The sequence below is a fragment of the Xenorhabdus bovienii genome, from assembly GCF_024721015.1.
Classification (GTDB): Bacteria; Pseudomonadota; Gammaproteobacteria; order Enterobacterales; family Enterobacteriaceae; genus Xenorhabdus; species Xenorhabdus bovienii.
The window spans coordinates 1-57,671 of sequence record NZ_JANAIF010000018.1 but is presented as its reverse complement, the minus strand read 5'-3'; the positions used below and the strand labels follow the sequence as shown (position 1 = coordinate 57,671).

Sequence of the window (57,671 nt, the reverse complement as noted above, 5' to 3'; positions counted from 1 at the left end):
AGTGCCCGCTTCGGCCTGCCGGAAATTACATTGGGATTGATGCCGGGCGCTGGCGGTACACAGCGGTTAATCCGCAGTGTGGGCAAAGCACTGGCCAATCAAATGATCCTAACTGGCGAGGCGATCGACGCCCAAAAAGCACAGCAGGCAGGGCTGGTGAGCGAAGTCTGTATCGATGCTCTGACGCTGGAACGCGCGGAACAGATTGCCCTACGCATCAGTGAATTTTCGCCGCTGGCGTTACGGGCGGCTAAGGCTGCACTCAAGACTGCATACGAAACCAGCCTGTCACAAGGGCTGCTCGCCGAGCGCCAGCAATTTGTCGCTCTGGCGGGGACAGCCGATCGCCAAGAAGGCATTACCGCTTTTCTTGAAAAACGTAAACCAACATTCAAAGGGTTCTGATCGATGGAAAATATGTCAATGATACTCACTGATATTGAAGCAGGTGTCCTCAGCATTACGCTCAACCGTCCAGAACGCATTAACAGCTTTAACGAGGAAATGCACCAACAGTTAAGTGAAGCGCTGAAGATTGCTGAACAGGATGAATCCGTGCGCTGTGTCCTGCTCTCAGGCGCTGGACGGGGCTTCTGTGCCGGACAAGATTTAAATGATCGCAACGCCATCACCTCGGAGGGTGACGTTCCTGATCTCGGCCAATCCGTTGAACGTTTCTACAATCCGCTGATCCGTCGCCTGACTTCCCTGCCCAAACCCGTGATCTGCGCCGTCAACGGAGTAGCAGCAGGCGCAGGCGTCTCCGTTGCACTGGCCTGTGACATTGTGATCGCTTCCCGTACCGCCAGCTTTATTCAAGCCTTCTGCCGCATTGGTCTGACGCCGGATGCCGGCGGTAGTTGGTTCCTCCCCCATAAAATCGGACATGCCCGGGCAATGGGAATGGCATTATTGGGAGACAAAATCAGCGCGGAACAAGCACTGGAATGGGGCATGATCTGGCAGGTCGTCGAACCCGAAGCGTTAGAAGATAAAACACGGGAGCTCGCTCAACATCTGGCGACCCAGCCAACGGTGGCGCTGAGTTGCATCAAGAAAGCCACTTATGCCGCCGCAGCCAATAGCTTGGATCAACAGCTTAATCTCGAACGTGATTTACAGCGCCTGTGCGGACGCAGTGAAGACTTCCGTGAAGGTGTCAGTGCATTCATTGACAAACGCCAACCACAGTTCAAAGGGAGATAATCATGAACACGCCAGCACATCATCGTCCGATCCTTCACGGCCCGATTGCCGTCATTGGCGCGGGAACGATGGGGATCGGCATTGCGCAAGTCGCCGCTCAAGCAGGGCATTCCGTCCTGCTGTTTGATGTGAAGGGTGAAGCGGCACAGCGTGCACTGGAGACGCTGCACACCCGTCTGCATCAGCGTGTGGAGGCAGGCAAAGCAGAAGCTGGCGCAACCCAAGCCCTATTGCAGCGCATCACACAGGTTGACTCCTTACAGGCACTAGCACCGAGCGCACTGGTGATTGAAGCGATTATCGAACAACTGGAGGTCAAACAGAACCTGTTCCGCCAACTGGAACCGCTCTGTTCAGCCGAAACCATTTTTGCCAGCAACACCTCATCGCTATCGATTACCGCCATTGCCCGTGTGCTGGCTTCACCCCAACGCATGGCGGGGCTACATTTTTTCAACCCCGCGCCACTGATGAAGCTGGTGGAAATCGTTCAGGGGTTGGAAACATCTTCTCAAACGATAGCCGCACTCAAAAGTCTCGTCACCGATTGGCAAAAACAGCCTGTAGTCTGCCGCTCTACGCCGGGTTTTATCGTCAATCGCATCGCCCGCCCGTTTTATGCGGAGACTTTGCGCGCATTGGAAGAAAACATTGCTTCTCCCGCCACACTGGATGCAGTGATGAAAGAATCTGGCGGCTTTACGATGGGGGCGTTACAGCTTACCGATTTGATTGGTCATGACGTTAATTATGCCGTGACCGAATCCCTGTTCCACGCATTTCACGGTGATCCGCGCTTCCAGCCATCACTGCGCCAGAAAGAGTTGGTGGAAGCCGATCATCTGGGACGTAAGCGCGGTCGGGGGTTTTATGTTTATGATGGCAAAGAAAAACATCAGCCATTACCCCGGTTGGAAACCCTCCAAGAGCAAATACGGCCTACGCGGATTCAGGCAACGGGCGATTGGGGAACTCTGCCACATTTTGCCGCGCTGTTAAAACCGTTGTTACCACAATATGGAATCGCCCTCGAAGAAAGCAAAAATACCGGTTCCCAGCCGCCAGCATTACAGCTTGATGACGTTATATTAACGCTGACACAAGGTAAAACCAGCGCACAGCTTGCTGATGAAATCAGGGCGCCAGTGGTACAGTTTGATCTTGCCGCCAATCATCAGACTGCTTCCATCATCACTCTTAGCTCGGCCTGCCAGAACACCCGGCCGCAGACGGAAAAAGTGATCAGTTTCCTGCAATCTCTCGGCAAGCAGGTGGTTCTCCTGCCGGATTACCCTGCCTTACTGACGATGCGCACCGTGGCCATGTTGTGCAACGAAGCGCTGGATGCCATCAATAAAGGCATCGCCAGCGCCGAAGATATCGATCTGGCGATGTGTTACGGCGTCAATTACCCCATCGGCCCGTTGGCATGGGGGGAACAACTGGGCTGGCGGCACATTCTCAGCACGCTGGAAAACTTACAGCAATTTTATGGCGAACCCCGCTACCGACCTGCACCTCTGTTACGCCAACTGGCGGCAGGCTATGTAACGCTGCATCTCCAGCGGGATCAAGATAAGGAGCACAACCATGTCCGCTAACGCTTCCAGCCAACTGGCTCAGCGCTGCATTGAAGCCATGTATGCCAAAGATGCCTGCGCCCAGAATATGGGAATGCACATCGACCATGTTGATACAGGGGTCGCCCAAGTGAGCATGACCATTAAACCAGACATGCTCAACGGCCATCAAAGCTGTCATGGTGGCATCCTGTTCAGTCTGGCCGATACCGCCTTCGCCTATGCCTGCAACAGCGAAGGGCTGGCAGCGGTGGCATCCGGTTGCAGCATTGATTTTATCCGCCCGGCCTTTAGCGGTGACCACCTGACAGCCACCGCTTTTATGCAGCATCAGGGCAAAACCACTGGCTTGTATGACGTCAAAATTATCAATCAGGACGGCAAAATAGTGGCCTTCTTCCGGGGTCATGCTCATCGTCTCGGTCATTCTATTCTGAAAGAGAGCCAGGGAGAGCAACAATCATGACCCATGCGTTTATCTGCGACGGCATTCGTACACCTATCGGGCGTTATGGCGGGGCCCTTTCCGGCCTGCGGGCTGACGATCTGGCCGCTCTGCCGCTACAGGCATTACTGGCACGTTATCCCTCGCTGGATTGGCAACACATTGATGACATCATTCTGGGCTGCGCAAATCAGGCGGGGGAAGATAACCGCAACGTGGCACGCATGGCGGTTTTACTGGCAGGGTTACCCTATTCGGTGTCAGCGACCACCCTTAACCGGCTATGTGGCTCCGGTCTGGATGCTTTGGCCTTTGCCGCCCGTGCCATTAAAGCCGGCGAAGCGCAACTGATGCTGGCGGGCGGTGTCGAATCCATGACCCGAGCCCCTTTCGTCATGGGTAAAACCGACAGCCCATTCAGCCGCCAAGCACAGATCTTTGATACCACCCTTGGCTGGCGCTTTATCAATCCCCTGATGCAACAGCAATTCGGCACAGACTCCATGCCAGAAACTGCGGAAAATGTTGCCGCCCAGTTTCAAATCAGCCGTGACGATCAAGATGCCTTCGCCCTACGCAGCCAGCAACGCACCGCCAGCGCCCAACAACGGGGTATTCTGGCGGAAGAAATCACCCCCGTAATCCTGCCCGCCGCCAACAAAAAAGGGGTAGCGACCATCGTCTCACAGGATGAACATCCACGACCGGAGACAACATTCGAACAACTGCAACGGCTGAAAACCCCCTTCCGCACTGACGGGACAGTCACCGCCGGCAACGCCTCTGGCGTCAATGATGGTGCGGCGGCACTCATCATCGCCTCAGAGAAGGCCGCCTTGCAGCAGGGGCTGACACCCCGGGCGCGCATTATCGCAACCGCTACCTGCGGCGTTGAACCTCGCATGATGGGGATCGGGCCACTGCCAGCCACCCGCAAGGTACTGGAGCTCACTGGCCTGAGCCTGAACCAGATGGATATTATTGAACTCAATGAAGCCTTTGCCGCGCAGTCACTGGCTGTCATGCGTCAGTTGGGGCTATCGGATGATGCAGAACAGGTTAATCCGAATGGTGGCGCGATTGCATTGGGTCATCCATTGGGTATGAGCGGGGCGCGTCTGGCGCTGACTGCCACTCTGGAACTGGAACGGCGTGCCGGCCGCTATGCCTTGTGCACGATGTGCATCGGCGTAGGGCAAGGGATCGCCATGATTATTGAACGCGTATCGTAACGGCAACAACTTATATCGGGTATTGGCAAATAACCCACACCTGCACATAAAAACAACAACCTGTTACAAACAAATCAACAAAGGGACAGGAAACTATGAGCAACAACGTACAACACCTCGATTCCATTGAGTTTGCTTCACGTGACGAAATTCAGGCGCACCAGTTTGAACAGATAAAATGGACGCTCCATCACGCCTACAACAACGTGCCCATGTACCGCCGCAAATTTGACACCGCCGGCATCCATCCCAGTGATTTCAAGCAACTTGAGGACATCACCAAATTTCCCTACACCACCAAACAGGATCTACGGGATCACTACCCGTTCGATACTTTCGCCGTTCCGATGGAACAAATCGTGCGCATCCATGCCTCATCGGGCACCACAGGGCATCCTACCGTGGTGGGTTATACCCAGCGGGATATTGACCATTGGGCTAATCTGGTCGCCCGTTGCCTGCGCTTTGCCGGAGCAAGTGCCAAAGACAAAGTTCACGTCGCCTATGGCTACGGCCTGTTTACCGGAGGGTTGGGAGCACACTACGGGGCTGAACGTCTGGGCGCAACCGTGATCCCCATGTCCGGCGGTCAGACCGAAAAACAGGCGCAACTGATTCTGGACTTCAAACCCGACGTCATCATGATGACCCCTTCCTACTGCCTGACTTTACTGGATGCGCTGGAACAGCGGATGGGCGGAGATGCCAGCAAATGCTCCCTGCGTGTTGGCATTTTCGGCGCAGAGCCTTGGACAGAAGCGCTGCGCCGCGAAATTGAAACGCGTATGGGCATCAAAGCCTTGGATATTTACGGCCTGTCCGAAGTCATGGGGCCGGGGATCGCGATGGAATCGGTGGAGCACGCTAACGGTTCCACCATTTGGGAAGATCATTTCTATCCGGAAGTGATTGATCCTGACAACCTGAGCGTACTGCCGGATGGCGAATCCGGCGAACTGGTTTTCACGACCCTGACCAAAGAAGCCATGCCCGTGATCCGTTACCGCACCCGCGATCTGACCCGTTTATTGCCGGGTACTACTGCCCGTCATATGCGTCGTATGGACAGGATTGCCGGACGCTCTGACGACATGCTGATTATCCGTGGCATCAATGTCTTCCCATCACAGGTAGAAGAACAGATCATCCGCTTCAAAGAGCTGTCGCCTCATTACCAGTTAGAAGTGAACCGCACAGGCAATTATGACTGCCTGTCAGTCAAGGTCGAGCTAAAAGAGCCGGAGCGGCTTGACGCTCAACAACGCTGCGACATCTGCCACCAGTTGCGCCATCACATTAAATCCATGATAGGGCTGAGTACAGAGGTCAGTATCGTCAACTGCGGAGACATCCCCCGCTCAGAAGGCAAGGCGGTCAGAGTGATCGACCACCGCCAGCATGAGTAATCATTCGCCACCGTTGAGGTTATCCCATCGTGCAACGGTGGCGGTTTTCCGAACGTATACCCAGTAGATTTCAAGTTGCAGGGTATATTTCTCCGGTTATGCTAATGGCATGACACATTTGCGAGCAGATAATGGAAAAAATGGCACACAAACTCGACGACTTTATCCGACACGCCCTTGATGCCCAGCCCATTAGTGGAACATCGCTGATCATCTCTCTGTTTGGGGATGCCCTCAGTCACCGTGGTGGTGAAGTATGGTTGGGCAGCCTGAGCCTCCTGCTGGAGCCGATGGGGTTCAGTGACCGTTTTGTGCGAACATCCGTCTTTCGCCTGCAAAAAGAGGGCTGGCTGGCAGTGGAGAAAATCGGCCGTCGCAGCTATTACCGCATCACCGAGCGTGGCATGAATCAATTCCGCCATGCCGAGAGCAAAATCTACCTGAGCGAACAGCCTGAGTGGGATGGCAAATGGGATCTATTGCTGCTGGAAGGCACAACCAAAGAAGAACGCAACCGCCTGAAAAAAGAACTAAGCTGGCTTGGCTTCGGCCAACTCAACAGTACCCTGATGGCGGCACCCAGCAGCGCGCAAAGTGATATTCCCGCCCTGCTTGGCGAACTCAACGCCAGTGATTCCGTGATCTATTTTCGGGCAGACTATCCCTATCCCCGTTCAGAACAAAGCCTGAAAGAGCGGGTATCGGCCAGTTGGTCACTGGATCAAGTGGTAAAACACTATCACGAGTTTATCGTCTCATTCCGTCCCTTAATGAAGCTGCTGCAAGATTGCAGTGAAGCCGACCTGACACCAGAACGCAGCTTCCAGTTACGCCTGCTGCTTATTCACTTTTACCGCCGTGTGGTGCTGCGCGATCCGCTGCTGCCGGATGCTTTGCTGCCAGCACAATGGGAAGGACAGGTTGCCCGTAACTTGTGTACCAATATCTACCAACGAATAGACCTTACTGCGACACGTTACGTCAGCGAACGCTGTGAAACCACCATTGGCACACTTCCGCAACCGGGAGCGGCGTATTACCGCCGTTTTGGTGTTCTGCACAGTGAATCCGGTATCGTCTGACCCTTTGAGGAAATACTTATGCCTGTCTATCAAATTGATGGTTTAACCCCGGTTATCCATCCAAGCAGTTTTGTCCACCCGACCGTGCTCTGCGCGACCTGACAGAACAAGAGCTGGACTGGAAACGCATCAGTACCCGTGAATATCAGGATCTCGTCACACGCTGCAAAAATACCTTACAGAAGTAGAACCGCTGGCAGAAATGGAACCGGGACGCAAACGGCTGACATTCAGCCAAGACTTTATGCCGAAAAACCAATTGTAATTTTCAAATTCAAATCAGATAGCAATAAGGGTTATATGGAAAATTATTTTGACAGCCCATTTAAGGGCAAAACCTTAGCGGAACAGGTCACTAATCCGAATATTCAGGTCGGCCGTTTCAGTTACTATTCCGGTTATTATCATGGACATTCTTTTGATGACTGCGCCCGTTACCTGTATCCCGATTCAGTTGATGTCGATAAATTGATCATCGGCAGCTTCTGCTCCATCGGCACCGGAGTCGCCTTTATGATGGCGGGTAATCAAGGACATCGTTTGGATTGGGTTTCATCCTTTCCGTTTTTCTATATGTCGGAAGAGCCGGCCTTTGCCGATGCTCATGATGGCTACCAGCCGATGAGAGACACCGTTATCGGCAATGATGTCTGGATGGGTGCCGAAGCGATTATTATGCCCGGTGTAAACATTGGCGATGGGGCAGTTATCGGCACCCGCGCTCTTGTCACCAAGGATGTGGAACCTTACACCATTATTGGCGGCAATCCGGCGAAGGTGATCAGAAAACGCTTTTCGGATGAACAGATTGCGATGTTACTGGAAATGCAGTGGTGGAACTGGCCGCTGGAACAATTAAAAGCGGCGATGAAACTGCTCACTTCAGCGGATATTGAAGGGTTATATCGGTGGTGGAAGAATCAGTAGTCGATGAATTAGATCGTGATTTATAAAGCCACGACCCCCTTTAAAATAGGGGGTTGTCGTAATATTAGTTAATAAATTTCAAATCTGGTTTTATTCAGTCTCTTTATAATGAATAACAGATTTACTCATATCAATAAAGGGATTACTGAATATTATAACTTTATAATGATGATCGTCCTCACCATCCGGCAGTTCCCAATTAATCAGATAATTACCATTTTTAATAAGTTTACCAGAACACGATTATCTGTGTTTATTTAGGCTAGCCTAATGTCAACCTGAAAAACATCTTTTATAAAATCAGGATGAAATTAATTAAACATAAAAATATTATCTTGTAAATATTCACCATTATAAAAACTCATAGAAACAATTAATAATTATTTTTATTTTCTTCTTTTTTTAAAATAAAGCACCAAAAGGTATTGCATTGAAATGAATAGTGTGCTTGAATTAATTTCAATGCATGAATTATATTCTTAAAAAATCAAAAAAAGGAAATATATATGGTTTATTTTCCTAGCGACACAAAAACAACTATACCATTATCGATCATTTTTGGTGGAATTTCCCCAGAACATCCAGCATCAGTTAGTTCTTTTGATAATCTTATAAAAAATTTCAGAGAGCTTAATTTTGATAGAAATATCAATGCAATATACTTTTTCGATAAAGATGGTTCTGTTTTATATAACGCCTATACACCCTATATTTCTCCCGATGATTTTACTCATTCTGGAGATAAAATAGATTTATATACAGCAATCAAAAGGATGTCTGAACAAAACGAATTTCACATCAATCTTCTTCATGGTAATTTAGGTGAGGATGGGCATATCCAAGGAGTTGCTAAGTATTTTAAAATTAAAGGAACATTTGGTAGTGTACTTCCTTCCTCGCTCTCTATGAGTAAATACCATATGTCACACTATATTAATAGTTTATTACCCTCTTTAAAATCACCGAAAACATTACTCTTAACTGAAGATAATCTAGAAAAAACATTTTCATTGATTAGCGATAACTTCCCTGAAGAAAAAATAGTTATAAAACCTAATTCATTAGGCGCTTCTTTATTTACAAATAAATATGTTAATCTGGAAAATGAAAAAAAATCAATATTGGATAATTTGAAAAATATTTTTGAATACGATAGATTTGCCTTGGTACAAGCTTTCATCAAAGGAAAAGAGTATTCTGTTGGTTGCATTAGAATAGAAGGGAAAGCAATAGCACTCAATGTTGTCGAAATAATCACAAAGAATAGTTTTTTCGGTCATGATGAAAAGCATCGAATTAATAAAGCAGAAGAAATTCTTTTAATACAAGATTCAGAGATAACGAGAACACTAAAAGATTTATCTATTAAAATTTTTGAATCTACTGGATATGAATTTATGTGTCGATTTGACTTTATTGTTACCGAGTCTGAAGAAATATACTTTCTTGAATCAAATCCAATCCCGGGCATGATGAAAAATAGCATATTTCCTAAGATGTTAAAAGGACACAAATTATCAATACCTAGCTTGTTTATTCACCTATCATGTTCATCACAAAACATTTCTGAAAAAAAATCTATTTTTAACTACATTATCGAGTAAAGGTAAAAAAATGGAAAGAATAGGATTAATTGGCGGTGTCAGTTGGGCATCAACTATGGAATATTATAAACGTTTAAATATGGCTGTACAGAATACTGGTAAAGATTTTGAATCTGCCGATTTGGCTATTATCAGCCTTAATTTTTCAAAAATACTTGCCGCCCAGAAGCGAGATGATAATGAGACTGAATTTAACATTCTCAGTAAAGCAGTTCATCAACTTGCGCAAGCCGAAGTAAAAAAAATCCTTATTTGTTCTAATACAACCAGTAATACTTGCGATCGGCTTTCAAAACTGGTTAATATTCCAATAATCAATATTATTGATGCCACCGCAAATAAATTACTCAGCATGAAGGTTTCCAATGTTGGGTTAATTGGTACTCAATATGTTATGGAACGTGATTTTTATAAGAAACGACTTGAAGCTAAAGGAATAAACGTATTAATACCTAGATCCAGGACTCGGCAAGTCATACATGATTCTATTTATCAGGATCTATGTCGCTATGCACTCACTGACACATCCCGTGGAATAATGTATCGTGCTATTGATGAATTAGCTGAATCAGGCGCAGAAGCCGTCATACTCGGCTGTACAGAAATTCCTTTAGTTGTCAGTGATAGGGTGTATCAAAATTCAATAAAAATAATTGATTCTATCGATGCTCACATTGAAGCCGCATTGTCTCTAACACCGGAAAATAATAATACTTCGTCTATGTTAAGGCATCTCAATTGAACATAGCACAATATGGTGTTTTTTTGTTGATCATCGTACTAACGACTTTGCGAACCCTTGCCCTTAAAAAAGTTGCAGAACGTGTATCTCCAGAGAATACTGCTTTTATTATTGGCGCTGGCACGTTTTTAACGTGCCTTTCTCTACTTCCTGTCGCCATAACCACGGGCATCTCAACTCCATCTGATTTCCTTAACCTAACAGGGATATCTGCTGGATTGATGAAAGGGGTGCTTCTAGGCATAATGCTGATAGCACAACAAAATCTTATCAACAAAAGCCTTTCATCTGCCACTTATGTATTCCCTATATCTCTTGGGTTTATTGCACTCGTTGATATACTGATATTTGGTTCTAATCTTACCTTTGCCTCGATCCTCAGTATTAACCTTCTTTTTGTCGCCGGAATTCTTTTCACTATGATTGGTCATATTAAAAGCATGCACAGACGAAGTAAGCTTATGTTTTTCATTATGATATTCTGTGTAATCGGGTTTGCAATTATGGACCGAACAGGGATTCCCACGAGTGGTTGGTTTACCTATTTATTATTTACTGGCATAGGGAATATATTTGTTATTTTTTTCTATCAGAAAAATAAATTTTCTTTTGTTCCACTGAAATTTTGGCTTTCCATATCAATTATCTGGGTTTTACCCGAATTATTTTTTAACTATGCTATTGCCACTTATTTACCTGTCAGCTACGGATATCTAGCAATAACTCTCAGGATTCCTTTACTTATGCTAATTTCAGTGCTTGTCTATCGTGAAGGCAAACTCTCTGAACAAATGTTATTTTCCTTTGTTGCTGTTATCGCGATTTTACTTATTTTCATGGAGAGACTATGAAAGTCCCCTATTTTTCTCAGTGGGAATCATTCCATTTAGCCAATGACATTATTCACCATCAACTTCCACTTAGTCATGATCCGCTATGGGAACAATCCGGTGCAGATTCCCCAGAGGAATATGCGAAATGGGCAAATCATATCTGTGGTATGGCTTGTCTTAAAATGTTGCTTGCAGCTCGCTCAGGGAAAATTTACCCATTGCTGAAATTAACTAAAATGGCAACCGAGTACGGAGCATACCAGATAGAAAATGAGCATATAAAAGGAATGATTTATGCCCCTGTAGTTTCAATGTTATCGGAACAATTTGGGATTTTCTCTCAAATAGTGACCGGTATGGCGGCCGAAAAGATACATGAGGTTTTTACCCAAGATAGTTTATATATAGCTTCCGTTCATCCTAGTATCAGATGGCCAACACGATTACCTGAAAAAAAGGGCGGACATCTTGTGCTGGTGACTAACGCTACACCCGAAGAAATCACTTTTCATAATCCTTCTGGTGCTAACACTCAAAGTCAAATTGATGTAAAAATGTCAGTAGATATTTTTGGCCGATTTTATGCCGAGCGTGGCATACTCATTTAGCTATTTAAGAATCGGTAGTTTCACAAAAAACTGGTGATTTTTAAAAAACCACAAGAATTCCATTCCGAGAGTTTAAGCGGTATTAGTCAATTTTCAACTAATATGACTGTATCCATGGCGCATTTGGGGAAACAGCTATTTTGCATACATAGCATGCTACTTCTTGGCTGTAATTCTGTAATTTCACTTTTCAGAATCAGGCCGAACTAACTCAAAAAATTAGTCATAATATTTTCAAGGAACACGAATATGTTTACTTCCAGAGTAACGATGTTGCATTTATTATATGAAACCGCACATTCAATAGGCGTATATTGTTACCACCAATTTAAACACGAACTGCCCGCAGACTGAAGGCAGTTGTGATATTACCTGACCCCAGAAGGTGTTATCGTGATTTTTTGCCCATTCAATTCACAATCATTCATCATTTGAATAACGCCTTCTTTAGCCCATAAAGCCTGCGCACCTTCTGCTTCCTTATAAGGAACAACAGATTCATTCATATCAATAAAGGGTTTGCTGAATATAATGGCTTTATAACGATGATCGTCCTCACCATCCGGCAGATCCCAATCAATCAGATAATTAGCCGTTTTCCAAAAAACAATAATACGTTCACGCTCATCGCGATCTTTTGTTTTATTCCATTTGTAACCAATCAAACAGTATTCATTATTCACATTTTGTAAATTAAACCGCTTAATAAGATAACTAAATGAGCGTAAATAACCCTCTTTATAGTTATTTATCTTTAACGGCTTAAAATAATTATCTGGTTTTGAGTCATAGATTCCCCAACTTCCCGTCTTTTCCCAAGCTTTGAAATCCAGTTCATCTTGCTTTGAAAAAGCAGTTAACGAGAACAGAATCATGCATAAACCAATTAAATATTTCATATAAAATCTCTTATTTAAGATAACTATCAGCCAGCTTATAAAAATCCTGCCCTTGTAATGAAAATAATTTTGTAAAATTTGAACCAGGAGGCTCAGCACTTCCAGTTCTCCATGCAATAATCTCTGTATTGGAGATTTTATTACTTTTTGCTATATCAATAGCATTTTTAATTAATCGACGATAAGCTAAAAAATTTGAATTACTACCTTCATTAGCAGAAGCTATCATACCATTAATTCTATCTTGTATAGAGGGTTTAATATTGGGGTATTGGCTAAACCCCTCTATTGTCCGTGGCCCTGAAATGAGCCCGATTAATTTATTCCCCTGTCTGGGCACATCAAGCTCATGTGCTTTAGGAGACCGGATTCTGTTCAATAGAACATCATGCATATATTGCATGGTATCTTTAGCTTCTTTTTCATTGTACTTTATTTTTTTTTCAGGTGACGTCGTTTCCGCTAAAAGCACCATTAAAATCGCTTTCTGCTCGGCAGTTAAGTCCGTTGGAATCGATATTTTGGATAAGACATGAATTGTTAATGGTGGAAAACAGTCCTCAGCGACGCCTTCTGCAAAATAGGGACAGTAATCTATATCAGTATCCACCGCTCTAACCACGCTTACTCCCATATTCAGAGCTGTTATTTGCAAGGTTTGTTCTCTAAACAGATAATTATCACGTTGAAAAATGGACACAAGCGTATTATTCGATTGAAATTTAAGATGTCTTTTGGTATTACTATTCAAACCATCGATCTTTAATGTAAGCATATTCCCTATTCCCTTTTGTAAGATAGAATACGGTTTCATTAAGTAAAGACTTGTTATTCCGACTGATAATAAATCTAGACATAATTAATTATCCTTTTGATTTTGTTGAAATCCGTTCTTGAAAAAAATACCATGCCATAATAAAAAATATTTTATTGATAAATCAAATCCCTGTCCAGTAAGATACATCTTATTTTTGATTATTACGTGGGTATCATTTAATAACTATAGAGATAATAATACTATTAATGAATAAAATTATTATTAACTTATGGTAAAGTTAATATACAAAACAAATAGTCATCCTCATTATTTATTACAGTAAAATATCCGCAGAATTTTGCTCCACCAGCGCATTTCATCGGCTGATATAGTGTAATCAGCAAGACTGACGATAGAGAATGCACGATCTAAATAATTATTTTTCCCATATCGTCAGGAAAAAATGTGTCAGTCATTTTCCCTGCTGCGGTTTTAATGCCATAAGCAATATCCGTACAACTTTCCTCTGTCGCAGGTTCACAGACATGAAAATGTCAGCCTGTTTTTCCACTGAGATCACTCAAAAAGGCTAATCAATTTCTTACCTGCCTGATAGGGTAATGGGTTTATTCAACGAAGAAATCGCTCGAAGTTACACCGAATAATAATAAATTAAAGGTATCTCCGTGGCCTTGTTCCCTTATCCGCGTCTAGCCCACCTTTTTGAGGTGATCCACAAAGAAAGATTGCCGCAGGCTGAACTGGCAAAACGCTTTGGTGTTTCCAGTCGCACCATTCGCACGGATATTACGGAACTGAACAACGCTCTACGTCATTACGGCGCTCAGATCCTCTATAAACGGGGAAGCGGATATTCTCTCAGCATTGAGGATCATACCTTATTCGCCTCGCTGCCAAAACAAAAGCAAATGATCCAGACGATCCCCCGCACGGCCAGCGATCGGGTGGATGCGTTACTGTTGAAATTGCTGCTGGCTACTCAGCCAGTCAAACTGGATGATATTGCGGAAGCCTGGTCTATCAGCCGAGGAACGTTGCAACATGATATGGGCGTGGTACGTGAAATTGTCAGTAAATATCCCCTGCAACTGACCAGTATTCCCCGTCTCGGAACCCGGCTGACCGGCAATGAACGCATTATCCGATCCTGTCTGACAGACACACTATTACGCCGATTTTCGCTCGAAGTCGAACCGTCACTCAGCCAGTTCAGGACAGATATTCTGGCGGATATCGACCTGACTTATATCGAAACAATCCTGCAAAACAGCCTGACTCGATTCGGTATCCGCCTGAACAACGAAGGCCGCCAATATCTGATATTTAACTGTGCCGTTTCCATTCTCAGAATTACCCGCCGCCATGAGCTGACACAAGGTGTCGTCCATGAATGGGATAACATAATACAAAATGTGACAGATGAAATTTCACAAGGTTTGATCTGCATGCTAGGCAGCGAAATATCTGCATCAGAAGCCGGTTATCTCGCGGGGCAGATTGCCGCACAGAGAATTCCCCAACACGATAATCCCACCCCGCATACACCCAACAGCCATCAATGGGTAGACGAGATCCTCAACGACATCAATGCATCCTATAACTATGATTTACGCCATGACAGCAAGCTGAGAAGCGATCTCGCAACACATTTAACGGTATTAATCAGCCGGTTGCAGCAGCAAATCAGCACCAAAAACCCGCTACTGGCGGATATCAAGCAACATTATCCTTTCGCCTATGAAGTCACGGTAAGCGCTCTGACCCGTATCGAAGATCAACTTCCCTTCGTCATCAGTGAAGATGAACTGGGGTATCTGGCGGTGCATATCGGCGTTGGGTTGGAGCGCCATTACGGAGGTTCGACGCATGTTCTGGTTGTCACCGATTCAGGCAATGCCACGCGGCGGATGATTGAGGCCAAAATCGCCCGTGAATTTCCGCAGCTCAAGATCCAGCGCGTACTGCCACTCCATGAATACAACGCCTTGGACTATGTGGAAGAAAATTTCGTCATTACCACTTTGCGTCTGTCAGAGAAAAATAAACCCATCGTCAAAATCGCTCCCTTCCCTACTGCTTATCAATTAGAGCAGATAGGACGGCTGGCAATGATGGAACAAACCCGTCCCTATATTTTGGAGCGTTTCTTCGATGAGCGTTATTTTATGGTGATCAAGGAAGATATCACGCAGGAAATCCTGTTTAAAACCCTGTGCAGGAGATTGCGTGCTGGCGGCTATGTCAGAGAGGATTTTTGTCCCTCGTTGATTGAACGGGAAGCCATTGTTTCTACGTTATTGGGGGAGAATATTGCTCTGCCACATTCATTGGGATTGCTGGCTCTCAAAACGGTCGTCGTCACGGTTCTGGCACCCAAAGGTATCGAATGGAGCAAAGAAACGAAGACGCGGGCGAATGTCATTTTCCTGCTCGCCATCAGCAAACAGGATTATGAAGAAGCGATGGCAATTTATGATCTGTTTGTCACGTTTGTCCGGGAAAAAGCCACTAAACGGCTATTACGCAGCCGGAATTTCCATGATTTTCAGATCATCGCCAAAGACAGTCTTGGCCGCTCAGTCTAATCTCACGTCTTTCCCGTCAGCAAAAATCAACGAGAAATATCTGTCTATAATGTGACCACATTCTCAGGTTGAGAAAATCATGATGCCTTCGTTTTTTATGCAAAAATCCCACATGACAGCGCAACAACACCTCGTTTTCGGTTGATTTCCACTTCGAAGCGGAAATTAGCCTGCTCCAAAGCCACAAATAAAATCGATAAGGTCATTTCACCGTATTACGCCCGATGGCGGGAAACTCGACGATGCGTCGTGATCGATTTGACTGGAAAAATTTTATGCTTAAACCCCCCATGCGTTTCAATATGGCGAAAGGCAACCTTGATCCCGAAGCGGTCAGCCAAAGATTACTGGCACTTATTAAGCAGTGGCTGGAAGCGGCGGGTGCTTATACCACGCAAGTACAACAGCAGATGCTGACCACCCATATCAGGGCAATGGTGATGAGAGCCAAAACAGGAGAACCTTTGCCAGAAGTGGATAACTCGCTGTTTGACGAAGTTTCGCCGGAATCTATCGCATTGGCGGCACAAGTCGTCGAAACGCTGCCCGGACTGGCCGTTGAAGAGGCTTATCTGCTATCCGTGCATTTTGAAGTCGCGCGTTCCAACCCTTAATCCTCACTCAGCACACAGGAGACAAAACCCATGACATCAACCAAAATTGTTAAAAAACAAATCATTGTGGTTATCGGTGACCGTTTGGGCAAAGGGAAAAACGTCGCGGCGGGTGTCGAAGCAGCAGGCGGCAAAGCGATTGTTATTCCGGGCGTCGCGGCGGATATGAAACTGGGTGATGTGATGCATCACGAACAGGCAGATATCGGCATCTCTTTTTGCGGCAGTGGCGGAGCGGGCGCAATCACCGCACAAAACAAATATGGCTACCCAGTACGTCACGGTATGCGCTCCATCGAAGAAGGAGAAACCGCGATCCGTGAAGGTTGTACGGTGCTCGGGTTTGGTTTTATGGATAAAGCGGAGTTGGGCGAGCGCCTGGTTCGCGCTTTAATCAAAAAACAGGCGGCCAACCATGAAAGAGTTGATTGAAACATCGGTTCGGGTCAGCGGCTCCGGCGATACCAAACAGAAAGCCATCGCCGATGCCCTGAATGCCGTACAGCGCACGGTACTGCAAGGAACGTCTCACATCATCCTGCGCATCGAACCGAAAGACGTTGCCATCGTCAGCGCCATCAGCAAGGTCACGACGGAGAAGTTCCTGTTCTTTTTCCTGCCCCGTCAGCGTGAACACTATTCCGTCGTGCTGGATGTTTTCGTCAATGTCTCTTTTCTGGATGTGCGAGCTATCCATTTCAAACAATCCACTTCAAACCATCACAATCATGCCGACAGAAAATGATCTGGAGAAAAACCTATGGGTGCTACCGCGTCTTTTATTGAAATACTCGGCATGTCGCTGGTGATCGGCGGCCTGTGCGGTTTCGGCCTCGGTGCCGGAGCGGCACGCATGTTCCATGCGCCAACCGTACAGGGCATGGGCGCTTTTCGCACGTTAGGCGAACTGAACGCCTGCGAAGGCGATCCTGCCTCTCACTTCTCCTTCGGCCTCGGTTTCTTCTTTAATGCGTGGGCCTCGTCCGTTGCTGCGGGGGCGTTCACACAAGATGTCGATCACCGCATCATTCCCAATTGGGGCGCGGCCGCCTTGATGATCAAAAATCGCAACGTCGCAGAAACCCTGCACAACCCGAAAAAAATGGCCATCGCCTGCGGGATTATCGGGGCATTGCTGGTCGCGTTCCTGAACACCACGGCCTCTGCCGTTCCCGCTGCCTTGCAGACCACTGCCACCAACGTGCTGGTGCCTGCCGCCAATTTACTGGTCAATACCGTGATGCCCGTCTTGTTCTGGCTGGCCGCAATGGATGCCGGCCGCCGATCCGGTTTCTGGGCCACGTTGTTCGGCGGCTGCGCGCAACTGATTATGGGCAACGCCATTCCGGGGCTGGTATTAGGCATTCTGATCGGTAAGGGCGTGGATGACAGTGGTTGGAATAAAATCACCCGTACCATGCTGATCGCCGTTATTTTGCTGTTTGCCCTCAGCGGCTTCTTCCGTGAATTCGATCTTAAACTGCTGACCTCTTTCATGCTGGATGCACCGGGCTGGCTGCAACATATCCATCAACTGATGAGGGGTAAATAATCATGAATACTGAACTGAACAAACCTGATTTCTGGTACGCAGAATGGTCATTCCCGCTGTTTGTCGGTCTGCTGTCAGCCGGGATTTTCGCCGGTACACATATGTATGTGGTGTATGGATTCGGGGCATTCAATGAAGTGGCCTTCGTCGCCATGCTGCGCGCCGGCATTGATACCGGCGCTTATGGCGCGGTGGCGGCATTTGGTGCCAGTTTCCTGTTCGCCCGTATCGTCGAAGGATCACTGGTCGGGATCCTGGATATCGGTGGCGCCCTGCAAACCGGGATTGGTCTGGGTGTTCCCGCCCTGCTGCTGGCCGGCGGGTTTGATTTTCTGATAACCCACTTCTGGGCGGCGCTAATCACCGGCATGTTACTCGGCGTTGGCGTCGGTCTGCTGATCATCCTCGCCCGCAAATTCACCGTTGCGCAGGGAAACTCCACCTTTGGCGCAGATGTCATGATGGGTGCAGGCAATGCTTCCGGCCGTTTCCTCGGCCCCTTAATTATTCTGGCTGCAATGACGGCTTCTATTCCGATTGGCGTTGGTTCACTGATTGGCGCACTGCTGTTTTATGTGTGGAAAAAACCGGTAGCAGGCGGGGCAATTCTGGGCGCCATGATACTCGGCTATTTTTTCCCTGTGACAGCGTAATCATGCCCATAGCAAAAGGACAGGTATCATGTATGACTTAATCATTAAACAGGGGAAACTGATCAACGGGGCTATCATTGATATCGTGATCAATGATGGCCGGATTGCCGCCATTGGCCCCTTGGCGGCGACAGGATTATCAGCCATCAGGTATATTGATCTTCATGGTCATTACTTTGTCAGTGCCGGCTGGATTGATGCCCACACCCACTGTTATCCACAATCGCCTCTCTATTTTGATGAACCCGATTTGATTGGAGCAGCCAGTGGTGTCACGACGGTGGTCGATGCGGGCAGCGCAGGAGCGGATGATATCGACCATTTTCATTCCGTGGCGCGCAGGGTGAAGACTCATGTCTACGCTTTCCTGAATATCGCCCGCACAGGCATGCGTAGCCAGAACGAACTGGCAGACTTAACCCAAATCGACGCTTCCCGCCTGCAAGATGCTGTCAGACGTCACGCTGGATTTGTCATCGGTCTGAAAGCCCGCATGAGCAAAAGCGTGGTGGGTGAAAATGGCCTCCAACCGCTCATCCAGGCTAAAGCTCTCCATTCTAAACTCAGACAAAAAACCAGTGGCCTGCCGCTGATGGTGCATATTGGCAATCCACCGCCCAATCTGGAGGAAATTGCCGATCTACTGACCCAAGGCGATATCATTACCCACTGCTTTAACGGCAAGCCTAACCGTATCCTCGATGATAAAGGTAATCTGAAACCTGCCATTCAGCAGGCACTGTCACGCGGCGTTGTTCTGGATGTAGGACATGGTACAGAGAGTTTCAGCTTCACTGTGGCTGAACAAGCCATAAGGTTCGGTGCCTATCCCCATATAATCAGTTCCGATATTTACCAAAAAAACCGCGTCGGTGGGCCGGTTTATAGCCTCGCCAACGTGATGACCAAATTCCTCACCCTGGGCGTTCCGCCCGAACAAATTCTTAACTGCGTAACCGCCAACCCTGCGGATTTACTTCATCTGCCACGCAAAGGTCGGCTGGAGCGGGGTCTTGATGGCGATATCACGATTTTTGAATTGAAAAATCAACGCATTGAACTGTTCGATGCGGAAGGACAGGTCAGGATTGGTACGCAACAATTTATCCCAATAGCGGCCATTATTGCGGGTACGCATATTGTGGTTGTGGAAAGGAGCACAGTCGATGAAATCTCTCTATGAAAAATACCAATTGCGGCCAGTGATCAACGCGGCGGGACGCATGACCGCACTGGGCGTTTCAACACCCCGCTCTGATGTGATTGAGCAGGTTGCTACTGGGCTGAATCATTATTTTGAGATGGCCGATTTAGTCGATAAAACCGGTGATTACATCGCCAGATTGCTGGGCGTAGACAGCGCAATCATTGTCTCCTGTGCTTCAGCGGGGATCGCCCAATCGATAGCTGCCGTGATTGTCAAAGATGATGATGATTTGCTGCTTAATCTGCATCGTTCAGAGAAGCCAGTCCCCCGTGAAATCATTCTTCCCAGAGGGCATAACGTCAACTTCGGCGCTCCTGTTGACACCATGATTACGCTGGGGGGCGGTAAAGTCATTGAAGCGGGTTTTGCCAACGAATGCAGCGCAACACAGCTCGCCGCCAAAATCACGCCCCAAACCGCCGCCATTCTCTATATCAAATCACATCATACCGTACAGAAAAGCATGCTGACCGTAGCCGAAGCTGCCCGCATTGCACAGGAGCACCAGCTCCCCCTGATAGTGGATGCCGCCGCCGAGGAAGATTTAACGCTCTATTACCAGCTGGGAGCCGATCTGGTGATTTACAGCGGTGCCAAAGCGATTGAAGGCCCCACCAGTGGGTTGGTGATCGGCAAACAGCCCTATGTGAATTGGGTCAAGCGGCAAAGTTACGGCATCGGGCGCGCCATGAAAATCGGCAAAGAAGGCATTCTTGGCCTGACACTGGCCATTGAGCGCTATATCACCGACAAAAAAGAGTCTGGCGCGGACATGGTGGCAAGAATGACATCTTTTATTGACAGACTGAACCGCATCAAAGGCGTGTCGGCCAAAGTGGTATGGGACAGCGCAGGGCGCGATATCGCCCGTGCTGAGATCACTTTTGACGAACAGATGATTGGCAAAAATACCTTCGACATTCTGGCACAACTCCGGCAGGGAAAAACGGCGATCTACTTGCGGGAATACCAAGCCAATGAGGGAAAAGTAGAGGCGGATATCCGCAGCGTGACGGCAGTACAGCTTGATTCGATTGCATCAGAAATAAGAAGGTCAATATTGGGAGGAAAATAATACTGGGCAATGCATGCACGGTATTACATCACCGGAAATAATAGAAGGCTGCTGATTGCCCCCTGTCACAGCAGCCTCTTCAATATAAGTAAATTATGCTTGTAACAATGAATTTAAAAGATATAAAGATATATATAATTTAAAAACACCGATATTGACACACTAATTATTAATTAAAAAATACCTTTAATAAATATTATATATTTGTATTTATTTTGAATAAATATCAAAATAAACAACTATTTTTAGCAGCAAAAAATGTTCCATGATTCCTGCCTGTCTCTGAATCAAGTGATCACCGTTCCTTACCGTCCCGAAACAGATGCCGCTGGCGAAACTACCCGCATTAACCCGTTTCGCTGGTCAGAAAAAGTCGGCGACCAACGAACTTATCTTGTGATACTATTTCTGGTAAATTAACCCCTTCGATTAACTTACATACAGAAAATTTATGCTTCCCCTAAAACAGCTATATCAAAAATATCCATCAGATTCTAGTTGGTAATTGGGTGACTCACCTGAATTAGCTGATGAGCTGGCAAGCCTCGTGGTATCTGGAAAAAAAAGAGGGTGAAGGCGATCTGAGTCTTTCGTACTGGAGGAAAGAGCATCAAAATTTTTTCGAGAGAGAAGGCACCTATTCCGAAAACATGGAACTGGTCTTTGAAGAGTTTGAACTCATAGAAACCGAGTGAGCGTCACGGTCATTGGTATTTAACTTATGATTACTTTAACTACCTTCATGAACCTGTGTTAAATAGCCTCGATGTAGCTAAAAATATGAAATTGAGAGGAATCTGTTATGCCTATATGGGTAGATGCTGATGCATGTCCTAAGGTTATAAAAGAAGTATTATATCGTGCAGCAGAACGTGAAAAAGTACAGGTTACATTCGTGGCAAATCAACGATTAAGTGTACCTGCATCCGCTTTTTTACGTACATTACAAGTCCCTGCTGGGTTTGATGTCGCTGACAATGAAATTGTTCGTCGCTCAGAAATCGGTGATTTAGTGATTACAGCAGATATTCCTCTTGCTGCTGAAGTGATCGAAAAAGGTGCAATAGCACTCAATCCGCGCGGTGAACGTTATAGTGAAGCGACAATACGTGAACGCCTGGCTATGCGTGATTTTATGGATACGATGCGGGCGAGTGGGATCCACACGGGAGGGCCTGCTACGTTAAACCAACGTGATCGCCAGCAGTTCGCAAATGAACTAGATAAGTGGTTATTACAACAAAAAAGAGTATCTTGAAAGGAAATGTGACTATTCTATGAGCAAAAAATACGATTGTTATCAAAAGGATTACAGTTTCGGTCTCCGACAACATGGTAACGATTCTATATGGGAAAGGGGCGAAAATATGGAACATCTGAGATAACAAGGTGGAAGGTTAGGAGAGGTCTATCTTTGAATGGTAAAAAGAGGATTCCATAAAAGTAAGGCCTGCTTTGTTTTCAGCCAAAATAACCATATTAAATTAAAATACGAGATCTTACCCTGAGGATATTATGGACGTCCGTGTCCAAATGTCAGAGGGTGCTATTTATCATCAAAAACAGTTAATAGTAGAACTGCAAAAAATCACAGATTAAAATTAGCATATAGTTTAAGGCGGAGTATCCACTCCTTTAACGAGAATACCTGTAATATAAATTATTTCTGCCGGATAGGGATAATCAAGGAGTTTTAATGTTACAGTAAATTGATTGATTAAAGCTGACAGTAACGTTGCGAATATACCTCCTCCACCCATTTTATAATTAGGATAATTAAGAAAAAAATTGGTGAAAATGTTTGGATTTTTTAAATATTTAAATGACACATTAACATTGTTACCTGCAATGTTAGTTTCCAACGAAACAATTATTACGTCTTTAACTAATAAATCACTAGCCGGCCTCACTAAGATTAATTTTTTTTCTGATTTATCATTTTCGTTCATGGTATTATTCCTCAAAATAATTATTTATAAATCAAAAAACAAACAGAATTCAGAAATCACCTAGTCATAAATTAAATATTTTTAAGTAAATTTAATTTTGTTTTTTATAAAAATTGGTTTCTTATCATGTAAATATTTCTTTATTCCATTTACTACTGACCTTATTTATCACCGATATCGGTATCGATAATAACACCGGCAATGCGATCAGACCCAATGAATTTCAATATTATTGGCATGTCATAGGAAAAAGCTGCCAATATTACTGAGTATGTTGCGGCTCCATTTATCTCTTCTTCAGGAAATGCTAGTTTATAATAATCAATCACATCATTGTTAATATTTTTAACGCAAATTATAGGGTTAATATCCGCACCTCCACCTCCATTAATATCACCGACATCTATTGAAATAACTTTTGAGTATATGCCCTTGTCTTTATTCACTAATTCTGTTTTTTCATTATTGTTACTCATATCATTATTCCTTAAAATAATATTTCAATAAAAACAAAATATAGAATCAATTTACACTCATCATTCGTCGTATGACGTCTTCATTAATCTTAAAATATAATATGAATAATCTAATTTTGAGTAGATATATAATCGTTTTTAACTGGGCGCTGCAGTAATAGAACTGGCGATTTCCCCTTATTTTTATAAAACTCCTCATAGACTCTTACGAGTTTGCGACCATGCACTCTCCATAGCAACGCATTATTATTAGTTCTGTATATTCCCGTAGGTATCTCATTAACTTCAGCCAGAGGGTTTGACCAATAATTAATCACAGTACAACTTGGGCAGTCCTCAGCTCGAGTCATAATGGTTCGCCAATAAGGTTTGTGCTTATTTTGTATGTAACCATGCCCATAAAAAAATTCATCTTCTTTACTAAGACCACCACTATTCACGCTATCGCTTGCACCTATCAAATGCCCTAAGTGATAGTTGAAATCGAGGTTTTCCTTGTTGATCATACAAGGGAGTCTGACCACCATATACGCAGTATCTCTATTAATTCCCTTTTTGCCATCAAATGAGCTTCCACACTCATTTTTATTGAAATGATATTTTGCAGTTATGATCAATACAACCACATCTGCTTTCAGAGCAATACGAGATTGTTCGAGTAAATAAAATTCTTTAAACCTATAAATAATTTTTTTGTCGTTTTTATTCCGGGTACCAGGAAGCTGCTTTAACATACCAGTCATATTAAAATCCAGATAATGTTCATGGGTCATAAGATTCTTTTCAGAGATATAAGATGCAATAACCTTTGTTCTTCCCAGTTCAAAATGTATATAGGAATTTCTGAATGATCGGTTGCCAACTGATATCATTAAATCTGCAACCTCATTCATTTGCTCTATTGCTTTCTTATCTTTCAGCTCACTACCATACACATATCCAAGCTTTTCAGCGGCTTCTATAGAGAATGCAAATAGAATTTTAATTTTTGGTCTTCTCCTGAACAATTGTGGCTGAGAGTCTTTTGGGGCAGCTTGCATTTCTATAGAATAGACAGGTTGAGTAAATGAAAATAATAAAAAAGCAGATAAAAACAGGATGGCCTCTAATGTTTTTTTATGTGGAAATGATATATTTATTTCATTTGTGCTGTTCATAGTCTTATCCTTTAATTTTTATTTTATTATTAATGACATAAGCAATTAAGCTAAATTTAATTAACTAATTACAGATTTCCTATTTCCCAACAATTTAAATGGTAATAATTGACATACGATGAAATAAATCTGACATTAATAATTATAGTCTCTATTCTGATTTCGATTGTAATTAATTGTAAATAAAACGTTATATTTTGTTATTCTTGATTCTAATATAAATTAACTTATTAATGTAAGTCATTTCTATTTTGGTAAATATTAATATAAAAAAATTGATATTATCTTCCAATTTTGCCGTCATATTTATCAATATCAGAAATTCATCATAGCTAGGAAGAAATTCCATAAAGGCGATATCCTGAAAGTTAGTTTATGTTACCATTTGATATTTAAGAAAATGGTTAAGCTCAGAGCGGGTGATACCGCTGACTGCTGTGACACCGTTATTGTCAGTAGTAGTATGAATATTAGTTGAAATTATAGATATGACTACTGAAAACACACTTATCCATATCTCTTACTTATAAAGTATTAACGAAAATATCGTTATCCTGAATCAGCTAATCAAAAAACACCAGAATTACCTCTATTTGATTAGATAATTGTCTTTTTTCTTTTATCTTCCCCCTTCATTGGTTGAAAACACACAACAAACCAACAAAACTCATATCCAAAATCTATTAGTTACTAAAGAAATTAGATTCCATTAAATAATCAATAAAACAAATATAAAAAGCCTTTTAGTTTCAAACCAATAGAATAAAATGTGATCCAAAACTCAAACAAAACATCTTTTCATATTCAAAAACCTGAAATCTGACTAGGATAAATCAGCCATTACTTCAGTCTTTGAATTATCTCATCACGAGAGTAATCATTCTGTTAATAGCAAAACTCAGTTACTTATTACTCCTGCCATACTAAGGAGAAAGGCATGAAGAAAAATCAAGTAAATCAGAAGGATCTTGAAAAACTTATTACTTTGATTGGTGGAAAAGAGAATATTGCTTCTGTCAGCCATTGTATTACCCGCCTCAGATTCGTTCTCCATTCACCAGAAAATGCCGATGCCAAGGCCATCGAAGAGCTATCCATGGTAAAAGGGTGTTTTACCAATGCCGGGCAATTTCAGGTGGTTATTGGAACCAATGTAGACATTTATTATAAAGCTCTGCTTGAAAATACGGGGAAACAATCCGTTAATAAAGAAGAAGTTAAACAGGCAGCCCGACAAAATATGAAATGGTATGAAAATGCAATTTCACATTTTGCTGAGATCTTTTTCCCTCTGCTGCCAGCCTTAATCAGCGGTGGGTTAATATTAGGCTTCCGTAACATCATTGGGGATATCCCTTTCAGTGAAGGCAAAACACTCGCCCAGCTATATCCTATCTGGCAAACCATCCATGGTTTTCTCTGGTTGATCGGTGAAGCCATATTCTTCTACCTCCCTGTAGGTATCTGCTGGTCTGCCGTTAAAAAAATGGGCGGAACCCCAGTATTAGGTATTGTTTTGGGCATTACGCTGGTTTCACCACAGTTGATGAATGCTTACCTGCTTGGGCAGCAAACACCGGAAGTCTGGGATTTCGGCTGGTTTGCCATTTCCAAAGTCGGCTATCAGGCGCAAGTCATTCCTTCTCTATTGGCGGGTTTAACGTTGGGATGGATTGAAACTCGGCTGAAAAAATGGGTGCCGGATTATCTTTATCTGGTAATTGTCCCCGTTGTTTCTCTACTGCTGGCGGTCTTCCTTGCCCATACGCTAATCGGCCCGATGGGGCGCGCAATCGGTGATGGGGTCGCTTGGGTCGTCAAGGGCCTGATGACCGGAAGTTTCGCGCCTATCGGTGCTGCCCTGTTCGGCTTTTTCTACGCACCTCTGGTTATTACGGGCGTACACCAAACCACATTGGCAATCGATCTGCAAATGATCCAGAGCACGGGCGGAACCCCCATCTGGCCTATCATTGCGTTATCCAATATCGCCCAAGGCTCTGCCGTTGCCGGCATTATCTGGGCAAGCAAAAAGCAGAAAGAACGCGAGGTTTCGATTCCGGCAGCCATTTCAGCCTATCTCGGCGTTACCGAACCCGCCATGTATGGTATCAACCTGAAATACCATTACCCGATGTTCTGCGCGATGATTGGAGCGGGTCTGGCCGGGCTGGTATGTGGCCTTAATCATGTGACGGCTAATGGCATTGGTGTTGGTGGGATCCCAGGTATTCTCTCTATCAAGCCGCAGTTCTGGATGGTCTACCTTATTGCCATGATCATCGCCATTGTCGTGCCTATGCTGCTTACCGTACTGGTCTATCGCAGAAATGAGCTAACGCATTAATTCCTTAGAGATATTTTTATGACTGAACAGCAACCTTGGTGGTTAGATAGCGTTATCTACCAGATTTATCCGAAAAGTTTTCAGGACAGTACCGGAAGCGGTACAGGTGATATCAATGGGATCACCCAACGGCTGGATTATCTACAGCACCTCGGTGTTGAGGCTATCTGGATCACGCCGTTTTATCCGTCTCCACAAGTTGATAATGGCTATGATGTTGCCGATTACTGCGCCATTAATCCCGATTATGGCTCAATGGAAGACTTTGACAATTTAGTGGAAAATGCCCATCGCCGTGGCATCCGCATTATTTTGGATATGGTCTTTAACCACACTTCAACCGAACATCCGTGGTTTCAGGCTGCACAGGATATCAATAGCCCTTATCGCCAGTTTTATATCTGGCGCGAAGGCTCCAGCGATTCCCTGCCCAATAACTGGAAATCCAAGTTTGGCGGGAATGCGTGGCAGTGGCATGCTGAAAGCCAGCAATATTACCTCCATCTGTTTGCGGTAAAACAGGCTGATTTGAACTGGGAACATGAACCCGTCCGCGCCGAGCTGAAAAAAATCTGTGAGTTCTGGGCAGACCGTGGTGTTGATGGCTTGCGGCTGGATGTGGTTAATCTCGTCTCAAAACAGCAGGATTATCCGAGTGACGATCACGGAGATGGCCGCCGTTTCTATACCGATGGCCCGCGTATTCATGAATTTCTACAAGAAATGAGCCGTGATGTGTTCCAGCCCAAGGGCTTGATGACCGTAGGTGAGATGTCTTCCACAGCGCTTGAGCACTGCCTCCGTTACAGCGCTTTGGATAGCAGTGCGCTGTCCATGACGTTTAATTTTCATCATTTGAAAGTCGATTATCCTAATGGTGAAAAATGGACACTCGCCAAGCCTGACTATATTGCCTTGAAAAAGATTTTCTCAACCTGGCAACAGGGTATGCATCAAAAGGCATGGAACGCGCTTTTCTGGTGCAATCATGATCAGCCTCGCATAGTTTCCCGATTTGGGGATGAACACCAACACCACAGGACGTCAGCCAAAATGCTGGCAATGGTGCTGCACGGTATGCAGGGTACGCCGTATATCTATCAAGGCGAAGAGCTGGGTATGACGAATCCCCACTTTGAGCGTATCGAAGAGTATCGGGATATTGAAAGCCTGAATATGTATCAGGAACGCATTGAGCAAAACATGGCACCAGAGGAGATACTGGCAATTCTGGCGCAGAAATCCCGCGATAACGGCCGGACGCCAATGCAGTGGGATGGTTCAGCCAGTGCCGGCTTTACCTCTGGCACGCCGTGGATAGCACCTTGCGATAATTATCCAGAGCTCAATGCCGAAGCTGCATTGCAGGATAAAGATTCCGTCTTCTATTGCTACCACGAATTGATTAAGTTGCGGAAACAACAACCCATACTGACCTACGGTGATTATCTGGATCTGTTACCCGACCATCCTTCGCTTTGGTGTTATCTGCGTCGCTGGCAGAATCAGGTCATGTTAGTTATCGCGAATTTAAGTGATGAAAACCAGCGATGGTCTCCAGAATCTTCTCTCACAGATAAAGAATGGCAGGTATTAATAAGTAATTATCCATCGCCTTCCTCAATGGAAAAAGAGATATCCATTAAACCTTATGAGTCAATATACTTGATTGCTGCTCAATAATTTTATTTATTCATTATTAATCGACTAAAAATAAAACCTCGTCCGAATAGGACGAGGTAAATTCACATCATTATTCATTGCAATATTGACCAAAATTCTCTGTTAATATTTAATTAATTACACGCATGAGAATTCTCTGGAAAAAACCCAGGGAATGGCACGGCCACAAAACCTGTGCCATACTTTTTCAATCTCAAACTGGGAGGTAATATGCTATGTCTTACTTAAAATGTTTGAATTATTTTGGTACCGGTTGCCTTCTCTTTTCCGCATTCGTACAAGCACAATCGCCATCGTCCCAATTGTCTACAAGCCAACAAAAATACCTGCAACAGCAAATAGATAAACAAATGACAGATAAATCAGCGGCCAAAGAGGTAGAAGACTGGTCAGATACTAAAAAAGTAGCCGAGTTTATTTGTAGGCCTTTAGCGCTCTCTGTTATTCAACGGAAGCACAAAGAGGCTGACAAAGTGTTTCTCGGTGATGAATCACCAAACAGTATAAGATTGATTGATTCCCGGCTCATAGGTACGGGGATGTATCGCAACGGCATTGGCTGGAAAAATATTAGATTCTCCTGCGAACTGGACTCTAAAACAGGCAAAGCGCTGTCATTCAAACTGTTAAAAGCATTGCCACCGCAATTACAGACTGGGCCAGGGCCTGTGATCCTTCCTAAAAAAGGGCAGTAGATGAGATATACATTACTTATGCTGCTTATTCTGTCTCCCCTTAGTCTGGCCGCCAGTTTTGATTGTGCAAAAGCCAAAGCGCCAGATGAGAAAGCAATCTGTACTGATCATCGGCTTAATGATCTGGATATAGAAATGAGCGTCAAATATCATTTCCTACGAGGGTTATTTGCTATGGGCATATCGGGTGAAATGCATGGCAGCCAAAAGGCTTGGCTGAAGCAACGCCAGAAGTGCAAAGGCGATAAAACATGCCTGCTACAAAGTTATCACCAGCGTATTAACCAACTTGATACAGTTTATAACTCAATCCAGAAACCGATATAGTCATCCCCTTCGTCTTTCAGGTTGCAACCAGCAAAGCAGAAACTTGAAAGACGGAGGGGATAAACTCATCCTTCCCCTTATCCAATCAAGCCAACGGCAATAATAATATAATATAAATTTAAGAAATTAATATATAAAGCGATCTTATTACACTCAAAAATCATCCTATTCATGGCAATTATCAAAACACTAACGATATAAAAAATAAAGAAAACAGCATAAATAAATAATAATGTAAAAATATTCTATTTAAATAAGCTATATTTAACTAATTTAAAAAATATTGGATTTTATAAATGATTTCCCCCTGCATACTATACTTATTGGTGCAGTTGAAAAATATATTGGGCCAAATATTAATGCCCAGAAATGAACGTAGTTAACCTACCCGATGTTCATTTTTGCTGTAGGTTGTTCAATATAGTGACAGCAACTGCATGATGACAAAGCGTAATTTTTTCACAGAGAATCTCCTATGTTCAGATTACAAGAAAATTCCACTGAAATACAAAAAACACCCTGTCAATAAATTGAATTATTTTGCTGAAGTAAAAAGACAGTAATAGACAAAAAGTGGCGGAAGATCACAGGAGTTGAACCTGTCGGGAGCCGCTGGCGGCTCCATCTGGATTTGAAGCCCAGCCGCCCCACCGGGGGCGATGATCTTCCATAAGGAAAACGATGAAGAGCAGGGATTATAGCGCGTCCCACGAAACATCTAAACTCATTCGTCATCTCACAGATCTCTGATATAAAAAGACCCCGATTATCCGCATAAAAGTGCGGCATCAGCATTGAACTCGCTGTATCTTATCCCCATCTTATCGACAACAACCCATTGGGATATAGCGGTTTATATACCCAAACATACAACTAAGGCGCTCACTATGACTAACCCGTTACTGACTCCTTCTGTATTGCCCAAATTCGCTGCCATTGAGCCAAAACATGTCGTGCCAGCCGTGAAAGAGACGTTAGCCAACTACCGTCAAGTGATTGAGAAAGTTCTGGCCGGAAATGTCACATTTACTTGGGATAATCTGTGCCAGCCAATTTCTGAAGCGAAAGATCATCTTTCCCGCGTGTGGTCTCCTGTTGATCATCTCAATGCGGTCAAAAATAGCCCAGAACTTCGCGAAGCCTATGAACAAAGCCTGCCCCTGATTTCTGAGTTCGAAACTTGGATGGGGCAGCACGAAGGATTATATCAGGCTTATAAGGCTCTGAAAGAGAGCGAAGCCTTTAAAGCACTATCTCAGCCACAGCGTAAAGCTATCGAAAATACGCTGCGTGATTTTGAGTTGTCTGGCATTGGTCTGCCGAAGGAAAAACAGAAACGCTACGGTGAGATTTCCGCCCGTTTATCTGAGCTTGGCTCTCAGTTCGGCAATAATTTGCTGGATGCCACGATGGGATGGACCAAGCTGATCACTGATGAGTGCGATCTGGAGGGTATGCCTGACAGTGCCAAAGCCGCCGCCAAAGCCGCTGCCGAAGCTAAAGGGTTAGAGGGCTGGTTGCTGACACTGAATGGGCCAAGCTATCTGCCGGTCATGACCTATGCCGATGACAGTGAACTGCGCCAGGAAATGTATTACGCCTATACGACCCGCGCTTCTGAGCAAGGGCCAAATGCCGGTCAGTGGGATAACAGTGCCGTCATGACGGAAATTCTCGCACTGCGCCATGAGCTCGCACTATTGCTGGGTTTCAAAAACTATGCTGAAAACTCTCTAGCCACCAAAATGGCTAAAACACCTAAGCAAGTACTCGATTTCCTGAACGATCTGGCCAACCGCGCCCACGGTCAAGGCGAAAGAGAACTGGAAGAACTCACTGATTTTGCCGAATCACACTATTGGGTCGATGAGCTGGAAGCGTGGGATCTGGCCTATTATAGTGAAAAGCAGAAACAACATGATTTCTCTATCAGCGATGAGCAACTTCGCCCTTATTTCCCTGAACAACGTGCCATTGAAGGTCTGTTTGAAGTTATACGCCGCATTTATGCGATTACCGCTAAAGAGCGCCGCGATGTAGAAACATGGCATCCTGATGTTCGTTTCTTTGAACTGTATGATGAAAAACAGACATTGCTCGGTAGTTTCTATCTGGATCTCTATGCCCGTGAGCATAAGCGGGGTGGCGCATGGATGAACAGTTATGTCGGCAGAATGCGTCATACTTCCGGCGAATTACAGACGCCTGTCGCTTATCTGACCTGTAACTTCAATAAGCCGGTTGGCGATCAGCCCGCACTGTTTACTCACAATGAAGTGACAACGCTGTTCCATGAATTTGGTCATGGCCTGCACCATATGCTGACCCAGGTTGAAACGTTAGATGTTGCGGGTATCAACGGTGTACCGTGGGATGCCGTTGAAATGCCAAGCCAGTTTATGGAGAACTGGTGCTGGGAGCCAGAAGCACTGGCGTTTATCTCCGGCCACTATGAAACGAAAGAACCTCTGCCGAAAGAGATGTTGGATAATATGCTGGCCGCCAAGAATTATCAGGCAGCGATGGCCATCCTGCGCCAGTTGGAATTCGGTCTGTTTGATTTCCGCCTGCACGCTGAATATGACCCGGCAAAAGGTGCGCAAATCCTGCCAACCTTGCAGTCAGTGAAAAAACAGGTCGCAGTTGTGCCATCACCGGAATGGGGACGCTTCCCCAACACCTTCAGCCATATTTTTAACGGTGGCTATGCGGCTGGCTATTACAGTTATATGTGGGCCGATGTTCTGGCTGCGGACGCTTATTCCCGCTTTGCCGAAGAGGGAATTTTCAATCGCACAACCGGGCAGTCTTTCCTCGATAATATCCTGACCCGTGGCGGTTCAGAAGACCCAATGGCGCTGTTTGTACGCTTCCGTGGTCGCGAGCCGAAACTGGATGCAATGCTGAAAAGCTCTGGTATCAGTGGATAATAACCTGTGAAGATTTGTTTAATCTGTGAACAAGGCGCTGATAACAGCGCCTTATCTCAATTGGCTGAACGCTGGAATCTGGTTCATGATGAAGATTCCGTCATGGCGCTGGTCTTGACACCTGAACGGCTGGAACTGCACAAACTCGATGAGCCAAAGCTGGGCGGTATTTATGTCGATTTTGTTGCCGGCACGATGGCACATCGCCGCCGTTTTGGGGGTGGCCGTGGTGAGGCCGTCGCCAAGGCTGTCGGCATCAAGAAAGGTTATCTGCCCACAGTTGTCGATGCTACCGCTGGGTTGGGGCGCGATGCCTTTGTGCTGGCGTCCATCGGTTGTCAGGTCAGAATGTTGGAACGCCATCCGGTGGTAGCAGCACTGCTGGATGACGGCTTACAGCGCGGCTATCAGAATGAAGAGATTGGTAGCTGGCTGAAAGAACGTATGACGCTGATCCACACCTCAAGCATTACGGCCTTGACGGATATTACACCGCCACCTGATGTCGTTTATCTCGATCCCATGTATCCCCATCGGCAAAAAAGCGCGCTGGTCAAAAAAGAGATGCGCGTTTTCCAATCATTAGTGGGCGCCGATGAAGACGCGGACGGTTTGCTGGAGCCCGCCCGTGCGCTAGCAAAACGGCGGGTTGTGGTAAAACGGCCTGATTATGCGGAACCGCTGGCAGGGGTTAAGGCTTCCGCAGCGATTACCACCAAAAATCATCGTTTCGATATTTATCCTTGTTAATCGATACGGCTGCGATTAAAAAAACAAGCCCCGTGTTTATACATGGGGCTTATCCGCCAAAACATCATTGATTACATGAGAATTACAAAATCCCCTGCGACAGCATCGCATCAGCCACTTTGACAAAGCCAGCGATGTTCGCGCCCTGTACGTAGTTGGTCTGCTTACCTTCCCCGCCATATTCTACGCAGGCATGGTGGATATCGAGCATAATGTGGTGTAAGCGCACATCAACTTTCTCTGCTTTCCAACTCAGACGAGCTGCGTTCTGAGCCATTTCAAGACCGGACGTTGCAACACCTCCCGCATTGGCTGCTTTGCCCGGTGCAAACAAGACGCCTGCTTCAAGGAAAGCGTCAGTGGCAGAAATGGTCGCAGGCATGTTCGCCCCTTCCGCGACGACTTTCACGCCGTTTTTGATCAGCGTCTTCGCCGCATCCAGATCCAATTCATTCTGGGTAGCGCAAGGCAATGCGATATCGACAGGTATTGACCACGGATCCTGGCCTTTCAGGAAGGTTAATCCGCGCTCTTTGGCATACTCTTCCACACGGCCGTAGCGTTGATTTTTAATCTCTTCGAGATGAGCCAGTTTCTCCGGCGTGAAGCCTTCTTCATCCAGCACAGTGCCGCCTGAATCCGATACTGTGACGACTTTCGCCCCCAGTTCCATACATTTTTCGATGGTATATTGGGCAACATTCCCCGCGCCAGAGACCGATACCCGCATCCCTTCCAGCCCCATGCCGTGGCGTTTGAGCATCTCATGGGTGAAATAAACCAGACCGTAACCTGTGGCTTCAGGGCGGATCAGGCTGCCACCAAAAGAGAGTTCTTTACCGGTGAAAACACATGCCGTATTGTTGGACAGTTTTTTCATCATACCTGCCATAAAGGCCACTTCTCGGCCTCCCACGCCAATATCTCCGGCAGGAACATCGGTATCTGGCCCCAGATGGCGATAAAGTTCTGTCATCAATGCCTGACAGAAACGCATCACTTCCCCGTGGCTTTTACCTTTGGGATCGAAATCAGAACCCCCTTTTGCGCCGCCCATTGGCAGTGTCGTCAACGCATTTTTCAAGGTCTGTTCAAAACCAAGGAATTTCAGGATAGAAAGGTTAACAGAAGGGTGAAAACGCATCCCTCCCTTAAATGGCCCAATGGCAGAATTGAACTGTACCCGCCATGCACGGTTGACCTGTACTTTACCCTGATCATCGACCCAACAGACACGGAACTGGATAACTCTTTCCGGTTCTATCAGACGTTCCAATAGGCTTTGCTCACGATATTGCGGATTTTGTTGAAGAAAAGGCCAGAGTGATGTCAACACTTCCCGCACTGCCTGCAAATATTCCGGTTGATGTGGGTTGTGAGACTGAATCGAATCAAGAAATGAGACCAAAGAGGGTGAAATATTCATTTAGGGCTTCCTTTTGTCATTCAGAGGTGATGTCCCCCAGCCATTTTCCATATTATTTTTTTGTCGAAAATGTGAGGTAATTGTGGTTTGCTTTCTGAATATACCACTTTCTTACGCTTAAATTTCAACAACTATTTTTATAAGTTTCCTTAAAAATAGTTTTGACAATTTCCAAAACAGTCTCATCATCTTTTCTTCAGACAAAAAAATCGCCTGCATAAGCCGGCGATTTTATAGAATAAAATTTCAACCGTAGATTATTCTTCATCACGCAAAGGCACGATCAGCATATCAACATGAACGGTGTTAATGAGCTGACGGGCTGACGACATCAACTTGCTCCAAAAATCCTGATGATGACCACACACGACCAAATCCATATCGTATTGCTTGATAGCATCAACAAGAACCTGCCCTAAGTCACCGCAACCACTCAATGTTTCCTGGATCTCATAGTCTGCATTGACAGACAGATCTTTCAGAGCATTGCGAGTTTCATCCGCGATACGCTGCTGCATATCGCCAAGATTCACATCAATCAGACCGGTATAAAGATCGGAGTAGTTAACATCAACATGGATCAAGGAAACTTTGGCATTGTACGGTTTCGCCATTGAAACAGCTTTTTCTACCAAAATCTGACTTTCTGGAGATAAATCAACCGCAATAAGAATATGTTTGTAAGCCATAAGTGAACTCCTTCCATAATGCTGATTAAATGGATTGGCAACACTAAAACGCCACGATTTGATGTTTTATACTATAACTGCTCAATATATCTTTTTAGTGTTGTTTTGATCACAACTTATCATTTTATTTTCTTAACTATATGAAAATATGGATATCTCATTTGAACATCACAACAAGATTAAGGGAGGGGAAGTATGTTCAATATTATTGCATTCTTCTGGGCAGTTAGCCTTGTCGGTATTGTTAACGTGATCCGCTGCTTATCTTCGCTCCGCGTATTGCTGTCAATCTTGCGCCAATCAGATCCGATGCTATATCAATCCGTTGATGGTAATGGTTTTTTTACAACCCACGGTCAATTCAATAAACATATTCGACTGGTACACTATATCAATTCACAAGGTTATCTCACCCATCACGACACCAATGTCATCTTTATCTGCGAAAGGTTACGGAAGCAATTTTTATTGACGGGAATGTTATGTGGAGCTGTTGTGCTATGTCTGATAGCCATGGCAATTTGAAGTGGGCCTGAAAGTAACAAGAAGGGAATAAAAAGGGTTAGCTTACTGGAATACAGTCGCTAACCCTTTTTCTAAAACATCATTAGATCAGTTGCAGGGCAATCCAATACAAAATGCCTGATAATCCAATTGAAATAGGTAATGTTAGTACCCACGCCAGCATGATGTTCTTAATGGTCTTGCTTTGAACACCACCACCATCAACCAGCATCGTACCTGCTACCGCAGAAGAGAGTACCTGTGTCGTGGACACTGGCATACCCGTATAACTGGCAACCCCGATGGAAACGGCAGCCGTGACCTGAGCAGAAACACCTTGAGCATAGGTCATGCCTTTTTTGCCAATTTTTTCACCTATGGTAACAGCAACACGTTTCCAGCCTACCATTGTGCCCAGAGACAAGGCGAGTGCCACAGCAATGATGATCCACATCGGGGCATATTCAACGGTATTCAGCAAATCCTTGCGTAGTTTATTCAGGAAACGGGCATCTTCAAGACTGGTCTCAGACAGTTTAGCCACATCACCCGCCGTATCAGCAGCGCACATCAACATACGGCGCATATTGTTACGTTGGTCTGGGGTCAACTCACTGAAGTTCTGAATACTTCCCAGCATCACAGCAGCCGTATTCAGCACATTCTGCGCTTGTGCGTTATCGCAATGGAGCATCTGATCCACCGGAACTTCTACTGAAGAAGCGGCCGGGGTCAGCTCAATAGCATGGGAAAGTGCCGGGCCGTGCTGCACATAATACTTTTGCAAAGAGGCAACGGCATCATGGGTACGGGTAATGTCATAGCTCGTTGAGTTCATATTGACCACGAAGCCGGCAGGCGCGACACCTATCAGCACAAGCATGATCAAGCCGATACCCTTCTGCCCGTCATTTGCACCGTGGGAGAAACTAACCCCTACAGCAGAAAGAATCAGCGCAGTCCGTGTCCAGAATGGAGGTTTACGTTTACCATCCTGTTTTTCACGTTCAGCAGGCGTCATATGGATACGACGACGTTTTTTAGTACCACTCCAGTAACGGCGCAGTAAAAATACCATCGCTCCAGCGATCGCCAAACCAACGATAGGAGACAGGATCAAGGACATGAAAATCTGTATCATCTTGGTGATATTCAGCGCATCAACTACCGAAGAATCGGTCACGATCGCATTGGTCAGACCGATGCCGATAATGGAACCAATCAACGTATGGGAGCTGGATGCCGGAATGCCGAAATACCATGTGCCCAAATTCCAGATAATTGCCGCCAGCAGCATGGAGAAAACCATCGCCAAGCCGTGAGTAGAACTGACATTTAACAGAAGATCTGTAGGCAATAGATGCACAATCGCATAAGCGACACTTAACCCACCAAGGAGAACACCCAAAAAGTTAAAAACCCCTGCCATGACAACGGCAAACTGCGAACGCATCGCGCGGGTATAAATAACAGTTGCTACTGCATTTGCGGTATCATGAAACCCATTGATGGCTTCATAGAAAAGCACAAACAACAGAGCAAGTACTAACATTAGGCTGGTATAAAAATCCAGGCCAGTAAACAGATGTAGCATAAACGTTAAGCCAGTTAGTAGGACATGAACGCGGCGCATTATCAGTGACAAATGCGAGCGGGAAAAGAGAAATATGACCTTTTTTCGATTTAATGACAATGAAATGACAGTCAACCTGTTATTTTTATCAATTATATCAAGTTGTTATTCAAATTTAATATTTTGATATTTTTTTGACAAAAAATAACTTTTTACGATAAAAAGTTAAACCAAATATATCTTTTTCTCCGTAGTTCGCGGACAGTCCCCCACGATAAAGTACATTTCCTGCAAAATAACTCGGCCAAAAGAGACAAACGAATGGAAAAATTTGATGTAGTGATTATTGGTGCTGGCGCGGCCGGTTTGTTTTGTGCGGCTCAGGCAGGGCAAGGGGGGTTAAACGCTCTGGTTCTGGATAACGGCAAAAAAGCAGGTCGCAAAATTTTGATGTCCGGTGGCGGACGCTGTAATTTCACCAATATGTACACTGAACCTGCCGCGTATCTTTCTGCCAATCCGCATTTTTGTAAGTCAGCACTCGCTCGCTATACCCAATGGGATTTTATTGGCCTCGTTCAACGACACGGGATCGCCTATCACGAGAAAGCCTTAGGTCAACTTTTCTGTGATGACTCTGCTCAACAGATTATCGACTTGCTTTTGAAAGAGTGTGAGGCAGGTCAGGTGACTGTCCGGTTACGCAGCGAAGTGACACAAGTCGAAAAAGACGAGCAGGGTTTTGTGATTACGACGGCAGGGAAAAAAGTAAGCACACACTCACTTGTTGTAGCATCTGGTGGCCTGTCCATGCCTGGATTGGGCGCGTCTCCTTTGGGTTATCGCATTGCGGAACAATTCGGCCTCAATATCTTGCCTACCCATGCAGCACTGGTTCCTTTTACCCTGCATAAACCGTTATTGGAACAACTACAAACACTCTCAGGTGTTGCGGTTCCTTCAATTGTTACCGCGAAGGACGGCACAGTATTCAGAGAAAATATCCTGTTTACTCATCGCGGACTTTCCGGCCCCGCTATTTTGCAGATTTCCAGCTATTGGCAACCCGGTGAATATGTGAGTATTAACTTACTCCCTGATATGGATCTGGGTGCGTTTTTGGATAAAGAGCGGGAATCCCATCCTAATCAGAGTCTAAAGAACACATTGGCTAAATTGCTGCCTAAACGTTTAGTGGAGTGTTTGCAGTCTCTTGAGCAATTGCCGGATGTTTCCCTAAAGCAGCTTAATCCTGCTCAGAAAAAGGAACTGATCGCTACCCTGCAATGCTGGCAGGTACAGCCGAATGGCACTGAGGGATATCGTACAGCGGAAGTGACGATGGGTGGCGTGGATACGAATGAGCTGTCGTCAAAAACAATGGAGTCTCATAAGGTGAAGGGGCTGTATTTTATTGGTGAGGTTGTCGATGTAACCGGCTGGCTGGGGGGATATAACTTCCAATGGGCGTGGAGTTCCGCGTGGGCTTGTGCACAGGCGCTGTTGTGTTGTGTAGAAACAATAAAGTTAGCCCGTAAGCAATAAAGTCTGCCCGTAAGGCTTGCATAGTGTCATTTTCAGAAGACGACTGTACCAATTGACAGGACCAAAAGCCTAGTGTGCATATGACTTCTGACATTCCGTGCAATCGTCTTCTGAAGATGACTGTGGCACTTAGGTGATGATCATAATGTACATGACAGACAGGTGATGATCCAAGGAAGAAATGAACTGATTCTCGGTGTGAAAGATAAAACCTATTATCAAAAACTGGATGGGTTTCATGTTTTGGATAAACCACTGCCTGCCAAAAAAATCTGTACTCTGCTTAAGAGGAGAATTCCTTTCGTACAAACACTTATCAGGCTTAAAGATGACGAAAAGCTTCTGAAATAACGGCTTGATTGCAAGCCTCTACAATGACTTGTTAGGTCAGCGAACCGGAAGCCTTATCATGAGGCTTCCGGTTCTGTCGCCACGTTTCACCACGAAAAAGTCAAGAGTTAATCATAGCAACTAACTATTTAATTCATAACCGGATTTTCAATATGAAAGCCAATTTTATTATAACAATACATATTTTTTATGTTTTACAGCAACTGGGTAATCCTTTTTGTTGAACAAATATTGAATATTGCATTGTATTATGCAGCCAATGATAAAGAAACAAGCTATCGGTAACACGTTTATTAAAATGAAATTAAAAATAAAATTTATTTTTAATAGTCTGCATCAGACTCAATTATGTGTTTATAGCTTATATATGAGGGAGTTTTGCAAAAGCAAAATAAAATTATATGTTTGAAAATTTTTATGATGGTAAAAACATCCAATTTTGGGATGAATTAGCAAAAATTCATTTTGATAAATCTGATTACAACATTGATAGTTATGATCCACAAAAATATAAATTAAAAAGCATTGAGATGTCTGAATTAGGAAATTTAACAGGAAAAAAAGTCCTTCATTTACAATGTCATATTGGGTTAGATAGTTTTGCTATTGAAATGTTAGGTGCAAATGTAACAGCAATTGATTATTCTTCTGTAGCCATTGATACTGCAAAATGCATTAAAAGAAAATTTGGTTTAAAAACAAAACTTTATTGTGCTAACGTTTATGATTTATCTTCTCTTAATTTAGGGGAGTTTGATTTTATTTTTACCTCTTATGGAGTTATCATTTGGATTCAGCATTTAAATTTGTGGGCTAAAACAATATCCTCGCATTTAAAATCTGGTGGTGAATTTATTATTATTGATGAGCACCCTTTTGCTCGTATGCTCAGCAATCCTAGCCAGGACAATACATCGTTCAATAACTCATTTATTTCCTTCCATCATCTATCCGGTGATCCGATTAAGGCTAATTATAAATATTCTTATGCAAACAGGGATGTTCTATTAAAGAATCAAGAGCAATACGTTTATTTCCATAGCCTATCTGAGATAATAACAAGTTTAATAAACGAAGATATGCAATTAATGAAATTTAAAGAATTTGATAAAAGTTTCTACAAAGCGTTCTCACAGCTATTTGAAAATGAAGAAGGATGGTGGTGTTTTGAACATAACACCACCTCGATTCCACTAATGTTTTTATTAAGAGTAAAAAACATTAAAAACAGTTAGAATAGAGAAATTATCATGAAAGAAATAGTATTAGCAATTAATATACCTATTTTGGTCGATGGGTCGGTGACTTATGATGGAAATGTCGTATTAGCTGATAGAAATCAGGTTATTATGGCGATTGCTGAAGAACGAGTTTCAAAGAAAAAGTATGATGGACAAGTGACTAATGCAGTAAAAGAAATTTTATACAGAAACAAATTGACATTAGATGATCTCTCCGCAATTTCTGTAGTTAGTTTCGGGCAACCTATGACCTCCTCAGGTGCGATGGCCAATAATCTTAAAAAATATCTTGATAGTTTATTTCTCGGATTCGAAAAAATTCATATTGTGAAATCTCATCATGTAGCCCATGCTATGAGCGCTGTTTGCCAAACTGATGTTAAGCGTGCATTGGTTGTTGTCGCTGATCATACCGGTAATATTATTGGTGAAATAACTGATACGAAAGTTTTGGAAAATAATTCAGCTGAACAGGTCAGTTATTATTTGTATGAAAATAACGACTTGAAATTGCTTGCTCAGGACAATACACAACCTTGCGATCAGGGATATGGTCGGTTTTATGGTGATGTGACTTGTTATCTAGGATTTGACAGCTATCGTGAGTCAGGAAAAACAATGGGACTGGCTTCATTTGGTGATCCTGCCGTTTTTTCATGTTATCCGGCATTTACTGAGACGAAAACTGGTGTTGTGTCTGAATTAAAAGATGAGAACTATGTTTATGATTGTACAAAAGACATTCAAAATTGGTTCAGAAAACAAGGAGTCCATATTCCTGAAAGGCGTCATAAAGCCGGCGTTATTCGTCCCTTTGATATGCACCTCGCGGCATGGGCTCAGGATCAACTACAAAAATCAATTATCAATCGAGTAAAAGAATTAATCAATAAATATCATATCGATACAGTATGTGTTACTGGCTGTGTGGCAATGAATTCTGTGATGAACCGTAAATTAGAAGAAGAATTGAATATCAATGTTTATGTTCCTCCTTCACCTGGTGATGCTGGATTAGCGCTTGGGGCCGCAGCGGAGTATTTTTGGAAGCAAGATAAAAAAATACCTAAATTTAATTCTTCACCTTATTTAGGTCCTGTTTATTCAGAAGATGAAATTTTAGAAAGTATTTTCTCTTATAAAAATGAATTTGTCACTCAAAAAGTAAATGACCCTGAATATCAAGCTGCACGGATGATTGCTAATGGTAAAATAATAGGCTGGTTTCAGGATCGTAGTGAATATGGCCCCAGAGCTTTAGGTAATCGTAGCATCCTTGCTTCTGCATCTAACAGTTGGACAAAAGAAATACTCAATAGTCAGATTAAATTACGTGAATGGTTCAGACCTTATGCTCCTGTGGTTTTAGAGGAAAAGGCGGATATTTATTTCAACATGTTGTCTCCCGTGCCTTATATGATGAAAGTAGCTCCTGTGAAAGCACAAGCAAGACTTGATATACCTGCTTGTATCCATGTAGATGGAACAGCGAGATTACAAACTGTCTCTGCTACTTCGAATCAAAAATTTTATAACCTTATTAAAGAATTGGATAAAATAACGGGTATACCAGTAGTACTCAATACCAGTTTTAATTTAGCAGGAATGCCTATTGTAGAGTCCCCAGTTGATGCTATTAATTGTTTTAGACAATCAATAGGCATGGATGCACTATTCATTGGTAATTATTGCTTAGAAAAAAACACATTATTTAATAAAAATATTTAAATGAGTTATTTATGCTAAATAGTAATCATACGGTCAATCTGTTATTGATTGGCTTTGGTCCACATAGCAAGAGAATATATTATCCATTACTGGAAGATGCAATGGATGATCCTAAATTAAATTTATGTGCAGCTGTGGATTTGATATCGGAAAAGAAAAATATAGAATTATACTTATCTGGGAAAATGTTGCAGCCAGAAGTCACTTATTTAAATAATGTTAATAATAATCAAGATGAATTAAGTTTGGATGTTCAAATAGTATTGAATGAAATTGTGAAAAAACACGCTATTAATGGTGTTATTATTGCAACTGAACCTCTGGCCCATATTGAATATGCAAAATGGGCTCTGAACTCTGGGTTATCTATTTTGATGGATAAACCAATATCTTCTTATGAAGATATTTCAACATCCATTGACAAATCAATAAAAATTGCAGAAGACTATCATCTTCTTAATTCTCTGTATCAGAAAAAACAATGTGAAAATCCATATCAAGTTTTTTCTTTAATGGCTCAACGTAGATATCAAACATCCTTTGATATCATAAAAAAATATCTTTCAGAATGTTTTTTTATGACAAATTGCCCAGTCACAAATGTACAAACTTTTCATTCTGATGGGCAATGGCGTATGCCAACGGAAATTATAGAACAACATTATCATCCTTATAATCAAGGTTATGGGAAGTGTTCACATAGTGGTTATCATTACTTTGATATTATCCCCTTTGTATTAGAATCTGCTATTAGTGAAGAAAAACAATACGACAATATTGACGTTTTTGCGACAGCAGTCCGTCCTAAGGATGTTCTCAGCCAGTTTAGTTTAAATGATTACCGAAAATTATTTGGTCAGCATACCTTTGATAAGGCTAATCACTATGATGAAAGCCAATTGGATTCTCTCTTAGGTGCTTTTGGTGAAATCGATTGTTGCAGTAATATTTCCTTTAAACATGGCGATAAAATAATTACTACTGCTTCGATAAATTTGTGTCACAATGGATATTCACAGCGAAATTGGGTAACGGCCGCTGGCCGGGATCTTTATAAAGGTAATGGGCGCGTTGCTCATGAGTCTCATGTTTTTCAGCAAGGCCCATTTCAATCCATTCACTTTCATTCATATAAATCAAATGAGTCTCCAGTTGCAAATTATCGTATAGGGACGAAAGAACATCTAGAAATCTATATTTTTCGCAACCATAAAATGCTTGGGGGGGAACATATTGAAGTTTTCAATATTGATGACATTATTGCAATAGAAGGTGGACGAAAAGGAATAAAAGGAAAAGCTAAAGGCAAAGCGTTTTACGAATTCATCTCAGGGATAAGAGGTGAAATTGCTGCGTCGAATATGGTTTCTGATTTTAGTAAACATGAAATTGGATCTACATTGACATCAGCAATTTATCAGTCCATATCCCATCAATATCATCGGTTAAATCCTCTGATTAATCGTTGTTTTCACATTAAACAAAATGTTCCTAAAACAGAAGAGCAGATTTATTGATGGTAAAGAAAAACAGTATTGTAATGCAGTTTGTCTGGTTGATTCCGCTGGTAATTGCTGCCCCCTTAGGATTGGATATCTGTTTGCCTAGTATACCGATGATATCTCGTGAATTAGGCAGTTTACCTGAGATGAATCAATGGTTGATTAGTGGATTTATACTGTGTTTGAGCTTCAGTCAGCTGTTTTTCGGGCCGATGGTCGATCAGTTCGGCTCTCAACGTGTGTTGCTATGCGGGGGGGCTTTTTATGTGTTAGGAAGTATTAATGTGTATTTTATTCATAGTTTTCCTTTGCTCATAGTATTGCGCTTGATTCAGGGGTGTGGTGCAGGAGCTATGTATGTTGCTATTTTCGCTAGTGTTCCTATTCGCTTCAAGGGGGCAGAAGTAGGAAAAGTATTTAGCATGCTTAATGGAGTGATCAGTCTGGTGCCTATACTGGCCCCAATGATAGGAGGAAAACTAGCTGTACATTATGGCTGGCGATCTGACTTTTATGTCTTGGGGGGGGTCGGGTTATTATGTTGTCTTCTTGCCTTATGGAAACCATTACCGAAAAGGCATAGAAATACTTCTCTTTTGTTGGTAAAGATATTTTCAGGATATTTAGAGGTATTGCGTCACCCTAAATTTTTACTTGGATGTTTGACGAGTAGCTTTGGATTCGCCACTCAATTGATCTTCTTTTCAAGCTCCCCCGTAGTTCTTATTGAAACCCTAAATATCCCAGTTGACCGGTTTGGTTATTATTTTGCTATTAATGCAATTGCCATCACTGTTGGCAGCTTGCTAACTGCTCGATTATTAGGGCGAGGAAAAGATATCGCCATGTTGTATGGTGGAGCTCTATTATTATTGTTGGCTATGATTGGTTTTGTCTTGACCATTTATCTTTTAAAAATATCAGTTTGGTCGTATCTTATTTCAGCTACATTGGGAAGTTTGGGATTTGCCATATTGCTTGGTACTGGGACAACTATTGCTTTATCTCCATTTAGTCATTTATCTGGACGAGCTTCTGCATTAATCGCGACAATACAAATGTCATTTTCATCATTAATTGCCTGGATTGTTATGAGGTATTGGAGTAGTGATTGGTTATCAATGATAATTACGTATTTTCTGTTAGCCTCTGCGATTTTGGCGGTGATATATATATATCGGATTAATAATCCTAAGAGCTCTCAATGATAATTTATGATTTTTTTAAAGCATTTTTCCTTAAATTGGCATAATAGCGGGATCTTATATGACTTACGATTTCGATGATGTGATTGATTTTTCTAAATCTCATCTACTCAAATGGGAATATCCGTCACCTTATTTGCCATCCAATACAGATGAAGCACCTCTCCCGTTATGGATTGCTGATATGGATTTTCAATGTCCTATTGAAGTGCGAAATGCGCTCCATAACTCTATAAACCAAGGAGTTTTTGGTTATAGCAAAGCAAGTGACAGTCTTTTTGAGGCTATTATGCAATGGCAATTGCAGCACCATCGCTGGCCAGTAAAAGAAGAATGGATCATACAGAGTCCGGGTGTTGTGAACAGCTTGAGTTTAATTATTCAAACTTTTACTAAATTGGGAGATGAAATTTTAATTCAACCACCGATTTACAGCCCCTTTTATCAGTGTGCCTTATTGAATGGAAGGCGGATAGTAACAGCACCATTAGTTGAAAAAGAATTGGGATACACACTGGATCTTGATGTATTTGAGGCAGCCATTACCCCCAACACGAAGCTGTTTTTTTTATGTAATCCTCATAACCCAACTGGATACGTATGGAATAAAGATGAATTAACCGCAATGGGGGATATTTGTTTACGGCATGGCATAATGATCATCTCTGATGAAATACATCAAGACTTGATCCTTTCTACAGATAAAAATTATTTGCCTTTTGCTAACATCTGTGATGAATTTTCTGATACCTGTATTACTTGTACGTCCCCTAGTAAAACATTCAATATGGCAGGATTACAGACTTCTAATTTGTTTATTGCCAATAAAAAAATCCGCAAAAAACTAAAACACACTTATACATGTTGTTCATTACACATCCCCAATAGATTAGGACTCGTTGCCTGTGAAGCAGCCTATCGTTATGGGGCATCATGGTTGGCTGAGTTATTGAGATATTTACGTGACAATCGGATGTTATTACAACAATGTCTTGGGCAACTTTCTAAAGTTAGACTTTTCGATGCAGATGCTCTTTATCTTGGTTGGATGGATTTCAGAAACAGTGGCATTGCACCAGAAAATTTGCAACATGAGTTACTTAACCGTGCTCATTTATGGTTGGATGATGGAATAAAATTTGGTGCAGATTATGCCGGATTTGCCAGAATCAATTTTGCGTGCTCCCGCTCAACAATAGATACAGCTATTCAGCGATTGAACCGACTCTTTGAGTAAAAACTATATTTGAGATATGCTATTGTTATAACACTACATTTTCAGAAGGCGACTGCACCAATTGACAGGGCTTAACACTCGATGTGCAGATGATTGGTTCTGTCGCATTAAGCGGTCATCAGGTAATGCAGACGTTTGAACACTTTTCGTATTAAAGATATGCTCAGCTTACAGAGTAAAAGACAGAATATTACCTGACCTCACCTTAATGCGACAGAACCCCTTAAATAAGAGCGGCAAGTAACATAACAAACAAAAAATCAACGAAAATAGTGTCTTACATGTCGATTATATCTAAAATCAATCAATTATAAGTAATTTCAAAATAAACAGCATTGTAGTCTAAGCCTTTCATCACTATGTTTTAATATGGGAAACGAGTTAGCACTAAATATTATCCACTGACCTTAACGGATCGCTGAATATGAATAGAGTCCTGAATGTATGCGTGGCGCTGTGTCTTACAGTGATTCCAGTTGAAGCAGTAAAGGCAGATATTACTGCGCCGATTGTTTACCTTGAGCATGTAACTCCTTCTGTTTCGCTCAATATCAATGGTAAAGAAGTTAATAAGCTTTCAATTGATACTGGGGCATCCGGTGCCTTTTATCTCCCTCGAACCGTCTTTGATTCGATTTTTCCAGAGCTAAACCATCGCACAACAACCGTGCAAAATTCCATTGATGTTTTTGGAGTTGAGAAGTCTGCTGTAACGGCAAGAGCAGCCAATCTTACTGTTAATGGTGAACGCCTTTCAGATGTTAACGTTGAAATTTTCAAAACGTGGGGTAACGGCATGTTAGACGACAACGGACAACTTATCATAGATGGAGTGCTAGGGCTGGGTGTCGCCAAAAACAAAACGCTTATTATCAACTACGCTTCAAAAGTGCTGACGATAACCGACCATCTTAAAGCGCTTCCTGATGGCTACCGCTGGCAATCTATCCCGTTTACCCGCACAAGGAACGGGATAGAAATCAGTGTGTCATCGGGTAATGAGAAGATACGTCGTATGGTTATTGATACTGGCGCAAGCCATACAATGATTTTCACTCGTTCAAAGGAGGGGTGTGCTAAGTTATCGCAGCACTGCCCGAAGAAAGCCATTGTGACGCCTGACGGCGTTAAGCTCTCTGCGTTTATCTTTCAGATTCCAGATGAACGGATAGATTTTGATGGCCTGTTAGGCGATGACTTTCTTTCAAACAGAGTTCTTATCATATCGAATGATCGATTGTTAATTAGCTTGCCTAATAACAGTTAAGGATGATAATAAATTCTTTCACAAAGAAACTATTTTTCATCGTAAAAACGTCTGGATTGGTTAGGTACTGGCAACCTCTTGGTGTTGTGATGCTCAATTACGAACTAGCAAAACAAGTATCATGAATCCCTACCATTGAGGTGGGATTTTTTTTCGCCTTTTTTGTATCTAGGGGTTGCCTCAGAAAACGGGAAAAATAGTACTAATCGTACTATAAAGGCTTTCCCGGATGGTCAACACCAGTTTGTTATTTTCCTGCTGGCTCAGCGCAGTCGATTTCGTCGAGTGAAACTGGCATTTATTGTCTCTGCACAGAGCCATCGAAACTCTCAATTTACGAATAACTTATTTTGAATGATTAAAAACCACTCCAGACTTTTGCGGCCGCGCTGCATCAGAACGAAACCATATCTGCCGGATTCACTGTGTTTATCACTCCTAGAGCGCCTTTAATCAATGGGATAGCCACCGGAGAGAAATGGGAGCCCAGCGGAATACTCGAATGTTCGATGCGAGTAAGCATGGTAAAGTCGTGATTGCGTTCGATGAGATCGTCGCTGATGGCTTTGCCAATACGAACCGTCTGCGCCACTCCATGACCGCTCCAGCCATGCACCATATACACAGGGACGCTGTCACCGCTTTTACGGGCATCGGTGGCACCGTTCAGGGTCAGATCGCTGATCCCGCCCCACGAGTATTCCAATTCGGGTTTTTCCAGATGTGGGAACACCGTTCTGATACGCTCAAGCAAATAGTTGTTCACATCACGCGATGACCAGGAATTGCCAGTGCCCTGCCCACCAAATAGCAGACGGTTGTCGCGCACCTCGCGATAATAGTCTATCTGTAACTGTGTATCGTAGACTGGCAGACCTGACGGGAGCAGTTCTTTGATATCCACCGGCAACGGCGGAGTTACCGCCACATAGGTGAAAAAAGGCACGGTAGTGGAAGGGCCGGAGATAAACTCTTCGGTGGAGCCATGCACTCCCAGTACCACGGCTTTACTCGCCCTGATAGCTCCCAGCTCAGTTTCTATGACCGCGCTGCTGGCATCCTGCCTGATGCCCTTCACTTTCGTGCTGTCATAGACTCGTCCACCCAGTCTGGCAAAGCCATAAATTAGGCCTCGCAGCAGCGCCAGAGGCTGAACCTGTCCACCGATGCTGTCGATATTGGCACCATGATAGATATTCGAACGCACATACTCTTCCTGCAATTCGTGTGGCCCAATAACCTTCACCGCCGTATCTCCCAGCTGGCGCCGGGCATCGGCATTAGCCACCAATGGCCCCATATGACCCGGGTGTATCGCTGCTGTAATATGACCATATTTGCGGTCACATTCAAAACCGTAACGCTCGCGGAGTTCATCCACAAGATTCATCGCTTCAACCGATGCAAAACGCCATAAACGTTTGGCCTCATCGGGTGAAAATTTTTCCAACATAGTTTCAGCTTCCCAGCGAGCAATTCCGGGGGTCATCTGCCCTCCATTACGGCCAGAGGCTCCCGAACCAATGTTATCCTTTTCAACCAGAATCACATCCACGCCCGCTTCTGCAAGATGCAGCGCAGTGGAAGCCCCCAGCAACCCGCCGCCGACGACCACAACCTCACAATTCTGGTCTCTAGGAAAGCTTCCAAAAGCCGGCCAATCAGCCAGGGAGGCCTCATAGTAGTTGGCTGGCATGGCTATGGCAGCCACGTCTCTATGCCAGTTCCAAATGCGCGGATCCAACCCCAACCGGCTGGTTCTGTACTGTGCATCCTGCAACAGCATCGGCCGGAGTTGGTCAATATTGACAGCCGAAGCATCGGCCGCAGTTAAGGTTCGGGCGAGCAGAGGGGTGGTGGGAAGTAGAGATGAAAGTGCTCCTGCCCCTGCGAGGATCGCGGCAGTAGAGATAAAATCTCTTCTGTTCATTGCCATTTCAGCACTCCTTTATGACCGGAAATTACCCGTTAGCCTGGCTCGGGGGATTTCCCTGTGAATGGATCCGGTTCCCTGAACTGTATTTATTGCTGCCCGCCTGCCCTTTCAGAGCGGCGAGAATCAGTAAGATAACAGTGCCGACAAACGGGATAAGATGTAACAGTAGCCACCAGGCACTACAGTTGATATCGTGCAAGCGGCGGGCATTTACCGCCAGCGCTGGCAAAAAGGTGAGCAGCAGATAGATAGCGCTGAACCACCCCATATAAATTTCGGGATTGGCAACAGCAAACAGCCTTTCCAGGAAAGAAATGATGAGAACAGCCAGAATCTGAAACAGAACAAAATACCAGAACGCCTTACGCTGGGCTCGCCCCCTGAAACAGGCATAGTTCTTTAATACATTTAAATACCAGTGCATTATTGTCCTCTCTTATGAACCAGCGGGTTCCTCCCTGCCGCCACGCTCATTTTGGGTTAATCCCTCCTTAGTTACCCTCCGGTTAAACGGCGGTACGGTTCAGATCGAGCAGCACAGACTCCAGAACGTTGAGCGCCTCGTCAAAAACATCATTTTGTATAGTCAGCGGTGGAAGGAAACGGATCACGTTACCGTGTATACCGCACGTCAGCAGAATCAGACCCCGCTCCAGCGCTTTCTGACGCACCGCGTTGGTAAAGCCAGCATCGGGTTCCTGACTGTCCGCACGGTTAAACTCCACCGCAATCATCAGCCCAAGTCCACGCACGTCGGCGATCTGCGGGACACGCGGCCGCAGTTCATGCAGACATTGTTTTAGCCGCTCTCCCAACTGCGTCGCACGCGCAGCCAGCTTCTCTTCTTCGATCACATCCAGCACCGCATGGCTAGCCGCAATCGCCACCGGATTACCTCCATAGGTTCCCCCCAAACCACCCTGTACTACCGCATCCATCAGCTCTGCTCGTCCCGTTACAGCCGCCAGCGGGAATCCCCCCGCCAGACCTTTTGCCATCGTGGTCAAATCGGCTGCAACCTCATGATATTCCATAGCAAACAGTTTGCCCGTACGCGCGAAACCGGTCTGGATTTCATCAGCAATGAGTACAATACCGTAGCGATCGGCAATTTCACGCAGGGATTTGAGCAGTTCAGGAGGCGCAGGATAGAAGCCGCCTTCTCCCTGTATCGGTTCGATGATGATGGCAGCGACACGCGTCGGCTCAATATCGGTTTTGAAGAGATTATCCAGCGCGTTCAGCGTCTGTTCCACGCTGATACCGTGCAGCTCTATCGGAAACGGGATACGATAAACCTCGCTAACCAGCGGGCCGAATCCCATTTTGTACGGCACGACTTTGCCGGTTAATGACATACCGAGGAAAGTACGGCCATGAAAAGCGCCGCTGAAAGCCACCACGCCGCTGCGCCCGGTAGCGGCACGCGCGATCTTCACGGCATTTTCTACTGCCTCAGCCCCGGTGGTAACAAAGACGGTCTTCTTCACAAAATTACCCGGCACCAGACGGTTCAGTCGTTCGGCTAACGCTACATAATTTTCATAAGGCACTACCTGATGACAAGTATGGGTAAACTGTTCCAACTGCTCTCTGGCTGCGGCAATGACGCGCGGGTGGCGGTGGCCGGTATTCACCACGGCGATACCGGCGGCAAAATCAATATAGCGTTGCCCCTGAACATCCCAGATTTCAGCATTTTCCGCACGCTCAACATAGACTTGTGTGGTTACGCCAACGCCTTTTGCGATAGCCGCGCTGCGCCTTTTAGCTAACATAGATTCAGTCATAAATAAAAACTCCTGAGCAATCTGAATAAGTGGGCTTCAGCAGACAAACGCCCTGTGTGATTCAGTGTGTGATGACGGCAAAATTACCAGACGCAGTGAAGCGACTTCACCATCGGCCAACCAGTTAACGCTTTGGCTCTTCAATAACGAACCTGAACGCACTCCCGGCACTGTCGAAGTCACGACACGCGCATCGTCATTAATAATCAATGCTGGCTTACCGATAGCGCCCAGAGCCGGCAGAAGTAACCGATCCAACGTCGAGACCAGCATATCCACCGCCGCAACACCAACAAACTCCCCACCAATAAGCACCGGATGGGCTATCGTAATCGTGTAGGTGCCGTTGCAGACATAATCCACATAGGGGCCGTCAATGACGGGAAGATGACAGTTGGCCGGCTGCCGGAACCACTCAAACAACCGGAAATCCAGGCACCTGCGCTGCTCCTGATTGTGTTCCAGCGGCGCATATTGAATGGTATCCCCTTCCTGACGCCACCACTCCAGCGTCCAGTAACCCTCCTCCTCCCCAACCGTCTTCGGGACCGCATAACTGGCAAATCCCGCCCCGTTACACCAGGCGTTATTACGCAGTACATCGTGGATATGTTTTTGCAATGCGCCGCGTTGCTCCCGCGCCAAGCGGACACCTGCCGTATGATATAACGGCAGCGCCAATAGAATACGCGCTGTCTTATCCGCTAGAGCGGCGGTGGCCTGCTGTGCCGTGACCAGAATATCGTCCAGGATGCTCCTGGCCCGTTCTACGTGTATATCGTTGTACATATGCCTCCCCCCTCTCCTGGGATGAATGCAGCCGTGTTACTCGCGATCAGATCTCTGCAAGAATTTTGCATTCAAGCAAGTGGTCAGTAATTTGGGTAATCATCTTCTGCGCCAACTGGTAACAGGCTAGGTCATCACCCTTATACAGAGCAGCCAAGAGTGTACGCCAGGCGGCGGTAACCTCGCTGTGAACGGCAGCCTCTCGGTACAGAAGCCCCATCAAAGGCGTCCATTCGGCCTGAATCTCCAGCTCCTGATTGGCAAGCCTAGCCGACTGTGACTGGGATGCCAGGGTTAACAGACAGCGCATATCTGTCTGTATACGGGCATCCGGTTGCGTCGCGGCCGCAAAGCTGTCGATCAGTTGCCCAAGCTTTCTCAGTTCACCCGGTGTTGAACGTTGAGCCGCAAGCCTCGCGCTGTGGCCGATCACGGCACAGTGAAACTCGCTGAAATCCGCTAGTTCACCTGAAGCCATCAGCCGCAACGGATGATATTTCCGCGTTGCCTCAACAGGAACCTGACATATAAAACTACCACCATGACGTCCGCGCCGAGTATCGATCAACTGCCTGGCGCGCAGCGTATTCAGGGCGTCACGAACAGTTACCGGTGACACACCCAACAGCCGCGACAGCTCGTTTTCGTTAGGCAGCTGCTCATCAGTCTGTAATATCCCAGAGATGATCGCGTTACTTAAACGTTCGACAACCTGTTCAGTCCGGGTAGCCTGATCGAGCGGTGCATAGATGATGGAATATTCCGTCATTCTCTAATTCCTGATTGAAATAGCATCGGATTTCAGCATGTCGGTAAACAACGTTAAAAAATACCGTGACGATGCAGCGCTTGCGCATCCTCCGGTACCGGAGTGATAGCATCCCAAAGCTCAGCCACTTTGCCGTTCTCGATACGCCATAGCTCAAAGTAGCTGTGACGTGCTCCGGCAATACTTCCTTCCGAATGGCTCAGAACAAACTGCCCGTCGGCTACTGTATGGTGGATTTTTGCATAATGCAGGCCCTGCCCTTCATCCTTGAGTTGCTTAAGAAACGCAATGACCGCAGCCGTACCATCGGGAATATCGGGGCTGTGTTGGCGAAACTCTTCACCATTGGTGTAGTTTCTAAACTCATCATAGTGTCCTTCGATCAGGGTACGGGTGAAAAAGTTAACCACCAGCTCGCGGTTCTTCTCTCTGTCATGGCTATAGCCCGTTTCAGTCGGGCCGTCTAACTGAGTTCGGCCACTAGCGTTGGGCGCGGACTGCGGCACTAAGCCGTCCCAGTGCTCCACGATTAGACCATCGGCAACCCGGTACAGATCGAAACCGACCAACGGCTGCTCGTCTAACCCCGTAAAACGGCCGTGAATAGCAACTAGGTCACCATCCTGTAGGACGCGATACATTTCATGGTGCAGTTCAGGATGTGCCTGAACCCGCTCACGCAATCCGGCAAGACCCTTTTTAACCAACGGGGAATGTTCGATGAAATTCGGCGCAAAATAACGTTCAAGCGCCCCCACATCACGGTCAGTAAACAGCTCGTGGTGCGCGCGCGACACCAAGTCACGTGAAGATCTATTTTGATCCATTATGGGCATCCTGTATTAGTCGTTGGAACTCATCACGTGTTTGATACGCGTATATTCATCGAAACCATAAGCCGACAGATCTTTACCGTATCCAGAGTTCTTGAAGCCGCCATGGGGTGCTTCTGCCGTGAGAGGAATATGGGTGTTAATCCAGACAGTTCCAAAGTCAAGCTCACGAGACAGACGCAACGCGCGGCCATGGTCGCGGGTCCAGACACTGGAGGCCAACCCGTATTTCACATCGTTAGCTTTCTCGATAGCATCCTGTTCTGTTAGGAACTTCTGTACTGTGATAACAGGGCCAAAAATTTCGGTCTGAATCATTTCATCGTCCTGCTCCAGACCAGTAATCACCGTAGGTTCAAAGTAATATCCCGAACGATCGGCCTGACGGCCTCCTGTTTCGATACGGGCATGAGCGGGCAGACGTGCAAGGAACCCTGTGACTTGCTCCAACTGGCGAACATTATTAAGCGGCCCATACAGCGCCTCTTTATCTTCTGGATCGCCAAAACGGGTAGCTTTAGCTGCCGCCACCAGTTTAGTGACGAAAATATCGTAAACAGATTCATGCACCAGCACACGTGAAGCTGCCGTGCAGTCCTGACCGGCGTTGAAGTACCCTACGGTAACAATGATCTCCACGGCTTTGTCCACATCCGCATCGGCAAAAATAACCACCGGTGCTTTGCCACCCAGCTCCAGATGCGCTCTGGTGAGATTAGCTGCCGCCGAAGACGCAACCTGCAAACCGGCACGTACGGAACCGGTGATGGAAACCATAGCCGGCGTTTTGTGTGAAACGACCAGGGAACCCGCGCTAGCATTACCCAGCACCACGTTGAAAGTGCCGGCAGGGAAGAACGGAGCAGACAGTTCAGCCAGCAACAGAGTACTCTCCGGCGTAGTATCGCTCGGTTTAAGCACCACGGTATTACCTGCTGCCAGAGCAGGCGCTATCTTCCACACCGCCATCATCAACGGATAGTTCCATGGGGTAACCTGCCCTACCACGCCCAGAGGTTCACGCCGGATACTGGAGGTCATACCAGAAAGATATTCCGCTGTAGCCTTGCCTTCCAAAAAACGAGCTGCACCGGCGAAGAAGCGGATATGATCCACCGACGTTGCAATCTCCTCGGAGGCAATCAGGTGCTTGAGCTGCCCTGTATTACGGCTTTGCGACTCAATCAGACGTTTAGCGTTTTTTTCCACCGTATCAGCCAGCGCTAGCAACGCCTGCTGACGTGCCGAGGGTGTACTGCGTCCCCATATTTTAAATGCCTCTTTAGCCGATGCGTAAGCATCATCAACATCCGCTACAGTCGCGTTAGGAGAACGCGCATAAGATTCACCAGTGACCGGGCTTACCAGATCAAAATATTCGGAACCTTTAGACTCAGTATACTGACCATTAATGAAATGCTTAAGCGTTGGTACCGGCATGATTACCTCCCGATGGATTGAATGTATAAGATATAACCTATGATTTAATATATTTAATAGTTGCATTTTCGTCAAACTTGTAGCAAAAATGTAAAATAAAGAGATCATTCAGATACATACATGTAACTTTCTGTATTTCCATCAGGAAAAATATGTAGATCTGTGAGCAAGATCGAGGATCTTATATTTGACGGACTGGATAGTGCGAACAAACTGAACAGCGTGTGTATCTAGGCTATCGATGAAATCCGGGCTTGCAGAGCTACCTCATCCTGCTCCCGACAAACCCGTGTCCCCATACAGTTTCAGCGGGAATCGAACATTGAATGAGTTTTCCAGTTCGCTGGATGGGGTTCAGTGGAAAAATTGACAAAAATGTAAAGTTACTGAAACCTCAATAAGTTACTTAATTATATTTATCAAAAAGTACGCTATTTGGTTATGTTGGAAAAAATCTATCAAAAGTGCTGTTCTAAGTTAATTATCAAATAGTTATAGACGTTAAGATAAACCACTAATATCTCAAACTTATCACATTTGTCAGTTCTTCCGCAGGACCCTTAGTATATAACTATTTTTGGAGAATATCCTTGAGTAATGGTCGAACGCGGAGCTGTTTAAGCTTGCCTGCGCTTAGGCTTAGGTTGTCACTATTTTTTGAGAGGTTAAGAGTGCCTTATATGATTCATGATTTTGGATTAGAGTAAATAAAATCCTGTTAAGTTACATTCATTCTTTATAAGTGGGTTATCTTTAATTTTAAGATGTTATTGTCACTTGATTAATATAAATATTTTTTATATAAATATGTATTTTCGATATCGATAGGTGTTTCGTATGGATAATAAAAATGAGTTAATCCAAAAAATAAGTGAATTATTGGTTGATAACCCTGTTAGGTTAGAAGATAAGTTGGCTATGATGATGATATTTTGTTTTCAACTTATGTCATCATCAAAGACAGATGGAGTAAATATGCGTATTTCGGATGGTCAAACTCTAACATTGAAATTAGAATCAAGAGAATTAAAATATTAAACTATCTGTCTTGGATGGAGGTATTGAAATGAGTAGAAGGGAATTTTAAGGCGCGTTTTTTGATCACTCTCTAGTGGTTGATAATGGAAGGATCAAACCATTATCTCACACGGAAGATTATAGAAGAAAAAATTACGCTGAAATTGAAAGAAAATATTCCAATATGTCATCTGACATTGTGGCAAGAATGTGTGATGATGAGGAATATTATGTTTTGTTAACTCATGGTGAAATGGTTGATGCTGTAAAAAATTCTTGTGGAAGTAATCCGAATTCATCATGGAAAGATAATCTATTTTCAGTAGCAGATGTTGTAACAACGTATACAGGTAGTATATTAGATGGTTATGCTTTTATGCGATTAGCAAATGAATTAAGTAGTAATTTTGGCGTAAGAGTAACTGAATATGTCAATCGATATGGGAATAAAATGATAAAGCTGACGGGACATGCCGGAGTCAGAAAATTTTTAACCGCTACAAAATATAGAGCAGATCATTGGAAGGTAATAGATATAGGTATAGGAACACAAGCAATGCGAGAGGGAATAATTACAGTGTCTAGAAGAGTTCTTATTGTTTCTGTTCTTTATAGATCAATGGAATTATTATTTAGAGATGAGTACGATATTTATGATTTTTTTGGAAATATCACGATGGATGTAGCCAAAACCGTTGTTGGAGTTTTGGTTGGCTTTGTGGTTGTTGCTGGTGCAGCTGTTCTTTTGAAAGGTGGTTTTGCTTTAGGAGTTACTGTTGTGGCGTTAGGTTTTGGGGCTTTTACGACTTGGGTGCTATATGAACTTGATGACCGTTATAAAATTAGTAAAAAACTGATAAACTACATGCGTGAAAAAGAACTAGCTGAGGCTGATAAATTAGATTATCGTAAATAGCCATTTGGTTATCCTTATCCACGAATAAAATAATATTAATTTTATCTAAATGGGGTTAAAATTAATAATGAAGAGGTCTAGATGAATAATAAAAATAAATTAACTTTAGCAATTGGGACATTTTTTTATTTTTAATAATGAATGCGGCTCTCTTTTTTGCTGTTGATGAATTTTTATTGATTTATAATCTTTCTGATGTTGTTGTTTTTTCATGGAGGATGTTTGCAATATTGTTTTTTTATCCTTTGGCATGTTATTTTTGTATTGCTATATTTTATTATTTGTATTTTTCAAAGCTGCCAAAGAAAAATAATTCAATTTTTAAGTTTCTGACATTTATTGGTATTTTAGGTTTTGTCATTAGCTTTCCTGTATCTTGGTACGCTGATTTCAAATTAAAAGAAAATGGATATATCACTTGCTATAAAAAATCGTTAAATGCTCCAAAAAAATATGTAAAAAATAAAAAGCTATGTGACTAAGCATATACATTATATATCCGTCGTCATTGAAGATGCTTGATTTTTCATTTGTATCAGATCATGATCGCGCTCATGAAAATTAATCTGAC

General features: G+C 44.2%; 55 protein-coding genes, 1 tRNA gene and 1 pseudogene (1 of these 57 running past the window's edge). 41 read left to right on the top strand and 16 right to left on the bottom strand.

Annotation, left to right across the window (positions count from 1 at the left end; genetic code table 11):
* From paaF to NXS07_RS06955, 12 genes are all read left to right on the top strand, one after another.
* Positions 1–405 carry the 3' portion of a 2,3-dehydroadipyl-CoA hydratase PaaF gene (paaF, locus tag NXS07_RS07015; RefSeq protein WP_258086445.1) on the top strand. It extends 369 nt beyond the left edge of the window, so 405 of the gene's 774 nt are visible here — the last part of the coding sequence; its start codon lies beyond the left edge, outside the window; its stop codon occupies positions 403–405.
* 3 nt (positions 406–408) lie between these two features.
* Positions 409–1,206: a 2-(1,2-epoxy-1,2-dihydrophenyl)acetyl-CoA isomerase PaaG gene (paaG, locus tag NXS07_RS07010; protein ID WP_038197681.1), complete on the top strand. Its 798-nt coding sequence runs from the start codon at positions 409–411 to the stop codon at positions 1,204–1,206.
* A 2-nt stretch (positions 1,207–1,208) separates the two neighbouring features.
* Positions 1,209–2,807, top strand: a complete 1,599-nt coding sequence (locus tag NXS07_RS07005; RefSeq protein WP_038207268.1) for a 3-hydroxyacyl-CoA dehydrogenase — start codon at positions 1,209–1,211, stop codon at positions 2,805–2,807.
* A complete protein-coding gene (gene paaI, locus NXS07_RS07000; protein ID WP_038207271.1) occupies positions 2,797–3,252 on the top strand; it encodes a hydroxyphenylacetyl-CoA thioesterase PaaI in 456 nt (151 codons plus the stop codon). The genes NXS07_RS07005 and paaI overlap by 11 nt, the downstream gene beginning before the upstream one ends.
* The gene (pcaF, locus tag NXS07_RS06995; RefSeq protein ID WP_258086444.1) at positions 3,249–4,463 is read left to right on the top strand and encodes a 3-oxoadipyl-CoA thiolase; all 1,215 of its coding nucleotides are present in this window, start codon (positions 3,249–3,251) and stop codon (positions 4,461–4,463) included. Before paaI ends, pcaF begins: the two co-directional genes overlap by 4 nt.
* A gap of 95 nt (positions 4,464–4,558) precedes the next feature.
* Positions 4,559–5,869 carry a phenylacetate--CoA ligase PaaK gene (gene paaK, locus NXS07_RS06990; RefSeq protein WP_038197686.1) on the top strand — a complete coding sequence of 437 codons (1,311 nt, stop codon included), beginning with the start codon at positions 4,559–4,561 and terminating at the stop codon, positions 5,867–5,869.
* Between the two features lie 140 nt (positions 5,870–6,009).
* Positions 6,010–6,951, top strand: coding sequence for a phenylacetic acid degradation operon negative regulatory protein PaaX (paaX, locus tag NXS07_RS06985; protein ID WP_038207280.1), 942 nt, complete (start codon positions 6,010–6,012; stop codon positions 6,949–6,951).
* 300 nt (positions 6,952–7,251) lie between these two features.
* Positions 7,252–7,878 carry a type B chloramphenicol O-acetyltransferase gene (catB, locus tag NXS07_RS06975; RefSeq protein WP_038224000.1) on the top strand — a complete coding sequence of 209 codons (627 nt, stop codon included), beginning with the start codon at positions 7,252–7,254 and terminating at the stop codon, positions 7,876–7,878.
* 506 nt (positions 7,879–8,384) lie between these two features.
* Positions 8,385–9,482, top strand: coding sequence for an ATP-grasp domain-containing protein (locus NXS07_RS06970; protein ID WP_258086443.1), 1,098 nt, complete (start codon positions 8,385–8,387; stop codon positions 9,480–9,482).
* Between the two features lie 10 nt (positions 9,483–9,492).
* Positions 9,493–10,224, top strand: coding sequence for an aspartate/glutamate racemase family protein (locus tag NXS07_RS06965; protein ID WP_258086442.1), 732 nt, complete (start codon positions 9,493–9,495; stop codon positions 10,222–10,224).
* Positions 10,221–11,075, top strand: a complete 855-nt coding sequence (locus NXS07_RS06960; protein WP_038197049.1) for a hypothetical protein — start codon at positions 10,221–10,223, stop codon at positions 11,073–11,075. The genes NXS07_RS06965 and NXS07_RS06960 overlap by 4 nt, the downstream gene beginning before the upstream one ends.
* Complete coding sequence (locus tag NXS07_RS06955; RefSeq protein WP_238097708.1) at positions 11,072–11,665, top strand: C39 family peptidase; 594 nt, start codon at positions 11,072–11,074, stop codon at positions 11,663–11,665. The genes NXS07_RS06960 and NXS07_RS06955 overlap by 4 nt, the downstream gene beginning before the upstream one ends.
* 368 nt (positions 11,666–12,033) lie before the next feature.
* Here NXS07_RS06955 and NXS07_RS06950 read toward each other — a convergent pair whose 3' ends face one another.
* Positions 12,034–12,564, bottom strand: coding sequence for a hypothetical protein (locus NXS07_RS06950; protein WP_238125373.1), 531 nt, complete (start codon positions 12,562–12,564; stop codon positions 12,034–12,036).
* Positions 12,565–12,574: 10 nt separating this feature from the next.
* On the bottom strand, positions 12,575–13,339 hold the full coding sequence (locus NXS07_RS06945; RefSeq protein WP_258086441.1) for a hypothetical protein: 765 nt from the start codon (positions 13,337–13,339) through the stop codon (positions 12,575–12,577).
* A 668-nt stretch (positions 13,340–14,007) separates the two neighbouring features.
* Between NXS07_RS06945 and NXS07_RS06940 the strand changes: the two genes are divergently transcribed.
* The 11 genes and pseudogenes from NXS07_RS06940 (at position 14,008) to NXS07_RS06890 (ending at position 22,286) form a co-directional block, all read left to right on the top strand.
* Positions 14,008–15,927 (top strand): BglG family transcription antiterminator, encoded by a 1,920-nt coding sequence (locus tag NXS07_RS06940; protein WP_258086440.1) that lies wholly within the window; start codon positions 14,008–14,010, stop codon positions 15,925–15,927.
* A 290-nt stretch (positions 15,928–16,217) separates the two neighbouring features.
* Positions 16,218–16,541: a transcriptional antiterminator gene (locus NXS07_RS06935; protein ID WP_407078496.1), complete on the top strand. Its 324-nt coding sequence runs from the start codon at positions 16,218–16,220 to the stop codon at positions 16,539–16,541.
* Between the two features lie 30 nt (positions 16,542–16,571).
* Positions 16,572–16,973, top strand: a complete 402-nt coding sequence (locus tag NXS07_RS06930) for a glycine-rich SFCGS family protein (RefSeq protein ID WP_038207298.1) — start codon at positions 16,572–16,574, stop codon at positions 16,971–16,973.
* The gene (locus NXS07_RS06925; RefSeq protein ID WP_258086439.1) at positions 16,957–17,286 is read left to right on the top strand and encodes a DUF4312 family protein; all 330 of its coding nucleotides are present in this window, start codon (positions 16,957–16,959) and stop codon (positions 17,284–17,286) included. Before NXS07_RS06930 ends, NXS07_RS06925 begins: the two co-directional genes overlap by 17 nt.
* 15 nt (positions 17,287–17,301) lie before the next feature.
* The gene (locus NXS07_RS06920) at positions 17,302–18,093 is read left to right on the top strand and encodes a DUF4311 domain-containing protein (protein ID WP_038207301.1); all 792 of its coding nucleotides are present in this window, start codon (positions 17,302–17,304) and stop codon (positions 18,091–18,093) included.
* 2 nt (positions 18,094–18,095) lie between these two features.
* Complete coding sequence (locus NXS07_RS06915) at positions 18,096–18,746, top strand: DUF4310 family protein (RefSeq protein ID WP_038207303.1); 651 nt, start codon at positions 18,096–18,098, stop codon at positions 18,744–18,746.
* Between the two features lie 28 nt (positions 18,747–18,774).
* Positions 18,775–19,929: an amidohydrolase/deacetylase family metallohydrolase gene (locus tag NXS07_RS06910; RefSeq protein WP_258086438.1), complete on the top strand. Its 1,155-nt coding sequence runs from the start codon at positions 18,775–18,777 to the stop codon at positions 19,927–19,929.
* A complete protein-coding gene (locus NXS07_RS06905; RefSeq protein WP_258086437.1) occupies positions 19,913–21,028 on the top strand; it encodes a DgaE family pyridoxal phosphate-dependent ammonia lyase in 1,116 nt (371 codons plus the stop codon). Before NXS07_RS06910 ends, NXS07_RS06905 begins: the two co-directional genes overlap by 17 nt.
* 258 nt (positions 21,029–21,286) lie before the next feature.
* Complete coding sequence (locus NXS07_RS06900) at positions 21,287–21,448, top strand: hypothetical protein (RefSeq protein WP_155271861.1); 162 nt, start codon at positions 21,287–21,289, stop codon at positions 21,446–21,448.
* A gap of 140 nt (positions 21,449–21,588) precedes the next feature.
* Positions 21,589–21,723 (top strand): annotated as a pseudogene (locus tag NXS07_RS06895) (ASCH domain-containing protein); the annotation flags it as partial.
* Positions 21,724–21,830: 107 nt separating this feature from the next.
* Entirely contained in the window at positions 21,831–22,286 is a 456-nt protein-coding gene (locus NXS07_RS06890) for a YaiI/YqxD family protein (RefSeq protein ID WP_038207314.1), read from the top strand.
* Between the two features lie 355 nt (positions 22,287–22,641).
* Here the strand turns inward: NXS07_RS06890 and NXS07_RS06885 are convergent, their stop codons facing one another.
* The 3 genes from NXS07_RS06885 to NXS07_RS06875 all read right to left on the bottom strand — a co-directional run bounded on the left by NXS07_RS06885 (position 22,642) and on the right by NXS07_RS06875 (position 24,610).
* Entirely contained in the window at positions 22,642–22,977 is a 336-nt protein-coding gene (locus tag NXS07_RS06885) for a hypothetical protein (protein WP_258086436.1), read from the bottom strand.
* A 161-nt stretch (positions 22,978–23,138) separates the two neighbouring features.
* Positions 23,139–23,453, bottom strand: coding sequence for a hypothetical protein (locus NXS07_RS06880; protein ID WP_038207320.1), 315 nt, complete (start codon positions 23,451–23,453; stop codon positions 23,139–23,141).
* A gap of 110 nt (positions 23,454–23,563) precedes the next feature.
* Entirely contained in the window at positions 23,564–24,610 is a 1,047-nt protein-coding gene (locus tag NXS07_RS06875) for a hypothetical protein (protein WP_038212973.1), read from the bottom strand.
* 937 nt (positions 24,611–25,547) lie between these two features.
* On the opposite strand from NXS07_RS06875, the gene treB reads away from it, so the two are divergent.
* From treB to NXS07_RS06855, 4 genes are all read left to right on the top strand, one after another.
* Positions 25,548–26,957: a PTS trehalose transporter subunit IIBC gene (gene treB / locus NXS07_RS06870; RefSeq protein ID WP_258086435.1), complete on the top strand. Its 1,410-nt coding sequence runs from the start codon at positions 25,548–25,550 to the stop codon at positions 26,955–26,957.
* 18 nt (positions 26,958–26,975) lie between these two features.
* Positions 26,976–28,640, top strand: a complete 1,665-nt coding sequence (gene treC / locus NXS07_RS06865) for an alpha,alpha-phosphotrehalase (protein WP_046335542.1) — start codon at positions 26,976–26,978, stop codon at positions 28,638–28,640.
* Positions 28,641–28,855: 215 nt separating this feature from the next.
* Positions 28,856–29,335 (top strand): hypothetical protein, encoded by a 480-nt coding sequence (locus NXS07_RS06860; RefSeq protein WP_038207338.1) that lies wholly within the window; start codon positions 28,856–28,858, stop codon positions 29,333–29,335.
* Positions 29,336–29,662, top strand: a complete 327-nt coding sequence (locus NXS07_RS06855; protein WP_038207341.1) for a lysozyme inhibitor LprI family protein — start codon at positions 29,336–29,338, stop codon at positions 29,660–29,662.
* A 574-nt stretch (positions 29,663–30,236) separates the two neighbouring features.
* Here NXS07_RS06855 and NXS07_RS06850 read toward each other — a convergent pair.
* A tRNA-Sec gene (locus tag NXS07_RS06850) sits at positions 30,237–30,331 on the bottom strand.
* Between the two features lie 218 nt (positions 30,332–30,549).
* Between NXS07_RS06850 and prlC the strand changes: the two genes are divergently transcribed.
* Both prlC and rsmJ read left to right on the top strand, forming a co-directional pair.
* On the top strand, positions 30,550–32,592 hold the full coding sequence (prlC, locus tag NXS07_RS06845) for an oligopeptidase A (RefSeq protein WP_238125347.1): 2,043 nt from the start codon (positions 30,550–30,552) through the stop codon (positions 32,590–32,592).
* A gap of 6 nt (positions 32,593–32,598) precedes the next feature.
* The gene (gene rsmJ, locus NXS07_RS06840) at positions 32,599–33,342 is read left to right on the top strand and encodes a 16S rRNA (guanine(1516)-N(2))-methyltransferase RsmJ (protein ID WP_038207345.1); all 744 of its coding nucleotides are present in this window, start codon (positions 32,599–32,601) and stop codon (positions 33,340–33,342) included.
* Between the two features lie 82 nt (positions 33,343–33,424).
* Here the strand turns inward: rsmJ and gdhA are convergent, their stop codons facing one another.
* Positions 33,425–34,768 (bottom strand): NADP-specific glutamate dehydrogenase, encoded by a 1,344-nt coding sequence (gene gdhA / locus NXS07_RS06835; RefSeq protein WP_038207348.1) that lies wholly within the window; start codon positions 34,766–34,768, stop codon positions 33,425–33,427.
* A gap of 257 nt (positions 34,769–35,025) precedes the next feature.
* Positions 35,026–35,457, bottom strand: a complete 432-nt coding sequence (uspA, locus tag NXS07_RS06830) for a universal stress protein UspA (protein ID WP_038193116.1) — start codon at positions 35,455–35,457, stop codon at positions 35,026–35,028.
* A 195-nt stretch (positions 35,458–35,652) separates the two neighbouring features.
* Between uspA and uspB the strand changes: the two genes are divergently transcribed.
* Positions 35,653–35,982 carry a universal stress protein UspB gene (gene uspB / locus NXS07_RS06825; RefSeq protein ID WP_038193117.1) on the top strand — a complete coding sequence of 110 codons (330 nt, stop codon included), beginning with the start codon at positions 35,653–35,655 and terminating at the stop codon, positions 35,980–35,982.
* Positions 35,983–36,064: 82 nt separating this feature from the next.
* Here uspB and pitA read toward each other — a convergent pair whose 3' ends face one another.
* Entirely contained in the window at positions 36,065–37,555 is a 1,491-nt protein-coding gene (gene pitA / locus NXS07_RS06820) for an inorganic phosphate transporter PitA (RefSeq protein ID WP_038212986.1), read from the bottom strand.
* Positions 37,556–37,855: 300 nt separating this feature from the next.
* Here pitA and NXS07_RS06815 point away from each other — a divergent pair, with 300 nt between their 5' ends.
* The 7 genes from NXS07_RS06815 to NXS07_RS06785 all read left to right on the top strand — a co-directional run bounded on the left by NXS07_RS06815 (position 37,856) and on the right by NXS07_RS06785 (position 47,610).
* Positions 37,856–39,079, top strand: a complete 1,224-nt coding sequence (locus NXS07_RS06815; protein WP_051875846.1) for a BaiN/RdsA family NAD(P)/FAD-dependent oxidoreductase — start codon at positions 37,856–37,858, stop codon at positions 39,077–39,079.
* A 752-nt stretch (positions 39,080–39,831) separates the two neighbouring features.
* Entirely contained in the window at positions 39,832–40,665 is an 834-nt protein-coding gene (locus NXS07_RS06810) for a class I SAM-dependent methyltransferase (protein WP_258086434.1), read from the top strand.
* Positions 40,666–40,680: 15 nt separating this feature from the next.
* A complete protein-coding gene (locus tag NXS07_RS06805; RefSeq protein ID WP_258086433.1) occupies positions 40,681–42,399 on the top strand; it encodes a carbamoyltransferase C-terminal domain-containing protein in 1,719 nt (572 codons plus the stop codon).
* A gap of 11 nt (positions 42,400–42,410) precedes the next feature.
* On the top strand, positions 42,411–43,916 hold the full coding sequence (locus NXS07_RS06800) for a Gfo/Idh/MocA family oxidoreductase (RefSeq protein WP_258086432.1): 1,506 nt from the start codon (positions 42,411–42,413) through the stop codon (positions 43,914–43,916).
* Entirely contained in the window at positions 43,916–45,109 is a 1,194-nt protein-coding gene (locus NXS07_RS06795) for a multidrug effflux MFS transporter (RefSeq protein ID WP_258086431.1), read from the top strand. Before NXS07_RS06800 ends, NXS07_RS06795 begins: the two co-directional genes overlap by 1 nt.
* Positions 45,110–45,167: 58 nt before the next feature.
* A complete protein-coding gene (locus NXS07_RS06790) occupies positions 45,168–46,343 on the top strand; it encodes a MalY/PatB family protein (protein ID WP_238125338.1) in 1,176 nt (391 codons plus the stop codon).
* 424 nt (positions 46,344–46,767) lie between these two features.
* Entirely contained in the window at positions 46,768–47,610 is an 843-nt protein-coding gene (locus tag NXS07_RS06785; protein ID WP_258086430.1) for an aspartyl protease family protein, read from the top strand.
* 394 nt (positions 47,611–48,004) lie between these two features.
* Here the strand turns inward: NXS07_RS06785 and NXS07_RS06780 are convergent, their stop codons facing one another.
* From NXS07_RS06780 to NXS07_RS06750, 7 genes are all read right to left on the bottom strand, one after another.
* Entirely contained in the window at positions 48,005–49,546 is a 1,542-nt protein-coding gene (locus NXS07_RS06780) for an NAD(P)/FAD-dependent oxidoreductase (RefSeq protein WP_258086429.1), read from the bottom strand.
* Positions 49,547–49,571: 25 nt separating this feature from the next.
* Positions 49,572–49,970: a DUF805 domain-containing protein gene (locus NXS07_RS06775; protein WP_038194512.1), complete on the bottom strand. Its 399-nt coding sequence runs from the start codon at positions 49,968–49,970 to the stop codon at positions 49,572–49,574.
* 82 nt (positions 49,971–50,052) lie between these two features.
* Positions 50,053–51,336, bottom strand: a complete 1,284-nt coding sequence (locus NXS07_RS06770; RefSeq protein ID WP_038207367.1) for a 4-aminobutyrate--2-oxoglutarate transaminase — start codon at positions 51,334–51,336, stop codon at positions 50,053–50,055.
* A 36-nt stretch (positions 51,337–51,372) separates the two neighbouring features.
* A complete protein-coding gene (locus NXS07_RS06765) occupies positions 51,373–52,125 on the bottom strand; it encodes a PDC sensor domain-containing protein (RefSeq protein ID WP_258086428.1) in 753 nt (250 codons plus the stop codon).
* Positions 52,126–52,171: 46 nt separating this feature from the next.
* Positions 52,172–52,894 (bottom strand): FadR/GntR family transcriptional regulator, encoded by a 723-nt coding sequence (locus NXS07_RS06760; RefSeq protein WP_038207373.1) that lies wholly within the window; start codon positions 52,892–52,894, stop codon positions 52,172–52,174.
* Between the two features lie 53 nt (positions 52,895–52,947).
* Positions 52,948–53,691 carry a nuclear transport factor 2 family protein gene (locus NXS07_RS06755; protein ID WP_230580602.1) on the bottom strand — a complete coding sequence of 248 codons (744 nt, stop codon included), beginning with the start codon at positions 53,689–53,691 and terminating at the stop codon, positions 52,948–52,950.
* 45 nt (positions 53,692–53,736) lie between these two features.
* Positions 53,737–55,167, bottom strand: a complete 1,431-nt coding sequence (locus NXS07_RS06750) for a gamma-aminobutyraldehyde dehydrogenase (protein ID WP_258086427.1) — start codon at positions 55,165–55,167, stop codon at positions 53,737–53,739.
* Between the two features lie 241 nt (positions 55,168–55,408).
* Between NXS07_RS06750 and NXS07_RS06745 the strand changes: the two genes are divergently transcribed.
* The 4 genes from NXS07_RS06745 to NXS07_RS21810 all read left to right on the top strand — a co-directional run bounded on the left by NXS07_RS06745 (position 55,409) and on the right by NXS07_RS21810 (position 57,582).
* Positions 55,409–55,537 carry a hypothetical protein gene (locus NXS07_RS06745; protein WP_258086426.1) on the top strand — a complete coding sequence of 43 codons (129 nt, stop codon included), beginning with the start codon at positions 55,409–55,411 and terminating at the stop codon, positions 55,535–55,537.
* 467 nt (positions 55,538–56,004) lie between these two features.
* Entirely contained in the window at positions 56,005–56,205 is a 201-nt protein-coding gene (locus NXS07_RS06740; protein WP_046335520.1) for a hypothetical protein, read from the top strand.
* A 73-nt stretch (positions 56,206–56,278) separates the two neighbouring features.
* Positions 56,279–57,100, top strand: a complete 822-nt coding sequence (locus tag NXS07_RS06735; RefSeq protein ID WP_258086425.1) for a hypothetical protein — start codon at positions 56,279–56,281, stop codon at positions 57,098–57,100.
* Between the two features lie 137 nt (positions 57,101–57,237).
* Entirely contained in the window at positions 57,238–57,582 is a 345-nt protein-coding gene (locus NXS07_RS21810; protein ID WP_368859246.1) for a DUF1240 domain-containing protein, read from the top strand.
* Positions 57,583–57,671 lie beyond the last annotated feature (89 nt).

Excerpts from the sequence above, each read along its gene's own strand:
- NXS07_RS06915 (WP_038207303.1), top strand. The coding sequence starts at position 18,096 with ATGAATACTGAACTGAACAAACCTGATTTCTGGTACGCAGAATGGTCA.
- NXS07_RS06930 (WP_038207298.1), top strand. The coding sequence starts at position 16,572 with ATGACATCAACCAAAATTGTTAAAAAACAAATCATTGTGGTTATCGGT.
- treB (WP_258086435.1), top strand. The coding sequence starts at position 25,548 with ATGAAGAAAAATCAAGTAAATCAGAAGGATCTTGAAAAACTTATTACT.
- NXS07_RS06745 (WP_258086426.1), top strand. The coding sequence starts at position 55,409 with ATGAAATCCGGGCTTGCAGAGCTACCTCATCCTGCTCCCGACAAACCC.
- NXS07_RS06875 (WP_038212973.1), bottom strand. The coding sequence starts at position 24,610 with ATGAACAGCACAAATGAAATAAATATATCATTTCCACATAAAAAAACA.
- NXS07_RS06935 (WP_407078496.1), top strand. The coding sequence starts at position 16,218 with ATGCGTTTCAATATGGCGAAAGGCAACCTTGATCCCGAAGCGGTCAGC.
- NXS07_RS06905 (WP_258086437.1), top strand. The coding sequence starts at position 19,913 with ATGAAATCTCTCTATGAAAAATACCAATTGCGGCCAGTGATCAACGCG.
- paaI (WP_038207271.1), top strand. The coding sequence starts at position 2,797 with ATGTCCGCTAACGCTTCCAGCCAACTGGCTCAGCGCTGCATTGAAGCC.
- paaK (WP_038197686.1), top strand. The coding sequence starts at position 4,559 with ATGAGCAACAACGTACAACACCTCGATTCCATTGAGTTTGCTTCACGT.
- NXS07_RS06780 (WP_258086429.1), bottom strand. The coding sequence starts at position 49,546 with ATGGCAATGAACAGAAGAGATTTTATCTCTACTGCCGCGATCCTCGCA.
- NXS07_RS06920 (WP_038207301.1), top strand. The coding sequence starts at position 17,302 with ATGGGTGCTACCGCGTCTTTTATTGAAATACTCGGCATGTCGCTGGTG.
- NXS07_RS06740 (WP_046335520.1), top strand. The coding sequence starts at position 56,005 with ATGGATAATAAAAATGAGTTAATCCAAAAAATAAGTGAATTATTGGTT.
- NXS07_RS06765 (WP_258086428.1), bottom strand. The coding sequence starts at position 52,125 with ATGTACAACGATATACACGTAGAACGGGCCAGGAGCATCCTGGACGAT.
- NXS07_RS06965 (WP_258086442.1), top strand. The coding sequence starts at position 9,493 with ATGGAAAGAATAGGATTAATTGGCGGTGTCAGTTGGGCATCAACTATG.
- NXS07_RS06855 (WP_038207341.1), top strand. The coding sequence starts at position 29,336 with ATGAGATATACATTACTTATGCTGCTTATTCTGTCTCCCCTTAGTCTG.
- catB (WP_038224000.1), top strand. The coding sequence starts at position 7,252 with ATGGAAAATTATTTTGACAGCCCATTTAAGGGCAAAACCTTAGCGGAA.
- NXS07_RS06815 (WP_051875846.1), top strand. The coding sequence starts at position 37,856 with ATGGAAAAATTTGATGTAGTGATTATTGGTGCTGGCGCGGCCGGTTTG.
- NXS07_RS06955 (WP_238097708.1), top strand. The coding sequence starts at position 11,072 with ATGAAAGTCCCCTATTTTTCTCAGTGGGAATCATTCCATTTAGCCAAT.
- paaX (WP_038207280.1), top strand. The coding sequence starts at position 6,010 with ATGGCACACAAACTCGACGACTTTATCCGACACGCCCTTGATGCCCAG.
- NXS07_RS06950 (WP_238125373.1), bottom strand. The coding sequence starts at position 12,564 with ATGAAATATTTAATTGGTTTATGCATGATTCTGTTCTCGTTAACTGCT.
- NXS07_RS07005 (WP_038207268.1), top strand. The coding sequence starts at position 1,209 with ATGAACACGCCAGCACATCATCGTCCGATCCTTCACGGCCCGATTGCC.
- NXS07_RS06790 (WP_238125338.1), top strand. The coding sequence starts at position 45,168 with ATGACTTACGATTTCGATGATGTGATTGATTTTTCTAAATCTCATCTA.
- NXS07_RS06810 (WP_258086434.1), top strand. The coding sequence starts at position 39,832 with ATGTTTGAAAATTTTTATGATGGTAAAAACATCCAATTTTGGGATGAA.
- NXS07_RS06945 (WP_258086441.1), bottom strand. The coding sequence starts at position 13,339 with ATGCTTACATTAAAGATCGATGGTTTGAATAGTAATACCAAAAGACAT.
- pitA (WP_038212986.1), bottom strand. The coding sequence starts at position 37,555 with ATGCTACATCTGTTTACTGGCCTGGATTTTTATACCAGCCTAATGTTA.
- NXS07_RS06925 (WP_258086439.1), top strand. The coding sequence starts at position 16,957 with ATGAAAGAGTTGATTGAAACATCGGTTCGGGTCAGCGGCTCCGGCGAT.
- uspB (WP_038193117.1), top strand. The coding sequence starts at position 35,653 with ATGTTCAATATTATTGCATTCTTCTGGGCAGTTAGCCTTGTCGGTATT.
- NXS07_RS06750 (WP_258086427.1), bottom strand. The coding sequence starts at position 55,167 with ATGCCGGTACCAACGCTTAAGCATTTCATTAATGGTCAGTATACTGAG.
- treC (WP_046335542.1), top strand. The coding sequence starts at position 26,976 with ATGACTGAACAGCAACCTTGGTGGTTAGATAGCGTTATCTACCAGATT.
- paaG (WP_038197681.1), top strand. The coding sequence starts at position 409 with ATGGAAAATATGTCAATGATACTCACTGATATTGAAGCAGGTGTCCTC.
- NXS07_RS06785 (WP_258086430.1), top strand. The coding sequence starts at position 46,768 with ATGAATAGAGTCCTGAATGTATGCGTGGCGCTGTGTCTTACAGTGATT.
- gdhA (WP_038207348.1), bottom strand. The coding sequence starts at position 34,768 with ATGAATATTTCACCCTCTTTGGTCTCATTTCTTGATTCGATTCAGTCT.
- NXS07_RS06900 (WP_155271861.1), top strand. The coding sequence starts at position 21,287 with ATGTTCCATGATTCCTGCCTGTCTCTGAATCAAGTGATCACCGTTCCT.
- NXS07_RS06880 (WP_038207320.1), bottom strand. The coding sequence starts at position 23,453 with ATGAGTAACAATAATGAAAAAACAGAATTAGTGAATAAAGACAAGGGC.
- NXS07_RS06770 (WP_038207367.1), bottom strand. The coding sequence starts at position 51,336 with ATGACTGAATCTATGTTAGCTAAAAGGCGCAGCGCGGCTATCGCAAAA.
- NXS07_RS06910 (WP_258086438.1), top strand. The coding sequence starts at position 18,775 with ATGTATGACTTAATCATTAAACAGGGGAAACTGATCAACGGGGCTATC.
- NXS07_RS06885 (WP_258086436.1), bottom strand. The coding sequence starts at position 22,977 with ATGAACGAAAATGATAAATCAGAAAAAAAATTAATCTTAGTGAGGCCG.
- NXS07_RS06775 (WP_038194512.1), bottom strand. The coding sequence starts at position 49,970 with ATGCACTGGTATTTAAATGTATTAAAGAACTATGCCTGTTTCAGGGGG.
- NXS07_RS06805 (WP_258086433.1), top strand. The coding sequence starts at position 40,681 with ATGAAAGAAATAGTATTAGCAATTAATATACCTATTTTGGTCGATGGG.
- uspA (WP_038193116.1), bottom strand. The coding sequence starts at position 35,457 with ATGGCTTACAAACATATTCTTATTGCGGTTGATTTATCTCCAGAAAGT.
- NXS07_RS06795 (WP_258086431.1), top strand. The coding sequence starts at position 43,916 with ATGGTAAAGAAAAACAGTATTGTAATGCAGTTTGTCTGGTTGATTCCG.
- pcaF (WP_258086444.1), top strand. The coding sequence starts at position 3,249 with ATGACCCATGCGTTTATCTGCGACGGCATTCGTACACCTATCGGGCGT.
- NXS07_RS06760 (WP_038207373.1), bottom strand. The coding sequence starts at position 52,894 with ATGACGGAATATTCCATCATCTATGCACCGCTCGATCAGGCTACCCGG.
- NXS07_RS06970 (WP_258086443.1), top strand. The coding sequence starts at position 8,385 with ATGGTTTATTTTCCTAGCGACACAAAAACAACTATACCATTATCGATC.
- NXS07_RS06890 (WP_038207314.1), top strand. The coding sequence starts at position 21,831 with ATGCCTATATGGGTAGATGCTGATGCATGTCCTAAGGTTATAAAAGAA.
- NXS07_RS21810 (WP_368859246.1), top strand. The coding sequence starts at position 57,238 with ATGAATGCGGCTCTCTTTTTTGCTGTTGATGAATTTTTATTGATTTAT.
- NXS07_RS06860 (WP_038207338.1), top strand. The coding sequence starts at position 28,856 with ATGTCTTACTTAAAATGTTTGAATTATTTTGGTACCGGTTGCCTTCTC.
- NXS07_RS06800 (WP_258086432.1), top strand. The coding sequence starts at position 42,411 with ATGCTAAATAGTAATCATACGGTCAATCTGTTATTGATTGGCTTTGGT.
- prlC (WP_238125347.1), top strand. The coding sequence starts at position 30,550 with ATGACTAACCCGTTACTGACTCCTTCTGTATTGCCCAAATTCGCTGCC.